This window comes from Streptomyces sp. NPDC048192 (genome assembly GCF_043202415.1).
Lineage (GTDB): Bacteria > Actinomycetota > Actinomycetes > Streptomycetales > Streptomycetaceae > Streptomyces.
In genome coordinates, this window is record NZ_JBIDAL010000015.1 from 54,632 (window position 1) to 110,767 (window position 56,136).

The window sequence follows — 56,136 nt, forward strand, 5'->3', positions numbered from 1 at the left end:
CGTGCCCACCAACCCCACCTACAGCTTCCTGTCCTCCTCCCTGGTCAAGGAGGTCGCGGCCTGGGGCGGAGACGTCTCCCACCTGGTGCCCGCGCCGGTGCTCGAGGCCCTGAACAAGCGCCTGCGCAAGCCCTGATGGGACTACAGTCGTCCCGTCCGTCTCCATCCCGGCTGTAGAGAGTGGCGAGCACAGGTGGACGTGCAGAAGAAGCTCGACGAGATCGTCTCCGCGGTCGCCGGCGCCCGGGCCATGCCCATGTCGGCGTCCTGCGTGATCAACCGCGCCGAGCTGCTCGCGATGCTGGAAGAGGTGCGCCAGGCGCTGCCCGGCTCCCTCGCGCAGGCGCAGGAGCTGATCGGCGACCGTGAGCAGATGGTCGAGGAGGCCCGCCGGGAGGCCGAGCGGATCATCGAGAGCGCGCACGCCGAGCGCGGCTCGCTGATCGCCGGCACCGAGATCGCCCGCCGCTCCCAGGCCGAGGCCGACCGGATCCTCGCCGAGGCCCGCAAGGAGGCCGAGGAGATCCGCGCCGAGGCCGACGACTACGTCGACTCCAAGCTCGCCAACTTCGAGGTCGTCCTCACCAAGACCCTCGGCTCGGTCGGCCGCGGCCGCGAGAAGCTGCTCGGCACCGGCCCCGGCCTGGACGAGAACGGCTACGAGGACGAGGACGCCCCCGAGCGCAGCCACGACCCCGAGACCCTGCGCCACAACGCCGACCAGTACGTCGACGCCAAGCTCGGCGCCTTCGAGGCGGTGCTGGCCAAGACCCTGGAGGCGGTCGGCCGCGGCCGGCAGAAGCTGCACGGCCGGATCGCCACGGACGACCTCGGCGCCCTCGCCGACGACACCTCCACCTTCCAGCACTCCAGCGACGCCGACTACCTCGCCGACCTCGCCGCGCTCGCCGAGCAGGACGCCCCGGCCGAGCGCCCGGAGCGGCCGCAGCAGGCGCCGCAGCAGCCGTCGTACGACCCGCAGCCCGCGTACGCGTCGTACGAGCAGCCCGACCCCTACGGCGGCTTCCCGCAGCAGACCGGCTACGGCCAGCAGGACCCCTACGGCTACCAGCAGGCCGACCCCTACGCCGCCTACCAGGGCTACGACCCCCAGCAGGCCGCCTACGACCCCCAGCAGGCCCACCAGCAGGCCCACCAGCAGGCCCCGCAGCACCAGCCGCAGCAGGGCTACGCCCTGGACGAGACCAGCCTGTTCGACACCGGCATGATCAGCGCGGAGCAGCTCAGGGCGTACGAGCAGGGCCGCGGCCTGTAGCGCCGGGCGCGGCCCGCCGACCACCGGATTGGGCCGTGAGCGAAAGGTCCAGTATCCTGGCTCTTCGGTCGCGCGTACGTCCGCGATCTCCGCTGCCCGAAGACACCGACGGGCGGCGGCCCTCCGAGTTCGAAGATCGAAAGCAGGAATGGCTCCCAACGCCCGCCTCGACCACCGCAACCCCCTCGTGTTCGACACGCACGAGCTGGGCCGGCGGCCTGGCGCGCTGCAGCGCCTGACCCGCACGATCGACGCTCCCGCCGATCTCGGCATCCAGGGAGTCATCGGAGTGCCGGAAGGCACCCCGGTGGAGCTCGATCTCCGCCTCGAGTCGGTCATGGAAGGGGTGCTCGTCACAGGCACCGCCCGTGCACGGGCCGAGGGGGAGTGCGTAAGGTGTCTGGAGCCGGTCGGGCTGGAGCTCGAAGCGGACTTCCAGGAGCTGTTCTCGTACCCTGACGCCGACGACCGGGGCCGCGTGATCGCGGAACCGGGCGACGACGCCGAGGACGACGAGGACAGGTTCTTCCTCGAGGACGGACTCTTCGACCTCGAACCTCTGCTGCGCGATGCGGTGGTGCTCGCACTGCCGATGCAGCCGGTGTGCCGGGAGGACTGCCCGGGCCTGTGCTCCGAGTGCGGGGCGCGGCTCGCGGACGACCCGGACCACCACCACGACGCCGTCGACATCCGTTGGGCGGCTTTGCAGGGACTCGCCGGTTCACTCGAAGACGGCGAGAAGGACGAGATGAGCGGCGCCGAAGCGGGCGTCGACGAGAAGCAGGAGAAGTAGCCGTGGCTGTTCCGAAGCGGAAGATGTCGCGCAGCAACACGCGCCACCGCCGGTCGCAGTGGAAGGCTGCGGTCCCCACCCTGGTTGCGTGCGAGCGCTGCCACGAGCCCAAGCAGCAGCACATCGCGTGCCCGTCTTGCGGCACCTACAACAAGCGCCAGGTCCTCGAAGTCTGAGCGGCTGGTGAGAGGCACTGTGTCCAGTCCCAAGAAGGCGGAAGACGCCAAGGCGGACGCACCCGCCAAGAAGAAGGCGGACAACCAGGCCTCGTCCCACACGCTTCTGGAAGGGCGGCTCGGCTACAAGGTCGAGTCCGCCCTTCTGGTGCGCGCGCTGACCCACCGTTCCTACGCGTACGAGAACGGCGGTCTGCCGACGAACGAGCGGCTGGAGTTCCTCGGGGACTCCGTGCTCGGCCTCGTCGTCACGGACACGCTGTACCGCACCCACCCCGACCTGCCCGAAGGCCAGCTGGCCAAGCTGCGGGCCGCGGTGGTCAACTCGCGCGCGCTGGCGGAGGTCGGCCGCGGGCTCGACCTGGGCTCCTTCATCCGGCTCGGCCGCGGTGAAGAGGGCACGGGCGGCCGGGACAAGGCGTCCATCCTCGCCGACACCCTGGAAGCGGTGATCGGCGCGGTCTATCTCGACCAGGGCCTCGAAGCGGCGTCCGAGCTGGTGCACCGGCTCTTCGACCCGCTGATCGAGAAGTCCTCCAACCTCGGCGCCGGCCTGGACTGGAAGACCTCCCTCCAGGAGCTGACCGCGACCGAAGGGCTCGGCGTCCCCGAGTACCTGGTCACGGAGACCGGCCCCGACCACGAGAAGACCTTCACTGCTGCCGCCCGCGTCGGAGGCGTCTCGTACGGCACCGGCACCGGCCGCAGCAAGAAGGAGGCGGAGCAGCAGGCCGCCGAGTCCGCCTGGCGGGCCATCAAGGCCGCCGCGGACGAGCGCGCCAAGGCGGCCAGGGAGGCCCAGAAGGCCGACGAGGCCGCCAAGGAGGCCGTCAAGGACGACGAGTCGTCGTCCGCTCCCGCCTGACCCACAGCAGTACCGAGCGCCCGTCCCCTCGTCCGCGAAGGGGCGGGCGCTTCCATCGTCCACCGCTTCGCACGGGGGGTCCCATGCCCGAGTTGCCCGAGGTCGAGGTCGTCCGGCGCGGCCTGGAGCGCTGGGTCGCCCACCGCACCGTCGCCGAGGTCGAGGTGCTGCACCCGCGCGCCGTGCGCCGGCACATCGCGGGCGCCGACGACTTCGCGCACCGCCTCAAGGGCCACCACATCGGCACTCCCAGCCGCCGCGGCAAGTACCTGTGGCTGCCGCTGGAGGAGACCAACCAGTCCGTCCTCGCCCACCTCGGCATGAGCGGCCAGCTGCTGGTGCAGCCGCACGAGGCGCCGGACGAGAAGCACCTGCGCATCCGGGTCCGGTTCGCCGACTCCCTCGGCACCGAACTGCGCTTCGTCGACCAGCGCACCTTCGGCGGGCTGTCGCTGCACGACAACACCCCCGAGGGCCTGCCCGACGTCATCGCGCACATCGCCCGCGACCCCCTGGACCCGCTCTTCGACGACGAGGCCTTCCACCTGGCGCTGCGCCGCAAGCGGACCACCATCAAGCGCGCCCTGCTGGACCAGTCGCTGATCAGCGGGGTCGGCAACATCTACGCGGACGAGGCCCTGTGGCGGGCCCGCATCCACTACGAACGCCCCACGGCGCACTTCACCCGCCCCGTCACCGCCGAACTCCTCGGCCACGTCCGGGACGTCATGAACGCGGCCCTCGCCGTCGGCGGCACCAGCTTCGACAGCCTGTACGTCAACGTCAACGGCGAGTCGGGCTACTTCGACCGGTCCCTGGACGCGTACGGCCGCGAGGGCGAGCCGTGCCGGCGGTGCGGTACGCCGATGCGCCGGCGCCCCTGGATGAACCGGTCCAGCTACTTCTGCCCGAGGTGTCAGCGGGCGCCGCGCGTCTCGTCGTAACGCGCGCGTGCCGCGAGGACGTCGTCCATGGCGCCCTCCACGCAGTGGATGAGCGCCAGCAGCCGCTCGGCCACCTGCCGGCCCAGGGGGGTCAGCTCGTAGTCCACGCGCGGCGGGTTGGTCGGCTGCGCCTCGCGGTGCACCAGGCCGTCCCGCTCCAGCGCGTGCAGCGTCTGGGACAGCATCTTCTCGCTCACGCCGTCGACGCGCCGGCGCAGTTCGTTGAAGCGCAGCGAGCCCTCGTACAGCGCGCCGAGCGTCAGCCCGCCCCAGCGGCCCGTGACGTGCTCCAGCGTGCCGCGCGACGGGCACGCCTTGGCGAAGACGTTGTACGCGAGGTCCTCGAGGTCCTGGGTGGTGGCGGTCATGACACCAGGGTACGCACGCGCAGCGCTGACCACCAGGTTGCACTAACTTCTGGTTAGTGCTTTCCTGTGGTCACTGCTTCCGAGCTGGGCCCTTCCTGCCGGACCGGCTCAGTCCTGCTGCCCTTTCGAGGAGTCCCCGTGACCACCCCTGTCGTTTCCATCGCCTACCACTCCGGCCACGGCCACACCGCCGTCCTCGCCGAGGCCGTTCGCGCCGGCGCCTCCGAGGCGGGCGCCGAGGTGCACCTGATCAAGGTCGACGAGATCACCGACGCCCAGTGGGAGACGCTGGACCGCTCCGACGCGATCGTCTTCGGCTCGCCCACCTACATGGGCACGGCCTCCGGCGCCTTCCACGTGTTCGCCGAGGCCACCTCCAAGCGCTGGTTCGGCCAGGACTGGAAGGACAAGCTGGCCGCCGGCTTCACCAACTCCGGCTCCAAGAGCGGCGACAAGCTGCACACCCTGCAGTTCTTCCAGATCCTCGCCGCGCAGCACGGGATGAACTGGATCAACCTCGGCCTGCACCCCGGCTGGAACAGCAGCGCGGGCTCCGAGAACGACCTCAACCGCCTCGGCGTCTTCGCCGGCGCGGCCGCCCAGACCAACGTGGACGAGGGTCCGGACGCCGTGCACAAGTCCGACATCGCCACCGCCGAGCACCTGGGCCGCCGGGTGGCACAGGCGGCCGGGGTCTTCACGCGGGGCCGGGTCGCCGCGTAACGGCCTGCCGGGCCCGGCCGAGCGGCCTTCGGGCCGGGGCGGGGTTCAGTAGCCGAAGTCCTGCGTCCACCAAGGGCCGCCGGGGCCGAAGTGGACGCCGACGCCCAGGGTCTTGAAGTCGCAGTTCAGTATGTTGGCGCGGTGGCCGGGGCTGTTCATCCAGGCCTGCATCACGGCCGCCGCGTCGGACTGGCCGCGGGCTATGTTCTCGCCGCCGAGGTTGGCTATGCCCGCCGCGGCCGCCCGGTCCCACGGCGACTTGCCGTCGGGGTCCGTGTGGTCGAAGAAGCCCCGCGCCGCCATGTCGTCGCTGAACGACTCGGCCAGCCGGCTCAGCGGGGAGCTTGCCGTCAGCGGGCTGCACCCGACCTTCGCCCGCTCCTCGTTGACGAGCTTCAGCACCTGCGCCTCGGCGGCGCTCGCCGCCGAGGCCGTCCCCGGCGCGCCGGCCGTGGGCGCCTTGCTCGCCGTGTGCGACGGGGTGGTCCGGGGCTTGCCGGCCGGCGTCGCCGTGGCCGGTTTCCTGCTCGCCGTCTTCGAGGGGGCGGGCGTGGCGGAGGCCGACGCGGACGCCGACGGCGAGGCCGGCGCCGACGAGGAGGCCGACCGGCTCGGCGACCCGGGGGCCGTGGTGGCCGGGGCGCCGGTGGCACTCCCGGGACCGGCGGCGCTGCCCGAACTGCCGCCCTGCTCGGCGGCCGTGTTGCCGGGCGCGTCCGCCGCCTGCACCCGGTCCCCACCGGTGGTCTGCGAGCCGCCGCCCAGCCGGTAGTTGTGCAGGCCCGGCACCACGCCCGTGGCCACCGCCGCCGTACCGAGGGCGACGGCCGCGGACACCCCGAGCAGGCCGGTGCGCACCGGCCGCGCGCTCTTCTTGCGGCGCCGGTGGCCGGGGGAGTGGCCGCTCGCCGCCGTGACGTCATCGCCTCCGGGTCCGCCCGGACCGCCGTCCTCGCCCGCGAACAGATAGGCGTGCGCCCGCGTGGCCGCGTCGGCGTCGGCCGGCGGCCGCACGCCGCCCGCCGGGGCGTAGGCCTCCGGGTTCAGATACGGCGCGATGCCCCGGGGGGCCTGGCGGCCGGCGTAGGGCGCGGGGGTACGGGGCGCGCGGTCACCCACGTAGGCCGCGAGGTCCCAGGGCTCCGGCTCGCTCGGGTACGGGCTCCGGGGCGTCGGTGCGCTCGGGAACGGGCCCCAGGGCTGCTCCGGCCGGCTTGCGTAGGGGGCCGTGTGGGGGTCCGCGAAGTGGTCGCCGCGTGCCCGCGCGGCCGCGTACGGCGCGGGGTCGTCCCAGGGCTCCGGTGCGCGGCGGACGGTCTCACCCGGGTACCCGTCCCACGGGCCCGCGTTTCCGCTGGGGGAGTGCTCCGCCAGGGGAACCCCCGTGGCGCGGCCCGTGGTGGCGCGGCCGGCGTCGGTGCGTCGGTGGCGTCCCATGTCCTTGCCCTCTTTCGCGTCCTCGCGGGCGACCGGCGCCAGCGCGGCGAGTGGCACCGCTTGGCCGACCCGGCTCACTCGATCGAGTGAGTTTCATATGAGATTCATCGGGTCGGGACGGTACCGCATGCCGCCCGGGAGCGATGTGTGCCGAGCAACATCGGCCGGTTAGGTTGCCTCCATGAGCGAAGACGTGCGGCTGATCGTCTGGGTGCGGGGACGCGTGCAAGGTGTGGGTTTCCGCTGGTTCACGCGCGCCAAGGCGCTGGAGATCGGCGGCCTGAGTGGTTTTGCTCTCAATCTGGCCGACGGCCGGGTCCAGGTGGTCGCGGAGGGCTCGCGCGAGAACTGCGAGGGGCTCCTGGACTGGCTCCAGGGCGACGACACGCCCGGGCGCGTGGACGGAGTCACCGAGATCTGGGACACACCCCGCGGCGGCTACGACGGCTTCGCCATCCGCTGAGCCGGTTGTGTAAAGGCGCACAGGCCGGCGCACGGGGACGTGCCGGGGGCACATGCGGGAAGCAGAAACGGCCTGGTGGTTGCCAAGAACGGCCCGGCGTGGCAGGCTCCGCAGGTATCTGCTGATCGCCACGCCCCGAGGGCACCGGATGACATGCGGCGCCGCCGATTCTCCCGGCCGCGCGCCCGGGTTGCCCACCAATACAGGGCGTGATCGTGTTGACCGTCAAACTTTTTGGTGAGACGCTGAAAGCCCCGCGCACCTTAGCTGTTTGGCATGGAGCAACACCAGATCCACACCTGGATGTGCCAAGCACCGCGGGTGCAAATCCCTCACGACCCACACCGCATCGGTCGGTCACTCATTGTGGAGGACCATCCATCATGGCAAAGGCGCTTCTCGGTTACGTCGGCGGCTCCGACCCTCGACTCCTCGCCGAGATGCGACGGCTGCAGCAGCGCGTGCAGGACCTGGAGTCCGAGCTCGTACGGATCCAGGCGGAGAACGAAGCGCTGTCGGCTGCCGCCTCTCAGGACAGGATCATGGAGAGCATCGACGCACACCAGGCGGAGCCTGCGCTCACCTGATCGCTGCATCAGCTCCACAACAGCAGTCGCAGTGATCGGGCTGCCGTATCAACCGCTCAGTTGATCCGACGGCCGCAACCCGGTCGTCAGAGTTGCAAGGGACGCTTCGGCGTCCCTTCTTTCTTTGCCACGCATCCTTTCACTGTCTTTAACGTACGGTGTGCCCTTCCTGTTCAACGGCGAAACCGCGCGGTTGCGAGGGTTCATGGAGTGAGATAGCGGCGCCCGGTAGAGTCCAGCGGCGTGCACCTCAAGGCCCTGACCCTCCGCGGGTTCAAGTCGTTCGCCTCGGCGACCACGCTCCGGTTCGAACCGGGGATCACGTGTGTCGTCGGCCCGAACGGCTCGGGCAAGTCCAACGTCGTGGACGCGCTCAGCTGGGTCATGGGCGAGCAGGGCGCCAAGTCGCTGCGCGGCGGCAAGATGGAGGACGTCATCTTCGCCGGCACCACCGGCCGCCCCCCGCTGGGCCGCGCCGAGGTGTCCCTGACCATCGACAACTCCGACGGCGCGCTGCCCATCGAGTACGCCGAGGTCACCATCACGCGGATCATGTTCCGCAACGGCGGCAGCGAGTACCAGATCAACGGCGACACCTGCCGCCTCCTCGACATCCAGGAACTCCTCTCCGACTCCGGCATCGGCCGGGAGATGCACGTCATCGTCGGCCAGGGCCAGCTCGACTCCGTCCTGCACGCCGACCCCATGGGCCGCCGCGCCTTCATCGAGGAGGCCGCCGGCGTCCTCAAGCACCGCAAGCGCAAGGAGAAGGCGCTGCGCAAGCTGGACGCGATGCAGGCCAACCTCGCGCGCGTGCAGGACATCACCGACGAACTGCGCCGCCAGCTCAAGCCGCTCGGCCGCCAGGCCGCGGTGGCCCGCCGGGCCGCCGTCATCCAGGCGGACCTGCGGGACGCCCGGCTGCGCCTGCTCGCCGACGACCTCGTGCGCCTGCGGGAGGCGCTCAAGTCCGAGATCGCCGACGAGGCCGCCCTGAAGGAACGCAAGGAGGCCGCCGAGCAGGAGCTGAAGAAGGCCCTGCAGCGCGAGGCCCTCCTGGAGGACGAGGTCCGGCAGCTCACGCCCCGCCTCCAGCGCGCCCAGCAGACCTGGTACGAGCTGTCCCAGCTGGCCGAGCGCGTCCGCGGCACCGTCTCGCTCGCCGACGCGCGCGTGAAGAGCGCCACCTCCGCGCCGGTGGACGAACGCCGTGGCCGCGACCCCGAGGACCTGGAGCGCGAGGCCGCCCGCATCCGCGAGCAGGAGGCCGAGCTGGAGGCGGCCCTGGAGGCGGCACAGCGCGCCCTCGACGACACCGTCGCCCACCGGGCCGAACTGGAGCGTGAGCTGGCGGCCGAGGAGCGCCGCCTGAAGGACGTCGCCCGCGCCATCGCCGACCGCCGCGAGGGCCTGGCCCGCCTGTCCGGGCAGGTCAACGCGGCCCGCTCGCGCGCGGCTTCGGCCCAGGCCGAGATCGACCGCCTGGCCACGGCCCGCGACGAGGCCCAGGAGCGCGCCGCGCGGGCCCAGGAGGAGTACGAGACCCTGAAGGCCGAGGTCGACGGCCTCGACGCCGACGACGCGGACCTGGGCGAACGCCACGAGGCGGCCAAGCGCCGGCTCGCCGAGGCGGACGCCGCCCTGAGCGCCGCCCGCGAGGCCCTCACCACCGCCGAACGCACCCGTGCCGCCACCCAGGCCCGCCACGAGGCCCTGGCCCTCGGCCTGCGCCGCAAGGACGGCACCGGCATACTCCTCGACGCCCGCGACCGCCTCACCGGAATCCTGGGCCCGGCGGCGGAACTCCTCACGGTCACCCCGGGCTACGAGGTCCCCCTGGCCGCCGCTTTCGGCGCGGCCGCGGACGCCATCGCCGTCTCCGGCCCGGCAGCGGCAGCGGAGGCCATCCGCCTCCTGCGCAAACAGGACGCGGGCCGAGCGGCCCTCATCCTGGCCGGGTCCCCTGACGAGCCGACGCCAGGGGCCGCACCCCAAAGCGGCGCGGGGAACGACGGCGACCGGGCGCCCGAAGGGGGCGCGGGGCACGGCGCGCTCAGCGACAACGCACCCGCAGCCGCCGAACCGACCGCCACCCCCCTCCCCGGACCGACCCCCGGACTGCGCCTCGCCGCCGACCTCGTCGACGGCCCCGCCCACCTCCTCCCCGCCGCCCGCCGCCTCCTGCGAGGAACCGTGGTGGTCGGCACCCTCGAGGACGCCGAGGACCTCGTCGCCACCCACCCGCACCTCACCGCCGTCACCGCCGAAGGCGACCTCCTCGGCGCCCACTTCGCCCACGGCGGCTCGGCCGGCGCCCCCAGCCTGCTGGAGGTGCAGGCCTCCGTGGACGAGGCCGCGGCCGAGCTGGCCGAGCTGGCGGTGCGCTGCGACGCACTGGCCGACGAGCAGCGCGCGGCGGCCGCGCGGCGTGCCGAGGCCGCCGCCCTGGTCGAAGAGCTCGCGGAGCGGCGCAGGGCCGCCGACCGGGAGAAGTCCGCCGTGGCCCAGCAGCTCGGCCGGCTCGCCGGCCAGGCGCGCGGCGCCGCCGGGGAGGCCGAGCGGTCGGCCGCCGCGGCTGCGCGTGCCCAGGAGGCGCTGGAGAAGGCCGTACAGGAGGCCGAGGAGCTGGCCGAACGGCTGGCGGTCGCCGAGGAGATGCCGGTGGAGGAGGAGCCGGACACCTCCGTGCGCGACCGGCTCGCCGCCGACGGCGCCAACGCCCGGCAGACCGAGATGGAGGCCCGGCTCCAGGTCCGTACGCACGAGGAGCGGGTGAAGGGGCTCGCCGGGCGCGCCGACGCGCTGGACCGGGCCGCCCGTGCCGAACGCGAGGCACGCGTGCGTGCCGAGCAGCGCCGCGCCCGGCTGCGGCACGAGGCGGCCGTCGCTCAGGCCGTCGCCTCGGGCGCCCGGCAGCTGCTCGCGCACATCGAGGTCTCCCTCGCCCGCGCCGGGCGGGAGCGCACCGCCGCCGAGGCCGCGAAGGCCCGCCGGGAACAGGAGCTGGCCGCCGCCCGCGCCCAGGGCCGCGACCTCAAGGCCGAGCTGGACAAGCTCACCGACTCCGTGCACCGCGGCGAGGTGCTCGGTGCCGAGAAGCGGCTGCGTATAGAGCAGCTGGAGACCAAGGCGCTGGAGGAGCTGGGCGTCGAGCCGGAGGGGCTGGTGGCCGAGTACGGCCCGCAGCAGCTCGTACCGCCCTCGCCCCCCGCCGAGGGCGAGGTCCTGCCGGACGACCCCGAGCATCCCCGCAACCAGCCGAAGCCCTTCCACCGGGCCGAACAGGAGCGGCGGCTCAAGGCCGCCGAGCGGGCCTACCAGCAGCTCGGCAAGGTCAACCCGCTGGCGTTGGAGGAGTTCGCGGCGCTGGAGGAGCGGCACAAGTTCCTCAGCGAGCAGCTGGAGGACCTGAAGAAGACCCGCGCCGACCTCCTCCAGGTGGTGAAGGAGGTCGACGAGCGGGTCGAGCAGGTCTTCACCGAGGCCTACCGGGACACCGCCCGCGAGTTCGAGGGCGTCTTCAGCCGCCTCTTCCCGGGCGGCGAGGGCCGGCTCGTGCTCACCGACCCCGACAACATGCTCACCACCGGTGTGGACGTCGAGGCGCGTCCGCCGGGCAAGAAGGTCAAGCGGCTCAGCCTCCTCTCCGGCGGCGAGCGCTCGCTGACCGCCGTCGCGCTGCTGGTGTCGATCTTCAAGGCCCGGCCGAGCCCCTTCTACGTCATGGACGAGGTCGAGGCGGCCCTGGACGACACCAACCTCCAGCGGCTGATCCGGATCATGCAGGAGTTGCAGGAGACCTCCCAGCTGATCGTGATCACGCACCAGAAGCGGACCATGGAGGTCGCCGACGCGCTCTACGGCGTCTCCATGCAGGGTGACGGGGTGTCAAAGGTCATTTCCCAGCGCCTTCGTTAGCGCCCAGCACAAGATCAACTTCACTCTACGTTCAAGAAGTGAACATGCGCCCCCTCGGCCGTTGCTCACTCTTATCTAAAAACTCACAGCGGTTGCCCTATTGACTTCGAAACTTGAAGGCATAGTCTCTGCAACGTTGCTTTTACCTTCAGGTCTCACCTGTAACAGGGTGCGCCTGTAAGGGCTCGCCCCCCACGCGGCAGCGTTGCCGCGCCCGAGGAGATTCACGTGACCAGCACTACGCAGGCACCGCAGTCAGGAGCCAGGACGGCTCAACCCGAGCATCTCGGGCACGTCATCTTCATCGCGGCCGCCGCCGCCATGGGCGGTTTCCTCTTCGGTTACGACAGCTCCGTCATCAACGGCGCGGTCGAGGCCATCCGCACCAAGTACGACATCGGTTCCGCGGCCCTCGCCCAGGTCATCGCCATCGCCCTGATCGGCTGTGCCGTCGGCGCCGCGACCGCCGGCCGCATAGCCGACCGGATCGGCCGCATCCGCTGCATGCAGATCGCCGCCGTCCTCTTCACGATCAGCGCCGTCGGCTCCGCGCTGCCCTTCGCGCTGTGGGACCTCGCCCTCTGGCGCATCGTCGGCGGCTTCGCCATCGGCATGGCCTCCGTCATCGGCCCCGCCTACATCGCCGAGGTCGCCCCGCCCGCCTACCGCGGCCGGCTCGGCTCCTTCCAGCAGGCCGCGATCGTGGTCGGCATCGCCATCTCCCAGCTGGTCAACTGGGGCCTGCTGAACGCCGCCGGCGGCGACCAGCGCGGCCACCTGATGGGCCTGGAGGCCTGGCAGGTCATGCTCGGCGTCATGGTGATCCCCGCCGTCCTCTACGGCCTGCTGTCCTTCGCGATCCCCGAGTCCCCGCGCTTCCTGATCTCGGTCGGCAAGCACGAGCGCGCCCGTGAGATCCTCGCCGAGGTCGAGGGCGAGAGCACCGACCTGAAGGCCCGCGTCGCCGAGATCGAACTGGCGATGAAGAGCGAGCACAAGTCCACGTTCAAGGACCTGCTCGGCGGCGGCTTCTTCTTCAAGCCGATCGTCTGGATCGGCATCGGCCTCTCGGTCTTCCAGCAGTTCGTCGGCATCAACGTCGCGTTCTACTACTCCTCCACGCTGTGGCAGTCGGTGGGCGTCGACCCGACGGACTCGTTCTTCTACTCGTTCACGACGTCGATCATCAACATCGTCGGCACCGTGATCGCGATGATCTTCGTGGACCGCGTCGGCCGCAAGCCGCTCGCGCTCATCGGCTCCATCGGCATGGCCGTCGGCCTGGCACTGGAGGCCTGGGCGTTCTCGTCCCACCTGGTCGACGGCAAGCTCCCCGCCACCCAGGGCTGGGTCGCGCTGATCGCCGCCCACGTGTTCGTCCTCTTCTTCGCCCTCTCCTGGGGCGTGGTGGTCTGGGTCATGCTCGGCGAGATGTTCCCGAACAAGATCCGCGCCGCCGCGCTGGGCGTGGCCGCCGCCGCGCAGTGGATCGCCAACTGGGCCATCACCGCGAGCTTCCCGTCCCTGGCCGACTGGAACCTCTCCGGCACCTACGTGATCTACACGGTCTTCGCCGCGCTCTCCATCCCCTTCGTCCTTAAGTTCGTCAAGGAGACGAAGGGCAAGTCCCTGGAGGAGATGGGCTGACCGGCCCCCGCGAACCCGAGGAGAAGGGCCAAGTCCCCGCTGCCCCTCTCCTCGCACCCTCCGCCGCCCCCGCTCCGGCCACTGCCCGGACCGGGGGCGGCGGTGTCGTACGCCCCACCGGCCCACCTCGTCGCCGGCCCGGCCCTGCTCTCCATGGAAGCCGCCGAGCTGCGCGGCCCCGTCCTCCCTGGCGTCCCCTCCACCGGCGCCTGCCGCACGAGCCCACTGAGACGCCCGGCGCCGGTCAACCCCCGGGGAGCTCAGTGCACGCCCCGGTGAGGCTGGGGTCTCGGGTCGGTCATGGGCGTGAGAAGGGCCCATGGGGTCCGTGCACGCTCCGGTGATGTGGAGGCTTGCGGCAGCTCATGGGCAAGGGAGGGTCCCGTGGGGTCCGTCGCACGCCCCGGGGGATGCGGAGCCCCTTGGCAGGTCACGGGTGTGAGAAAGTCCCGTGCGCTCCGTGCGCGCCCCGCCGACGCGGAGGCTTCCACAGGGCAGGGGAGAGGCACGTGCCGTTGCACGCCCCGGGGATGCGGAGCCCTTTGGCAGGCATGGGCATGGTCCGTTTGCACGCCCCGCCGACGCGAAGCCCTTGGTACACACCCGCCGACGCGCAGGCCTTCCACAAGGCACGGGCATGAGAAAGTCCCCCTCCGGTGCCTTGGCGGTGGAGGGGGACGTACGCGGGCGGGAGAGAGACCCTGCCCGCGGGGCGGACGGCGGGATGCGTCAGGCGTTGACGCGGGCGCGCTCCCCGGCCGGTGCCGGGGTCGGTTCCGTGGGCTCGGGTCGCCGTACCGCCGGCTTCGGCAGCGCCAGGTACAGCGCCCCGGAGATCACGATCGTGGCCACCCAGCCGAGGCCGTACCCGCCGACGACGTTGTTCTTCGCGAGCGGGCCGGTGAACCAGTCCGAGGTGGTGAACATCAGGCCCGAGACCAGGCCGATCGCCCAGGAGGCCACGGCCGCGGGGGAGAAGCCGCCCTTGTACCAGTAGGCGCTGGCGCGGGAGGTGTCGGCCATCGCCGCGCCGTCGTACTCGCTGCGGCGCAGCATGTCCGCGCCGAACACGCCGACCCACGCGGAGAACGCGACCGCCAGCAGCGACAGGAAGGCGATGAACGAGCCCATGAAGCTCGTCGCCACCAGCATCAGCACACCGCCGAAGGCCAGCGAGATCACGGCGTTGACCGAGACCGCCCAGTGCCGCGGGACCTTGAAGCCGAGGGTCTGCGCGGTGAAGCCCGCCGAGTACATCGACATCGAGTTGATCAGCAGCATGCCGATCAGCGCGATGAACAGGTACGGCACCGCGATCCACGTCGGGAGGATCTCGCCGAGGAAGGACACCGGGTCGGTGGCCTTGGCCAGGTCCGGCGTGGACACGGCCATCACCGCGCCCATGAGCACCATGGGGAGCACGACGACACCGGCGCCGCCCACCGCCGTGCCGACGATCGCCTTCGAGGACGCGGTGCGCGGGAGGTAGCGGGTGAAGTCGGGGGCGGACGGGATCCAGCTGACACCGCCGGCCGCGATCATCCCGACACCGGTGATCACCGCCGCCGTCGAGCCGCCGCCCTGGTGCACCACCTTCGACCAGTCGGTGTTCGCCACGAGGTAGACCAGGACCAGCACGGAGAAGACGCCGAAGAGATAGGTCGCGTACTTGTTGCACTTCTGCACGGCGTTGATGCCGAGCCCGGAGATCGCGAACGTCGCGACCACGAAGGCCAGCAGCATCACCATGTCCAGCACGCTGTTCGCCTTCAGCCCGAACAGGATGTCCAGGATGGTGAGCATCGCGTAGGCGCCGGTGACGGCGTTGATCGTCTCCCAGCCCCAGCGCGCGACCCAGATCAGCGAACCCGGCAGCAGATTCCCGCGCTGCCCGAAGACCGCGCGCGAGAGCGCCATGCCGGGCGCGCCGCCGCGCTTGCCCGCGATGCCGATCAGACCGACCAGGCCGTACGACACGACCGGCGCGGCCACCGCGACGACGAGCGCCTGCCAGATGTCCAGGTGGTAGGCCACGACCAGGCTCGCGCCCATCGTCAGCAGCAGCACGCTGATGTTGGCGCCCACCCAGGTGGGGAACAGCTCGCGGGTCTTGGCGGTGCGTTCGTGATCCGGAACCTGCTCGATGCCTCGGGTCTCGAGAGCACCTTCGGTCTCGACGGTTTTGCTCATCAAAAGGGGGCCAGACGTGGGGGGACGGGGAACGGTCGGGACTCTACGCGCGTGGACGCAGCCGCCACCATCGTACTTTGCTCCGAGTCCTTGCAATAAGTGGCGTTTGTCTCTCAGAGGAAGCCACAAACCGGCTCCCGCCGCACCCCATGGCTGATACTGGAGCCGTTATGGAAACCGTCATCCTTGCTGTAGTCATCGCCGTGGTCGTGATCGCGGCGCTCGGCGGGCTGGTGATCGGCACCCGGCGCAAGAAGCCGCTGCCTCCGCCGCCCCCGAAGGCGCCCGACATCACCGCGCCCCCGGCCGAGCCGCACGTCGGCGACGAGGCCGAGACACCGCGCGAAGAACCGCGCCGGACCATCGAGGAGGTGGACCTTCCCGGCGGCCCCGCACCGGTCGTCGTGGAGGAGCCTCCCGCCGTCCCTCCTCTGGAAAAGGCGCCCGAGCTCGAGATCCCGGAGCCCACCGCCGGCCGGCTGGTCCGGCTGCGCGCCCGCCTGTCCCGCTCCCAGACCGCCCTCGGCAAGGGCCTGCTCACGCTGCTCTCGCGCGAGCACCTGGACGACGAGACCTGGGAGGAGATCGAGGACACGCTGCTCACCGCCGACGTCGGCGTGCAGCCCACCCAGGAGCTGGTCGAGGGCCTGCGCGAGCGCGTGAAGGTGCTCGGCACCCGTACCCCCGCGGAGCTGCGCGGCCTGCTGCGCGAGGAGCTGCTCAAGCTGGTCGGCACCGAGGTCGACCGCACGGTGAAGACCGAGCCCGCCGACCGCAAGCCCGGCATCGTGATGGTCGTCGGCGTCAACGGCACCGGCAAGACCACCACCACCGGCAAGCTCGCGCGCGTGCTCGTCGCCGACGGCCGTACGGTCGTGCTCGGCGCCGCCGACACCTTCCGCGCCGCCGCCGCCGACCAGCTGCAGACCTGGGGCGAGCGGGTCGGCGCCTACACCGTGCGCGGCCCCGAGGGCGGCGACCCCGCCTCCGTCGCCTTCGACGCGGTGAAGGAAGGCAAGGAGATGGGGGTCGACGTCGTCCTCATCGACACCGCGGGGCGGCTGCACACCAAGACCGGCCTCATGGACGAGCTGGGCAAGGTCAAGCGCGTCGTGGAGAAGCACGCGCCGCTCGACGAGGTGCTGCTCGTCCTGGACGCCACCACCGGCCAGAACGGCCTGGTGCAGGCCCGCGTCTTCGCGGAGGTCGTGGACATCACCGGCATCGTGCTGACCAAGCTGGACGGCACCGCCAAGGGCGGCATCGTCATCGCGGTCCAGCGCGAGCTGGGCGTGCCGGTCAAGCTGGTCGGGCTCGGCGAGGGCGCGGACGACCTGGCGCCCTTCGAGCCGGAGGCCTTCGTGGACGCCCTCATCGGCGACTGAGCCGCCGGTGCGGTGACGACCGCCGCGTCAGGAAGCGCCCGCCCCAAGGTGCAGTTGGGTGCGGGCGCTGTCCCTTTCTTGCGCCTGAGCCGGCGCCGCTCTCGCGGAGGTGGTGGCTCGCCGTCGTGGTGGCTCAATTGGTGGTTGCGCCGGCTGGGGGCGTGATGGTGCAGCGGGATTGCTCCGGGGGTGCTGCCTCGGCGCTGAGTGGTCGATGGCCGCCGTGCCGGGGTTACGCCCGCGCCCGTGACCGGTGCGCCACATACGCCAGCGTGCCCAGCAGCAGCCGGGCCGCCGGCGGGTGGGTCGCCGAGTCCAGCGCGGGCGGGCGCAGCCAGCGCACCGGGCCGAGGCCGCCCCGGTCGGAGGGCGGCGCGGTGATGTGCGTACCGGGGCCGAGGCCGCGCAGGTCCAGGGCCGAGGGATCGTCCCAGCCCATGCGGTAGAGCAGCCGGGGCAGCTCCGCGGCGGCGCCGGGGGCGACGAAGAAGTGGGCGCGGCCGTCCGGGGTCGCGGTCACCGGGCCGAGGGGGAGTCCCATCCGCTCCAGGCGGGCCAGGGCGCGGCGGCCGGCGGCCTCGGAGACCTCGATGACGTCGAACGCCCGGCCCACCGGCAGCATCACCGCGGCGCCCGGGAACTCCGCCCAGGCCTTGCCCACCTCGTCGAGCGTGGCCCCGGCCGGCACCGGGGGAGCGAAGTCCAGCGGGTGCGCGCCGGGCGCCGGGCAGTCCGCGCGTCCGCACGAGCAGGCGCCCGCCGCGGCCCGCGCCCCCGGCACCACGTCCCAGCCCCACAGGCCGGTGAACTCGGCGACGGCGGTGCACTCCGACGAACGGCCGCGCCGACGCGTACCGGAACGAATCTCGCGAATGCCGCCGATCGTGAAGCCCATGCCCCCTCCAACGGGTCCAGCGCGCCGGTGGTTACGCCACGGAACGAGACGGAAGCGGAACGTGACGCTACGGCTCCGCCTTCCCCTGCCGACGCGAACGCAAGGCGGCGCCTTGAGGCACAACGGGTGGCGCGTCAGGGCCTTCACGCCCCCGGTGCGCACCACTCCGCCCACTTCCGGCCGTCCTATGTCAAGTGAATCGCGTGGCGGCCATCGTGAGTTCATTCGAAGGGGTGGCGAATGGTGGCGATTCTGGGATCCCCGTGGCTGGACGGGTGATCGTAGGATTACTGTGAGTGTGCGAGTCGGATCGGCATATGCGTCCATGGGTATGCCGGAGGCGAGTCGTCAGCTCGTTCGAAGGGTGAGAACCGGCGGACAGCAGGCCGTATTTACCGGCATTCTGATAGGGCTTGGCGCACTCGACGACAAGTGGTCTCAGGGATGGGGGCGTTCCAGTGGGCGGCAACGGCGGTAGCGGGACGAACGCTGACAAGCGCCCCAACGAGCTGCTCGGGTCGTGGTTCGTGCGCAGCGGCTGGTCCAAGGGCGAGCTGGCTCGCCAAGTGAACCGCCGGGCGCGCCAGTTGGGCGCCAACCACATCTCCACCGACACCTCGCGCGTGCGCCGCTGGCTGGACGGGGAGAATCCGCGCGAGCCGATCCCGCGCATCCTCTCGGAGCTGTTCTCCGAGCGCTTCGGCTGCGTCGTCTCCATCGAGGACCTCGGCCTGCGCGCCGCCCGCCCCACCCCCTCCGCGTCCGGAGTCGACCTGCCCTGGACGGCCCCGCAGACGGTCGCCCTCCTCGGCGAGTTCTCGCGCAGCGACCTGATGCTGGCCCGGCGGGGCTTCCTCGGTGCCTCGCTGGCGCTGTCCGCCGGCCCGTCCCTCATCGAGCCCATGCAGCGCTGGCTCGTGCCGAGCCCCGCCTCCCCGGTCCCCGCCGAGCCCGAGCCCGTCCTCGACGCCCGCCGGCCCGGCCGGCTGTCCAAGCCCGAGCTGGAGCTGCTGGAGCACACCACGCGGATGTTCCGCCAGTGGGACGCCCAGTGCGGCGGCGGCCTGCGCCGCAAGGCGGTCGTCGGCCAGCTGCACGAGGTCACCGACCTGCTCCAGGAGCCGCAACCGGAGGCCACCACCCGCAAACTCTTCAAGGTCGCGGCCGAACTCGCCGAACTGGCGGGCTGGATGAGCTACGACGTCGGCCTCCAGCCCACCGCGCAGAAGTACTTCGTCCTCGCCCTGCACGCGGCCAAGGAGGCCGGCGACCGGCCGCTGGGCTCGTACATCCTCTCCAGCATGAGCCGCCAGATGATCCATCTCGGCCGGCCCGAGGACGCCCTGGAGCTGATCCACCTCGCCCAGTACGGCAGCCGGGACTGCGCCAGCCCGCGCACCCTGTCCATGCTGTATGCGATGGAGGCCCGCGCCTACGCCAACATGGGCCAGCCCGGCAAGACCAAGCGCGCGGTCCGCATGGCGGAGGACACCTTCGCCGAGGCCGACGAGTGGGACGAGCCGGACCCCGACTGGATCCGCTTCTTCTCCGAGGCCGAGCTGTACGGCGAGAACTCCCACTCCTTCCGCGACCTCGCCTACGTCGCCGGACGCAGCCCGACCTACGCCTCCCTCGCCGAGCCGCTCATGCAGAAGGCGGTGCGGCTGTTCGCCGAGGACGGCGAGCACCAGCGGTCGTACGCGCTCAATCTGATCGGCATGGCCACCGTGCACCTGCTGAGGCGCGAGCCCGAGCAGAGCACGGCCTACGCCGAGCAGGCCATGGACATCGCCAAGAAGGTCCGCTCCGAGCGTGTGAACACTCGTATCCGAAAGACGGTCGACGCGGCCGTCCGCGACTACGGCGATCTCGCTGCCGTGGTCGACCTCACCGATCGGCTCGCCGCCGATCTGCCGGAGGCCGCCGAAGCGGTCTGACCACCCGGCACCCCCTCCCCGGCCGCGGCCGGTCCTCCCGAACTGCCCGACTCGGCTCCCCCACGCCAGGTCATCGGAGAGGCCGCCGCGGCCGGCCTGTGTGTCCGGCGCGATCTCCGGACCAGGTTGCGTCACGATAACGGCCGGCACGGCTGGGATCCGGCAGTTCATGGAGGCGTAACACGCCCGGTGTCTTCGTCACCCCGGTGAAACAACGAGGGGCTTCGACCGAAACCGCGCTGCGTCACTCTCATGGCGCATAACCGGCCCACCCCACGACCCGCCGGACCGCTCAGGCACCGCCCGCACGGGGCCGTACCAACCGACGAGGAGACGCCGATGGCACCAGCCATCACGCTTGCCGCGGAGGCACCCAAGCTGTCTGCCGCGAACACAGGCTTCATGCTCATTGCTTCCGCCCTGGTCCTGATCATGACGCCGGGTCTCGCCTTCTTCTACGGAGGCATGGTCCGCGTCAAGAGCACCCTGAACATGCTGATGATGAGCTTCATCAGCATGGGCATCGTCACCATCCTCTGGGTGCTCTACGGCTTCTCCCTCGCCTTCGGCACGCACAACGGCCTGATCGGCTGGGACTCCGACTGGTTCGGCCTGCGCAGGATCGGCCTGACCGAGCTGTGGCCCGGTTACACGATTCCGGTCTTCGTGTTCATGGTCTTCCAGATGATGTTCGCGATCATCACGCCGGCCCTGATCAGCGGCGCCCTCGCGGACCGCGTGAAGTTCTCGGCCTGGGCGCTGTTCATCGCCCTGTGGCTCACGATCGTCTACGTCCCGGTCGCCCACTGGGTCTGGGGCGCCGACGGCTGGGCGTACAAGCTCGGTGTGATCGACTTCGCGGGTGGTACGGCGGTCCACATCAACGCGGGCGCCGGCGCCCTCGGCGTCATCCTCGTCATCGGCAAGCGCGTCGGCTTCAAGAAGGACCCGATGCGCCCGCACAGCCTCCCGCTGGTCATGCTCGGCGCGGGCCTGCTGTGGTTCGGCTGGTTCGGCTTCAACGCGGGCTCCTGGCTGGGCAACGACGACGGCGTCGGCGCGCTGATGTTCGTCAACACGCAGGTCGCGACGGCCGCCGCCATGCTGGCCTGGCTCGCCTACGAGAAGATCCGCCACGGCGCGTTCACCACGCTGGGCGCCGCCTCCGGCGCGGTCGCCGGCCTGGTCGCGATCACCCCGTCCGGCGGCGCGGTCTCCCCGCTCGGCGCGATCGCGGTCGGCGCCATCGCCGGTGTCGCCTGCGCCGCGGCCGTGGGCCTGAAGTTCCGGTTCGGCTACGACGACTCCCTCGACGTCGTCGGCGTCCACATGGTCGGCGGCATCCTCGGCTCCCTGCTGATCGGCTTCTTCGCCACCGGCAAGGGCCAGTCCACCGCGACCGGCGTCTTCTACGGCGACCACTCCTTCACCCAGCTGTGGAAGCAGTGCGCCGGAGTCGGCGCGGTCCTCGCCTACTCCCTGGTCGTCTCCGCGGTCCTCGCCTTCCTGCTCGACAAGACGATCGGCATGCGGGTCACCGAGGACGAGGAGATCTCCGGCATCGACCAGGCCGAGCACGCCGAGACCGCCTACGACTTCAGCGGCGCCGGCGGCGGCGTCCTCGGCTCCGCCGCCCACGCCCCGTCCCTGGCCGCCACGCAGACCAAGAAGGTGGACGCATGAAGCTCATCACCGCCGTCGTCAAGCCGCACCGGCTGGACGAGATCAAGGAGGCCCTGCAGGCATTCGGCGTGCACGGTCTGACGGTCACCGAGGCCAGCGGTTACGGTCGTCAGCGGGGCCACACCGAGGTCTACCGCGGCGCCGAGTACACCGTCGACCTGGTCCCCAAGATCCGCATCGAGGTGCTGGCCGAGGACGACGACGCCGAGCAGCTGATCGAGGTCGTCGTGAAGGCCGCCCGCACCGGCAAGATCGGTGACGGCAAGGTCTGGTCCCTGCCGGTCGACACGGCCGTACGGGTCCGCACCGGCGAGCGCGGTCCGGACGCGCTCTGAGCACCACTTCGAGAACGGGAGTCGCCGGGTGACGGGAACGGACGAGCGCATGGCAGAGGACTCGGGACCCAGCGGCTACGCGGCGGCCCGGCTGCGCCTCCTCACCGAGGGGGCGCGGTCCGGGCCGCCGCGCCGTTCGGCCCTCGCCGAGCTGACCGACGACTGGCTTGCCGGGCTGTTCACGGCGGCGGCCGCGGGACGGGCGGGAGTCTCCCTGGTCGCCGTCGGCGGCTACGGCCGGGGTGAGCTGTCCCCGCGCAGCGACCTCGACCTCCTGCTGCTCCACGACGGCTCCGACCCCGGCGCGGTCGCCGCCCTCGCCGACCGCCTGTGGTATCCCGTGTGGGACCTCGGCATCGCCCTCGACCACTCCGTGCGCACCCCGGCCGAGGCCCGCAAGACCGCCGGGGACGATCTCAAGGTCCACCTCGGTCTCCTGGACGCCCGCCATCTCGCCGGCGACCTGGGGCTCACCGCCGGCCTGCGCACGGCCGTCCTCGCCGACTGGCGCAACCAGGCCCCCAAACGCCTGCCCGAACTGCAGGAACTGTGCGCCGAGCGCGCCGTGCGCCAGGGCGAACTGCGGTACCTGCTGGAACCCGACCTCAAGGAGGCGCGCGGCGGCCTGCGGGACGCCACCGCGCTGCGCGCCGTCGCCGCGTCCTGGCTGGCCGACGCCCCGCGCGAGGGCCTCGCCGACGCGCGCCGCCGGCTGCTCGACGTACGGGACGCGCTGCACCTGGTGACCGGCCGCGCCACCGACCGGCTCGCGCTGCAGGAACAGGACCAGGTGGCGGCCGAACTGGGCCTGCTGGACGCCGACACCCTGCTCCGGCAGGTCTACGAGGCCGCCGGCGTCGTGTCGTACGCCAGCGACGTCACCTGGCGAGAGGTGGGGCGCGTGCTGCGGTCGCGCGCCGTCCGTCCGCGCCTGCGCGCCATGCTGGGCGGCGGCAAGCCCGTCGCCGAGCGGTCGCCGCTGGCCGAGGGCGTGGTGGAGCAGGACGGCGAGGTGGTGCTCGCCCGCACCGCGCGCCCCGAACGCGACCCCGTGCTTCCGCTGCGCGCGGCGGCCGCCGCCGCGCAGGCCGGCCTTCCGCTCTCCCTGCACGCCGTACGGCGCATGGCCGCCACCGCACGCCCCCTGCCCACGCCCTGGCCCGCCGAGGCCCGCGAGCAGCTGGTCACCCTGCTCGGCTCCGGCCGCCCGACCGTGGAGGTCTGGGAAGCGCTGGAAGCCGAGGGCCTGATCAGCCGCATGCTGCCGGACTGGGAGCGGGTCCGCTGCCGCCCGCAGCGCAACGCCGTCCACATCTGGACCGTCGACCGGCACCTGATCGAGACGGCCGTCCGCGCCTCGGAACTCACCCGCCGTGTCAGCCGCCCCGACCTGCTCCTCGTCGCCGCCCTGCTGCACGACATCGGCAAGGGCTGGCCCGGCGACCACTCCGTGGCCGGCGAGATCATCGCCAAGGACGTGGCCGCGCGCATCGGCTTCGACCGCGCGGACGTGACCGTGCTGTCCCTGCTGGTCCGCCACCACCTGCTGCTGATCGAGACGGCCACCCGCCGCGACCTGGACGACCCCGCCACCGTCCGCTCGGTCGCCGAGGCCGTCGGCACCCCGAGCACCCTGGAGCTGCTGCACGCCCTCACCGAGGCCGACGCCCTCGCCACCGGACCCGCCGCCTGGTCCACCTGGCGCGGCTCCCTCGTCGCCGACCTGGTCCGGCGCGTCCGTGCCGTGCTCGCGGGCGACGCCCCCGGCGAGCCGGAACCCGCCGCGCCCACCGCCGAACAGGAGCGGCTCGCGATCGAGGCGTTCCGCACCGGCGGCCCGGTCCTCGCGCTGCGCGCCCAGACGGAGCCGGCCACCGAGGCCGAGGCCTCCGGCGAACCCCTCGGCGTGGAGCTGCTCATCGCCGTACCCGACCAGCCCGCCGTCCTGCCCGCCGTCGCCGGCGTCCTGGCCGTCCACCGCCTCACCGTCCGCACGGCGGAACTCCGCGCCGTGCGCCTGCCCGACGACGTCGACGACGGCTCGGTGCTGCTGCTCAACTGGCGGGTGGCCGCCGAGTACGGCTCCCTGCCCCAGGCCACCCGGCTGCGCGCCGACCTCGTCCGCGCCCTGGACGGCAGCCTGGACATCGCCGGGCGGCTCGCCGAACGGGACGCGGCCTATCCCAGGCGCCGCGGCTGGACCGCCCCGCCGCCCCGGGTGACGGTGGCCCCGGCCGCCTCCCACCACGCCACGGTGATCGAGGTCCGGGCCCAGGACGCTCCCGGCCTGCTGCACCGCATCGGCATGGCCCTGGAGAAGGCGGGCGTGCGGGTACGCAGCATGCACGTGTCGACCCTGGGCTCCAACGCGGTGGACGCCTTCTACGTCACCACCGGCGCAGGGGAGCCGCTGCCGGCTCAGGACGCGGGGTCGCTGGCACGCGTGCTGGAGGAGACGCTGCGGGCGTGAACCCCTGCTCGGCGGGTGCGGGAGCAGGCCTCCCCGGCACGCGGTCCGTGCCCGCCGCACGCCGGCAGGCCCAGGTCGATCCGCTCGCCGCGCTGCGCGTGCCCGGGGACCCGCCCTGGGACGTCTGTCTGACGGTCACGGTCTTCCTCGACATCGTCTTCACCGGCCTGGACTCGGCGCCGGTGCGCGGCACCGAGTCCTGGGCCAGGCGCATGGGCTCCAGCCCCGGCGGGGTCGCCAGCATGGCCACCGCCCTGGCCCGGCTCGGCCTGAGGACCGCGCTCGCGGCGGCCCCGCACAGCCGGTGCCGGCCGCCCGCGTCCCGCTCCCGCGCTCACCGGTGCGGGCGGGCGCGGACGGATTGGTCGCGCGGGCGGATACCCTGGAGGGCAGCCCGAACCGACCCCGACCTCGAGGACCGACGCCACCGTGTTCGATACCCTCTCCGACCGCCTCAGCGCGACTTTCAAAAATCTCCGCGGCAAGGGGCGCCTCAGCGAGGCGGACATCGACGCCACGGCACGCGAGATCCGCATCGCGCTCCTCGAGGCGGACGTGGCCCTGCCCGTCGTCCGCTCCTTCATCAAGAACGTCAAGGAGCGCGCCCTCGGCGCCGAGGTCTCCAAGGCGCTGAACCCGGCCCAGCAGGTCCTGAAGATCGTCAACGACGAGCTCGTCACGATCCTCGGCGGCGAGACCCGGCGCCTGCGCTTCGCCAAGCAGCCGCCCACCGTGATCATGCTGGCGGGTCTGCAGGGTGCCGGTAAGACCACCCTCGCGGGCAAGCTCGGCAAGTGGCTCAAGGAGCAGGGCCACTCCCCGCTGCTGGTCGCCTGTGACCTCCAGCGCCCGAACGCCGTCAACCAGCTCAGCGTCGTCGCCGAGCGGGCGGGCGTGGCCGTGTACGCCCCCGAGCCGGGCAACGGCGTCGGCGACCCGGTGAAGGTCGCCAAGGACTCCATCGACTTCGCGAAGTCCAAGGTCCACGACATCGTGATCGTGGACACCGCCGGCCGCCTGGGCATCGACCAGGAGATGATGCAGCAGGCCGCGGACATCCGGGACGCCGTCGGCCCCGACGAGATCCTGTTCGTCGTCGACGCGATGATCGGTCAGGACGCGGTCAACACCGCCGAGGCGTTCCGCGACGGCGTCGGCTTCGACGGCGTGGTGCTCTCCAAGCTCGACGGCGACGCCCGCGGTGGCGCCGCCCTGTCGATCCGGCAGATCACCGGCAAGCCGATCATGTTCGCGTCGAACGGCGAGAAGCTCGACGACTTCGACGCCTTCCACCCGGACCGGATGGCCTCCCGCATCCTCGACATGGGTGACCTGCTCACCCTGATCGAGCAGGCGGAGAAGACCTTCAGCCAGGAAGAGGCCGCCAAGATGGCCTCGAAGCTGGCGTCCAAGAAGGGCCAGGACTTCACCCTGGACGACTTCCTGGCCCAGATGGAGCAGGTCCGGAAGATGGGCAGCATCTCCAAGCTGCTCGGCATGCTCCCCGGCATGGGCCAGATCAAGGACCAGATCAACAACATCGACGAGCGCGACGTCGACCGCACCGCCGCGATCATCAAGTCGATGACCCCGGCCGAGCGCCAGGACCCGACGATCATCAACGGCTCCCGCCGCGCCCGTATCGCCAAGGGCTCCGGCGTCGAGGTCAGCGCGGTGAAGAACCTGGTCGAGCGGTTCTTCGAGGCCCGCAAGATGATGTCCCGCATGGCCCAGGGCGGCGGCATGCCGGGCATGCCGGGGCTCCCCGGCATGGGCGGCGGCCCCGGCCGGGCGAAGAAGCAGCCGAAGAAGGCCAAGGGCAAGCAGCGCTCCGGCAACCCGATGAAGCGCAAGCAGCAGGAGCTGGAGGCGGCCCAGCGCCGCGAGGCCGCCGCGCAGGGCGGCAACGCCTTCGGTCTGCCGCAGCAGGGCGGCCAGGACTTCGAGCTGCCGGACGAGTTCAAGAAGTTCATGGGCTGAGCGGCCCCGCGTCCACCTCCACGCGCGCGTGACCCAAGGCCGCCAGGTCTAGGGCACGCGCGCGACGAGGTAACGGAAGACGTTCGGCATCCACACGGTCCCGTCGGCGCGCCGGTACGGATGAAGGGCCTCCGTCAGCTCCTTGTCGACCTGCTTGGCGTCCGTCGCCGCGATCGCCGCGTCGAACAGCCCGGTCGACAGCAGCCCCCGTACCGCGCTGTCGGTGTCGGCGTACCCGAACGGACAGGCCACCCGTCCCGAGCCGTCCGGTTTCAGCCCCGCCCGCTGCGCGACCTCCTCCAGGTCGTCCCGCCGGGCGGGCCGCCAGCTGCGCGCGCTGCGCAAAGGATCGGCCAGTTTCGTCGCCACCCGCAGCACCGAGGAGGTGGCGCAGCGCTCCGGCGGCCCCCAGCCGGCCAGCACCACGGCGGCCCCGCGCGCGGCCAGCGGCAGCGCCTCCGCCAGCAGCTCACCGAGCCCCTCGGAGTCGCCCGCGAGGCAGCCGACCGGCTCGAAGACGGTCACCAGGGTGTACGGGGAGTCCCCCGGGCCGGCCGCGTCACGGGGCGAGCCGCCGACGAGCCGCGCGCCACGCGCGCGTGCACGGCCGCCCGACCCGCTGCCGCCCCGCTGAGCGCACGCACCGCCTTCACCGGCGCCGCTCCCGCCGCGCGGCCCGCGCCCGTCGGCTTTCCCGGGCCCGGTGGCGGCGCTCCCGTGCGCGCCGCGTGCGGCGCCCGGCAGCAGCCGTTCGCGGGCCAGGGCGAGCCGCTCGGGGGAGGCGGCGTCGACACCGGTGACCTCGGCCCCTCTGCCGGCCGCCAGCAGCAGGGCGAGCCCGGCGCCGCAGCGCAGGCCCAGCAGCCGCGTGCCGGGGCCCACTTCGAGTCGTTCGTGGACGGCTTCGTAGAGCGGCACCAGCATCCGCTCCTGGATCTCGGACCAGTCACGCGCGCGTGCGCACAGGTCCACGCGGGGTGCCGCATGGGCCACGTGCTGTCGCACGAGCGTAGGTGTCATAGGTAAGCGCCCCAATCCGCCGACAGTTCACCGCTGTGTCCGGTTGCGTGGCCCCCGTGCCGTGCGCGCGCACTTCCCACGTATGCCAGGTAACTCCCGGCTCGCTGCCCCGTCCAGGGGGCGTGGGGCCCGGCTTGGGGTCCGGATGCCGGTGTGGCGAGATTTCATGTGCCCGCAACCTGGACGGCCGTACGGTGTCCGCTCCGGGGAACGGGCCGGTTCCGGGAGGTCGGACGGCGCGCGGTAACGTCACGCGCGTCACGGACGCTGACCGAGGTGAGGCCTCGCGACCAGAGCGGCCGAAACACCTCTTGCGCACCAGCCGGCCCCTGCCGCACCGGGCACTAATGGCCGCGGCGTACGGCGGACTACGCACCAGCTTGGTAGGAGCTGTGAGGCTTCTCCGCAGATCAGCGCACCCGCCCTCGTCCGGACGCATCAGCGGCAACTGACGGGTACGTGCAAATTATTTGAGATGGCCCCGGAATAGGAACACATTCGAGATCCCGCTCGTTGTCATTACGTGAGCACGACACAGACACCACCTGTTCTCGCCGCGGAGCTGGCGCAGGCGTGGGCCGACATTCAGCGGTACCACCCCGAGCTGCCGGACCTCGCCGCGCCGGAGTCCCTGATCGGAGAGTCCTCGTCCGCCTGCGGCCACGAGCTCTCCTTCGAGCGCCTGCTGCACGAGGCAGTCCACGGCATCGCCGCCGCCCGCGGCATCCGCGACACCTCCCGCGCCGGCCGCTACCACAACCGCCGTTTCCTGGCCATCGCCGAGGAACTGGGCCTCGACCACCCGGAGGAGCCGCACCCGAGCAGCGGTTTCTCCCTGGTCACGCTCAACCCCGAGGCCAAGCGGCGCTACCGCCCGACGATCGAGCGGCTCCAGCGCGCGCTGAAGGCCCACACGGCGGCCACCTCCTCGGACACCAGCCGCACCTTCCGGGGCCCGGCCGCCCGGCACGGCTCCTCCGGCGGCGGCGTCCGGGTCAAGGCGGTGTGCGACTGCGGCCGCAACGTCCGGGTGGTCCCCTCGGTCCTGGCCCAGGCCCCGATCGTCTGCGGCGGCTGCGGCAAGCCGTTCCGGATCCCGGAGGTCGCGGGAGCGGCGTGAACGCGGGCCGCGGACACCGGCATCTCGTGGGTGCCGGGACGCGGCCGGTGGGCTCGTGCGGCGGCGGCTCCAAGCACCGGGCAGGGCACCCGACGTGACCTCACCTCCACGCCGGGTGCCGCCCAGGCATGCCCGGAGCGCGGCCGGCCCCGGCACAGAGCGACCCGCGGGGTATGGCACAATGGCTAGCTGTACTCGACAGCCGCACAGGACCCCTCTCTCCTCCGGCTGACGCGTCCATCGGGCATTCGGGTACCGCAACCCCACGCGGCCGTCCCGCCGTGCCCAACCACGTCAAATCCAGGAGAACCCACTCCCGTGGCAGTCAAGATCAAGCTGAAGCGTCTGGGCAAGATCCGTTCGCCTCACTACCGCATCGTCGTCGCCGACTCCCGCACCCGCCGTGACGGCCGGGCGATCGAGGAGATCGGCAAGTACCACCCGACCTACAACCCGTCGGTCATCGAGGTGGACGCCGAGCGTGTGGCGTACTGGCTCGGCGTCGGCGCTCAGCCGACGGAGCCCGTGCTCGCCATTCTGAAGAAGACCGGCGACTGGCAGAAGTTCAAGGGCGAGCCGGCCCCCGCGCCGCTGCTCACCGCCGAGCCGAAGCCGGCCCGTCCGTCGTTCGAGGCGCTCGGCGGTGACGACGAGGGCAAGGGTGAGGCGATCACCCAGAAGAAGAAGGCTGAGAAGAAGGACGAGGCGGCTGCCGAGTCCGAGTCGACCGAGGCCTGAGCAGCATGCTCGAAGAGGCGCTTGAGCACCTCGTGAAGGGCATCGTCGACAACCCTGACGATGTGCAGGTCGCCTCGCGCAACCTGCGCCGCGGGCGCGTGCTCGAGGTCCGGGTCCACCCGGACGACCTCGGCAAGGTGATCGGCCGCAACGGCCGTACCGCGCGCGCTCTGCGCACCGTCGTGGGCGCCATCGGCGGTCGCGGCGTCCGTGTCGACCTCGTCGACGTGGACCACGTCCGCTGACGCTTCAACGCAACCGGCTCGGGCCGGGGAGGGCCACTGGCCGTCCCCGGCCCGCAGTCGTATGAGCAGGACGCCGGCAGGAGATGACAGGAGAATTGGACACGTGCAGCTGGTAGTCGCACGGATCGGCCGTGCCCATGGCATCAAGGGCGAGGTCACCGTCGAGGTACGCACCGACGAGCCGGAACTGCGGCTCGCGCCCGGCGCCGTACTCGCCACGGACCCCGCCTCCGCGGGGCCGCTGACCATCGAGACGGGACGCGTCCACAGCGGCCGCCTCCTGCTGCGCTTCGAGGGCGTCACCGACCGCAACGCGGCCGAGGCCCTGCGCAACACCCTCCTGATCGCCGAGGTCGATCCCGAGGAGCTGCCCGAGGACGAGGACGAGTACTACGACCACCAGCTCATCGACCTCGACGTGGTCACCGAGGACGGCGAGGAGGTCGGCCGCATCACCGAGATCTCGCACCTGCCCACCCAGGACCTGTTCATCGTGGAGCGGCCGGACGGGACCGAGGTCATGATCCCCTTCGTCGAGGAGATCGTCACCGGCATCGACCTGGCGGAGCAGAAGGCGGTCATCGCCCCGCCGCCGGGCCTGATCGACGACCGCGCCGAGATCGCGTCCTCGAGGGAAGACAGCGCATGAGGCTCGACGTCGTCACGATCTTCCCCGAGTACCTGGAACCCCTGAACGTCTCCCTGGTCGGCAAGGCACGCGCGCGCGGACAGCTCGACGTACGGGTGCACGACCTGCGCGACTGGACGTACGACCGGCACCACACCGTCGACGACACACCGTACGGCGGCGGTCCCGGCATGGTGATGAAGACCGAGCCCTGGGGCGACGCCCTGGACACGGTCCTCGCTGACGGCTACGAGAACGGCGACCGGGCCCCCGCGCTGATCGTGCCCACCCCCAGCGGGCGGCCCTTCACCCAGGAACTCGCCGTGGAGCTCTCCGAGCGTCCCTGGCTGATCTTCACCCCCGCCCGCTACGAGGGCATCGACCGGCGCGTCATGGACGAGTACGCCGCGCGCGTGCCCGTCTACGAGATCTCCATCGGCGACTACGTCCTCGCCGGCGGAGAGGCGGCCGTCCTGGTCGTCACGGAGGCCGTGGCACGGCTGCTGCCCGGCGTCCTCGGCAACGCCGACTCCCACCGCGACGACTCCTTCGCGCCCGGCGCGATGGCGAGCCTGCTCGAAGGCCCCGTCTACACCAAGCCGCCCGTGTGGCGCGGCCGGGACATCCCCGAGGTGCTGCTCAGCGGCCACCACGGCAGGATCGCCCGCTGGCGCCGCGACGAGGCCCTCAGGCGTACGACCGCCAACCGGCCGGACCTGATCGAGCGCTGCGACCCCAAGGCCTTCGACAAAAAGGACCGCGAGATGCTCTCCATCCTGGGCTGGGAGCCTGACCCGGCGGGCGAGCCGTACGGGCGATTTTGGCGGCGGGCCGAGGGCGTGGAAGAATAGGCCGCTGTTGTGCGCCCGTCCGGCGTGCGCCCCTGCCACAGGGGGACACGACGCCCGCCCCGACCCGCACACGACTTCGTGCAAACACCTAGTTGCCGTTGATGACCTGTGGCATCAGCGAAGAAAGCAGACGAAATGTCTCACCTGCTCGACTCCGTCGACGCCGCGTCGCTGCGCAGCGACATCCCGGCCTTCCGCCCGGGCGACACCGTCAACGTCCACGTCCGCGTCATCGAGGGCAACCGCTCCCGTGTGCAGCAGTTCAAGGGCGTGGTGATCCGTCGCCAGGGCTCCGGTGTCCGCGAGACCTTCACGGTCCGCAAGGTCTCGTTCTCCGTCGGCGTCGAGCGCACCTTCCCGGTGCACACCCCGATCGTCGAGAAGATCGAGCTGGTCACCAAGGGTGACGTGCGCCGCGCCAAGCTGTACTACCTCCGTGAGCTGCGCGGCAAGGCCGCCAAGATCAAGGAGAAGCGCGAGAGCTGAGCGCTTCACCGGCGTCACAGCGGAGCCGGATAGCATCGGGCTCCGATGGACACCGAAGCACAGCCGACGGGACGCGACCGTTCCTCCCACCCGGAATCCCCGGGCCCGGAGGAGCGGTCGCGTTTCGCGTTGGCGGCGCGGATCGCCGCCTGGGTGCCGGGCGGACGGATCACCCTCACCGTCCTGGTCTGCCTGGTCTTTTTGCTGCTCCTCAACGCGTTCGTGGTGCAACCGTTCCAGATTCCGAGCGGATCCATGGAACAGGGGTTGAGGATCGGGGACCGCGTTCTCGTAAACAAGTTGGCATACCGTTTCGGTTCCGGGCCGAGCCGCGGCGATGTGATCGTGTTCGACGGAACCGGGTACTTCGGGGACGCCGACTACATCAAGCGCGTTGTCGGTGTGGGGGGAGACCATGTGGTCTGCTGCGACAAGAAGGGGAGGATCGAGGTGAACGGCCGCGCGGTCGACGAGTCGTCCTTCCTCTATCCCGGCGACAGCCCCTCCAGCGTGCCCTTCGACGTGGTCGTGCCCGCCGGCCGCCTGTTCGTCCTCGGCGACCACCGCAGCGACTCCAGCGACTCCCGCGACCACCTCGGCTCGCCCGGCGGCGGCATGATCCCGGTCGGCGACGTCATCGGCCGCGCCGACTGGATCCTGTGGCCGTCCGGCCACTTCAGGCACCTGACGCGTCCCGGCGCCTACGCGCGCGTGCCGGCGGCCCCGGCGGAGGGCGCGCATGGGTAACCGCGGCAAACCGCGCGGGGTGCCCGGCAGCCCCGCCGACAACCTGCTGCCCACCGGCGCGCGCCGCACCTCGGCGCCCGGCGGCGGCCGTACGCGCGCGGAGCGGCGGAAACTCCAGCGCAAGGTCAAACGCAAGCGCAGGCGTTCGGCCGTCCGGGAGATCCCTCTCCTGGTCGGCGTCGCCGTCCTCATAGCCCTGGTGCTCAAGACCTTCCTCGTCCAGGCGTTCGTGATCCCGTCCGGCTCGATGGAGCAGACGATCCGGATCGGCGACCGCGTCCTGGTCGACAAGCTCACCCCGTGGTTCGGCGCCAAGCCGCAGCGCGGGGACGTCGTCGTCTTCCACGACCCGGGCGGCTGGCTGGCCGACGAGCAGACCGCCAAGAAGCACGACCCGGTCGTCGTCAAGCAGCTGAAGGAAGGCCTCACCTTCATCGGCCTGCTGCCCTCCGACAACGAGAAGGACCTGATCAAACGGGTGATCGGGGTCGGCGGCGACCATGTGAAGTGCTGCGACAAGCAGGGCCGCGTCACCGTCAACGGCGTACCGCTCACCGAGCAGGGCTACATCTATCCGGGCGACGCCCCGTCGGCCCAGCCCTTCGACATCACCGTCCCCAAAGGCCGGCTGTGGGTCATGGGCGACCACCGGGGCAACTCCGCGGACTCCAGGTTCCACCAGGACACGCCGTACGGCGGCACGGTTGCCGAGAGTTCCGTGGTCGGCCGGGCCGTCGCCATCGGCTGGCCGATCGGCCACTGGACACGCCTCCAGGAACCTAAAACCTTCGCAAGCGTCGGCCACTCCGGGTCGGGTGCGACGGCTGGTCCCCGACTGTCGCATAGGGTTGCCACCGAGAAACCGAACGGAACGACCCAGCTCCCGACCCCTGCGGAACTCCCGCTCGTTATGGGAGTGGTGGGCCTGCGCCGTATGCGGCGCGGGCAGCGGAGCAGAGTAAGGAGTTGGCGTGGGGGATGTGGCGGTTGGCGCACGGTCGGGGCACGACGGCGAAGAGCACCGCGGGCACCCCGTGGACGAGAACGCCCCCGTGCCGGAAGGCGCCATGAGTTCAGGGAATGACGCGGCGGGCGACGAGGACGCGCCGCGGGACGGACAGCGGCCGGGCACCGGGAGCGCGGGCGCGGGCGAGTCGGCCGACGGGCCGAGGAAGCCCCGCTCCTTCTGGAAGGAGCTGCCGATCCTCGTCGTGATCGCGCTGGTGCTGGCGCTTCTGATCAAGACCTTCCTGGTGCAGGCGTTCTCGATCCCGTCGGCCTCGATGCAGAACACCCTCCAGGTGGGTGACCGCGTCCTGGTGGACAAGCTCACCCCGTGGTTCGGCTCCAAGCCGGAGCGCGGCGAGGTCGTGGTCTTCCACGACCCGGACAACTGGCTGGCGGGCGAGCCGGCGCCGCACCCGAACGCCGTGCAGAAGGTCCTCAGCTGGATCGGCCTGATGCCGTCCGCGGACGAGAAGGACCTGATCAAGCGCGTGATCGGGGTCGGCGGCGACACGGTCGAGTGCAAGGGCACCGGCCCGCTGCTGGTCAACGGGCACGCCCTGAACGAGCAGTCGTACGTGTACGCGGGCAACACGCCCTGCACGGACGACGACCTGGGCGGCCAGTTCAAGGTGACGGTCCCCAAGGGCTACATCTGGGTGATGGGCGACCACCGGCAGAACTCCCGGGACTCGCGCTACAACCAGTCGGACAAGCACCACGGCATGGTTCCGGTCAAGGACGTCGTGGGCCGCGCGATCGTCAAGGCCTGGCCGATCAACCACTGGGGCACCCTGCCCGTCCCGGACACCTTCGACCAGCCCGGCATCAACCAGCAGTACACGACCCCGGCCGCCCTGACGGTGGCCCCGCAGGGCGTGGCCGTCGCGGCGGTGCTGCCGGTGGTGGTGTGGCGGCGGCGCAAGGCGACCAAGGCCCAGCGCGGCTGACGTGCTGACGGGCTGACCGACCGACGGGCCGACCGGCCGGCCGGGCGGTGCCCCGGGCCCCGAGGTCCGGGGCATGGCCCGCTCCGGGTGGGCGGCCCGCCGGACGGAGTGACCCGGGTGGGTGGGCAAGCCGCCGTACCGCCGGGTAGGGTCCGGGTCCATGAGTGGTGAGAGCAGGCAAGGGCTCGGACAGCGGCTGTCCGGGGTGGCGGTGGCGCTGGGTCTGGTGCTGTTCCTCGGCGGGTTCGCCTGGGCCGCGGTGACCTATCGGCCGTACACCGTGCCCACCAGCTCCATGACGCCCACGATCGACGCCGGCGACCGGGTGCTGGCGCAGAAGGTCGGCGGCGGCGAGGTGCGGCGCGGCGACGTCGTCGTCTTCGAGGACAAGAGCTGGGTCACCAACGCCAAGGTGGTCAAGCGGGTGGTCGCGGTCGGCGGCGACACCGTCTCCTGCTGCACCGACGGCAAGCTGACCGTCGACGGCAAGCAGATCGACGAGCCCTACCTGCCCAAGGGCACCCTGGCCGAGATCAAGAACTTCCCCACGGTGACCGTGCCCAAGGGCCGGCTGTTCCTCCTCGGCGACGAGCGCCAGGGTTCGCTGGACTCCACGGCCCATCTGACCGACGCGGCCAAGGGCACGGTCTCCCGCGACGCCGTGACCGCCCGCGTGGACGCCGTGATCTGGCCCTGGAAGGGCTCGCTCAAGCGCCCCACCGGCTTCGAGGCCCTAGGGCCCCTCTCCCAGCCCGGCCCGCTGTCCACGATCGAGCTGGTGATCGTCGCCGGCGCCGTCCTGGTCCTGGCCGGCGGCGCCTACGGCCCCATCGCCAAGCGCATGGGCCGCTCCCGGGCCCGTGCCGCCCGCCCGGAGGCGGCAGGTGTCCGCTGACACCGCCCCGACCGGCGCGGAGCCGTGCCCGGCCGGCCTGCGCAAGGTGGCCCGGGTGGTCCTCCTCGACCCGCAGGACCGCATCCTCCTGCTGCACGGCCACGAGCCGGACGATCCGGCCGACGACTGGTGGTTCACACCGGGCGGCGGTCTGGAGGGCGCCGAGACGCGCGAGGAGGCCGCACTGCGGGAACTCGCCGAGGAGACCGGCATCACCGACGTCGCCCTCGGCCCGGTGCTGTGGCGGCGCGTGTGCTCCTTCCCGTTCGCCGGCCGCCGCTGGGACCAGGACGAGTGGTACTACCTGGCCCGTACGACCCAGACGGCCACCGCGGCGCAGGCGCTGACGGAGCTGGAGCGGCGCAGTGTCGCCGGAGCGCGCTGGTGGACGTGCCAGGAACTGACCCGGGCACATGAGACGGTGTATCCGACCAGACTCGCCGAGCTGCTGCGCACGCTGCTCGACGAAGGTCCCCCGGCCAGTCCTGTGACCCTCGACACCGAAATCGTCTGAGGGCCCGTCGGACTGGCGCACAATGGGGGGATCGCACGGCTGAAGGGGAACATGCCATGAGCGCCGAGGACCTCGAGAAGTACGAGACCGAGATGGAGCTGAAGCTCTACCGGGAGTACCGAGATGTCGTCGGTCTGTTCAAATACGTGATCGAGACCGAGCGGCGTTTCTACCTCACCAACGACTACGAGATGCAGGTGCACTCGGTGCAGGGCGAGGTGTTCTTCGAGGTGTCGATGGCGGATGCCTGGGTGTGGGACATGTACCGGCCGGCGCGCTTCGTGAAGCAGGTCAGGGTGCTGACGTTCAAGGACGTGAACATCGAGGAGCTGAACAAGAGCGATCTCGAGCTTCCGGGCGGCTGAGTCCTTGCGGGGTGGCGGCTGCTGTGGCTCGTGGCGGCTGTCGTGGCTCCTGTGGGTGACAAGGTTGTCCACAACCGCTGAGTGATCCACCAAGATCAACATCTGTCGGGCGGATGCGTGACCGTTGGCGCCGGAGGTGGTGCCGACATGAACGCACGAGAGGCACTGGGCAAGTACGGCGAGGACCTGGCCGCCCGGCGGCTCGCCGAGGCCGGGCTGACGATCCTGGAGCGCAACTGGCGCTGCGGCCGGTCCGGCGAGATCGACATCGTGGCCCGTGACGGGGACACGCTGGTCGTCTGCGAGGTGAAGACCCGCAGCGGCGGCGGCTACGAACACCCGATGGCCGCCGTGACCCCCGAGAAGGCGGCCAGGCTGCGGCAACTGGCCGAGCACTGGATCCATGCCCACGGAGGCGCGCCACCGGGCGGCGTCCGCGTCGACCTGATCGGCGTCCTGCTGCCCCGCCGGGGCGCCCCGTCCGTCGAACACGCGCGAGGGGTGGCCTGAATGGGCTTCGCCCGCACCTGCTCGGTCGCCCTGGTCGGCGTGGAAGGCGTCGTCGTCGAGGTCCAGGCCGGCCTGGAACCCGGCGTCGCCGCGTTCACCCTGGTGGGCCTCCCGGACAAGAGCCTGACGGAAAGCCGCGACCGGGTACGGGCGGCGGTGGTGAACTCGGGCGGCGAATGGCCGCAGAAGAAGCTCACCGTCGGCCTCAGCCCGGCGTCGGTGCCAAAGGCCGGATCCGGTTTCGACCTCGCCGTCGCCTGCGCGGTGCTCGGCGCCGCCGAACGGATCGATCCGCGTGTGCTCGCGGACATCGTCATGATCGGGGAGCTGGGGCTGGACGGCCGGGTCCGGCCGGTCCGCGGCATCCTGCCGGCCGTCCTCGCCGCCGCCGACGCCGGATACGAACAGGTCGTCGTACCCGAGTGCGCCGCAGCCGAGGCCTCCCTGGTCCCGGGCGTCTCCGTGCTCGGCGTCCGGAGCCTTCGGCAGCTCGTCGCGGTCCTCACCGAGGAGCCCGTCCCCGAGGAGGAACCCGACGAGCAGGGCCGCCCCGACCCCCTTCTGGCCGGCCTGCGCGTGCCGGGCACCGGCGCGGCCACCGGCATGCACAGCGTCGGCGCCGCACAGCACGAGCCCGATCACGACCTGGCGGACGTCGTGGGCCAGACCTCGGCACGCACGGCCGTGGAAGTCGCCGCCGCGGGAGGGCACCACCTGCTGCTCGAGGGGCCGCCCGGAGCGGGCAAGACCATGCTCGCCGAGCGACTGCCCGCCGTCCTTCCCCGGCTCACCAGGGAGGAATCCCTGGAGGTCACCGCCGTGCACTCGGTGGCCGGACTGCTCCCGCCGGGCAAGCCGCTCATCGACGTGGCGCCCTACTGCGCCCCGCACCACTCGGCCACGATGCAGTCCCTGGTCGGCGGCGGCCCCGGCATCGCCCGGCCCGGGGCGGTCTCCCTCGCCCATCGCGGCGTGCTGTTCCTGGACGAGGCGCCCGAGTTCCACAGCCAGACGCTGGACGCCCTGCGGCAGCCGCTGGAGTCGGGGCACGTCGTCATCGCGCGCAGTGCCGGCGTCGTCCGGTTCCCGGCACGCTTCCTCATGGTGCTGGCGGCCAATCCCTGCCCCTGCGGACGCTTCTCGCAACGCGACTCCCTGTGCGAGTGCCCGCCGTCGGCTATCCGCCGCTACCAGTCCCGGCTCTCCGGGCCGCTGCTGGACCGGGTGGATCTGCGCGTCGAGGTCGATCCGGTCACCCGGGCCCAGCTCACCGACCCCCACGCCCGGGGCGAGTCCACCGCGACCGTCGCCGGGCGGGTGCGCACGGCCCGCGAGCGGGCGGCGGCCCGGCTGGCCGGCACCCCCTGGCGCACCAACAGCGAAGTGCCGGGCCGGGAGCTGCGCAGCAGATACCACCCCGTCCCCGGCGCGATGGACGAGGCCGAGCGCAGCCTCGAGCGGGGCGTACTCACCGCCCGGGGCATCGACCGGGTGCTGCGCGTCGCCTGGACGGTCGCCGACCTCGTCGGACACGACCGCCCGGACGCGACCGACGTCGCGGTGGCCCTCCAGCTGCGCACCGGGGTCCCGCGGGGCGTGCCCATGGCCATCGGGGCGCTGACGTGAGTGCGGAGCTGCTCGGCCGGGTGTTCCTGTGCCGGGTGGTCGAGCCGGGGGACGAGACCGGGGGGCGGTGGGTCCGGGAGTTCGGAGTGGGGGAGGTGGTGCGGCGGCTGCGGGACGGGGGTCCGGCGCTGCCGGGGGTGAGCGGCGCGCGGTGGGCCGGGCTCGTCGCGCGGGCCGGGCAGGCCGAGCCCGAGCGGGATCTCGCGCTCGCGGCGGCGGCCGGGGCCCGGTTCGTGGGGCCCGGCGACGCCGAGTGGCCCGGCCAGCTCGACGACCTCGGCGACGCCCGGCCGCTCGGGCTCTGGGTGCGCGGCCGGCCCAGCCTGCGGATGTGGGCGCTGCGCTCGGTGGCCGTGGTCGGCGCGCGGGCCTGCACCGAGTACGGCACCCATGTCGCCGCCACCCTCGCCTCGGGACTCGCCGAGCGCGGCTGGGTGGTGGTGTCGGGCGGCGCCTACGGCATCGACGGCGCCGCCCACCGCGGCGCCCTCGCCGCCCGCGGAGCCACCGTCGCCGTCCTGGCCTGCGGCGTCGACCGGCCGTACCCGCGCGGCCACGCCGCCCTGATCGGCCGGATCGCGGACCAGGGCCTGGTGGTGGGCGAACTGCCCCCGGGCGACCATCCGACGCCCAGCCGGTTCATCCTCCGCAACCGGGTCATCGCCGCCCTGACCCGGGGCACCGTCGTCGTGGAGGCCGCCTGCCGCAGCGGCTCGCTGGCCACCGCACGGGCCGCGCAGCGCCTCGGACGGTTCACCATGGGCGTGCCGGGCCCCGTCACCAGCGCCCTGTCCGCCGGTGTGCACGACCTGCTCCGCGGCGAGGCCACCCTGGTCACCGACGCCGCGGACGTCATCGAACTGGTGGGCGACATGGGCGAGCTGGCCCCGCCCCGGCGCGGCCCCGTGCTCCCGCGCGACCTGCTGGAACCCGCCGCACGGGCCGTCCTCGCCGCCCTCCCCGGCGACCGCGCGGCCGGCGTCGAGGAGATCGCGCTCGGCACGCCCGCCACCCGCGACGAGGCGATCGCGAGGCTGTACGAACTCCGAGCACTTGGATACGTCGAACGACATGGCGACGGCTGGAAGTTGACACGCCAGGCGGTGATGTCGGTCCGTACCCGGCGCGGGCCGTGCTGACCGAGCGTGTTCGGCCGTCCGGGGGAACGCCCGACGCCCTTGGGGTTTCCCGGAGTTGGCGCCCGGGCCGGTCACGCAGAGCGAGCCGCGTGTCGCCTGCCCGAGGCGGGCCGGAGCGCCCCGCGCACGGGTGGTGCCGCACTGTTCGCACACCGCGACACCTCAGTCACGCTACGCTCACGAGGCGGCGACACAGAACGCGCCAACTCGACACCAGACCGACAGCTCACCCGGCTACCCCACATCACCGCACACACCGGCCCACGAACCCCACCCGCTCTCACTTCACAGCACTTCACGGCACTTCACGGCAGAACGGCACAAGGCGACGAATGCCCCAGCACACCTCCGGGTCCGACCGGGCGGCGATCCCCCCAGCCGCCCGCGACGGTGGCAGCGTGCGGCCGCCCGCTCCCTCGACGCTCGACGAACTGTGGCGGTCGTACAAGGCGACGGGGGACGAGCGGCTGCGGGAGCAGCTGATCCTGCACTACTCGCCGCTCGTGAAATACGTCGCGGGGCGGGTGAGCGTCGGTCTGCCGCCCAACGTCGAGCAGGCCGACTTCGTCTCCTCCGGGGTGTTCGGGCTGATCGACGCGATCGAGAAGTTCGACGTCGACCGGGAGATCAAGTTCGAGACGTACGCGATCACCCGGATCCGGGGCGCGATGATCGACGAGCTGCGGGCGCTGGACTGGATCCCGCGGTCGGTGCGGCAGAAGGCGCGCAACGTCGAGCGGGCCTACGCCACGCTGGAGGCCCGGCTGCGGCGCACCCCGACCGAGACGGAGGTCGCCGCCGAGCTGGGCATGGAGGTCGAGGAACTCCATGCCGTTTTCAGCCAGTTGTCGCTGGCCAACGTGGTGGCTCTGGAGGAGCTGCTGCACGTGGGCGGCGAGGACGGCGACGGGCTGAGCTTCATGGACACGCTGGAGGACACCGCCGCGGACAACCCCGTGGAGGTCGCCGAGGACCGGGAGCTGCGCCGCTTCCTCGCGCGGGCGATCAACACGCTGCCCGAGCGGGAGAAGACCGTGGTCACGCTGTACTACTACGAGGGCCTCACCCTCGCCGAGATCGGCAACGTCCTCGGGGTCACCGAGAGCCGGGTCAGCCAGATCCACACCAAGTCGGTCCTGCAGCTGAAGGCGAAGCTGGCGAGCTTCGGCCGCTGAGGCGGGCGGCACGGCGGCGCGCGGCTCCCGTTCGGGTGGGGGCGTCCGTAAAGTGGTTGACGTGCCAAGGATTCGAGCGGCCTCCGTGGCCGAGCACCGGTCGATGCAGCGAGCCGCCCTGCTGGACGCGGCTCGCTCTCTGCTGTCCGAAGGCGGGACCGAAGCGCTGACGTTCCCCGCGCTCGCCGAGCGGACGGGGCTGGCGCGGTCGTCCGTGTACGAGTACTTCCGGTCGCGGGCCGCCGTGGTCGAGGAGCTGTGCGCGGTCGACTTTCCGGTCTGGGCGGCGGAGGTGGCCGCCGCCATGGAGCGGGCCGGCACCGCCGAGGGCAAGGTGGAGGCGTACGTACGCCGGCAGCTGGCGCTGGTCGGGGACCGGCGGCACCGGGCGGTCGTCGCGATCTCGGCGAGCGAGCTGGACGCCGGGGCGCGGGAGAAGATCCGGGCGGCGCACGGCGGTCTCGTCGCGATGATCGCCGAGGCGCTCGCGGAGATGGGGCACGAGCAGCCCCGGCTGGCGGCCATGCTGCTGCAGGGGATCGTGGACGCGGCGGTGCGGCGCATCGAGCTGGGAGCCGCCGAGGACCCTTCCGCGGTGACGGACGCGGCGGTGGCGATGGCACTGCGGGGCGTGAAGGGCTGAGCCCCGCCGGGCTACGGCATCGGCACCCCGAGCACCGGCAGCAGTCTCGGTGGTCCCCGGTGCAGGAGCCAGGGCGGGAGCAGGGACAGCGGATCCAGGTACGTCCTCCCCCTGAGCAGGCCCCAGTGGACGCACGCGGTGGGGCAGTGGGAGCCCGCCGGCTGCACCGTGCCCGCCGTCTGGCCGGCCCGCACCTCGTCCCCCTCGTGCACCGACGCGGTCACCGGCTCGTAGGTCGTGCGCAGATCCGTGCCCGTCAGGTCCACCGAGACGACCCCCCTGCCCGCCACCCGGCCCGCGAAGGACACCCGGCCCGGGGCGACCGCCCGCACCGGGGAGCCGGCCGGCGCCGACAGGTCCACGCCCCGGTGGCCGGGGCCGTACGGTGTCGCCGGCGGCTCCCAGCCGCGTAACACGAGCGGGTGCACGCCCACCGGCCAGGCCCGCGCGACGGGCGGGACCGGGGCCTGAGGGGCCGAAGGGGCCTGAGGGGGCGGCGCGGGGGCCGGCGGCGGGGTGTCCGCCCAGGACCGGCACGGCGCCAGGGCGGCCATCGCCAGCCCGAGGAGCAGAGCCGCCGGCAGCAGGGCGTTTCGCATCGCTTCTCGCATGCGCCCACCGTGCCGCAGCACCGCGGATCATGGCCGGAGACTGTGGACAACCCGCTGGTTGTGGACAGCGGCGTCACCCGGCGCCCCGCCGGTCCCGTACACTTCTTCTGGCGATCCGGGTCACCGGGTCGACTTCGCACGCCCCGACACAGGCCCTCACCGGCCGGTGTCAGCGCCTCTCGGTCCTCAGCGGCACGGCGCACGCGGGCGTCAGGCGCGGAAGCCGTCCGGCATCCGCGGCACAACCGAGAAACTCAAGGAGAAACGGCCATGGCCGTCGTCACGATGCGGGAGCTGCTGGAGAGCGGCGTCCACTTCGGTCACCAGACCCGTCGCTGGAACCCGAAGATGAAGCGCTTCATCTTCACCGAGCGCAACGGCATCTACATCATCGACCTGCTCCAGTCGCTGTCGTACATCGACCGCGCCTACGAGTTCGTCAAGGAGACCGTGGCCCACGGCGGCACGGTCATGTTCGTCGGCACGAAGAAGCAGGCGCAGGAGGCCATCGCCGAGCAGGCCACCCGCGTCGGCATGCCCTACGTCAACCAGCGCTGGCTGGGCGGCATGCTCACCAACTTCTCGACCGTCTACAAGCGTCTGCAGCGCCTGAAGGAGCTGGAGCAGATCGACTTCGAGGACGTCGCGTCCTCCGGTCTGACCAAGAAGGAGCTGCTGGTCCTCTCCCGCGAGAAGGCCAAGCTGGAGAAGACCCTCGGCGGTATCCGTGAGATGCAGAAGGTGCCGAGCGCCGTCTGGATCGTGGACACCAAGAAGGAGCACATCGCCGTCGGCGAGGCCCGCAAGCTCAACATCCCGGTCGTCGCGATCCTCGACACCAACTGCGACCCCGACGAGGTCGACTACAAGATCCCGGGCAACGACGACGCGATCCGCTCCGTCACCCTGCTCACCCGTGTGATCGCCGACGCCGTCGCCGAGGGCCTCATCGCCCGTTCCGGCGTGGCCGCCGGTGACAAGGGCGAGAAGGCCGCGGGCGAGCCGCTCGCCGAGTGGGAGCGCGACCTGCTCGAGGGTGAGAAGAAGGCCGACGAGGCCGAGACCCCGGCTGCCGAGGCCCCGGCCGCCGAGGTCCCGGCCGCCGAGGCGCCGGCCGCCGAGGCCGAGCAGGCCTGACGCCGGACCGTCAGCGTTCGACGGCGGGGGCGGTGCTGCGTCACCGCGCCTTCGGCGCGGTGAAGTCCGCCCCCGCTGTTCACCCGCAGGTCGGCACGACGTACGCGTTCCGCGGCTACATGTGGAGCGCAACCGTGCGGATCTGAAGATCTTCCAGACTTCGAGAAAGACTCACAGACTCATGGCGAACTACACCGCCGCCGACGTCAAGAAGCTCCGTGAGCTCACCGGCGCCGGCATGATGGACTGCAAGAAGGCGCTGGACGAGGCCGAGGGCAACGTCGACAAGGCCGTCGAGGCGCTGCGCATCAAGGGCCAGAAGGGCGTCGCCAAGCGCGAGGGCCGCTCCGCCGAGAACGGCGCCGTGGTCTCCATCATCGCCGACGACAACTCCTCCGGCGTCCTGGTCGAGCTGAAGTGCGAGACGGACTTCGTCGCCAAGGGTGACAAGTTCCAGGCCGTGGCCAAGGCCATCGCCGAGCACGTCGCCAAGACCAACCCGGCCGACATCGAGGCCCTGCTCGCCTCCGAGATCGAGCCCGGCAAGACCGTCCAGGCGTTCGTGGACGAGGCCAACGCCAACCTCGGCGAGAAGATCGTCCTCGACCGATTCGCGCAGTTCTCCGACGGCTACGTCACCGCCTACATGCACCGCACCATGCCCGACCTGCCCCCGCAGATCGGTGTCCTGGTCGAGTTCGACAAGCCGAACGCCGAGGTCGCCAAGGGCATCGCCCAGCACATCGCCGCCTTCGCGCCGAAGTACCTGGCCAAGGAGGACGTGCCGGCCGACGTCGTCGAGTCCGAGCGCCGTATCGCCGAGGAGACCACCCGCGCCGAGGGCAAGCCCGAGGCCGCGATCGCCAAGATCGTCGAGGGTCGTCTCAACGGCTTCTTCAAGGACGCCACGCTGCTCGGCCAGCCGTACGCGCTCGACAACAAGAAGTCGGTCCAGAAGGTGCTGGACGAGGCCGGTGTCACCCTGAAGCGCTTCTCGCGCATCAAGGTCGGCATCTGAGTCCGTACCGGGATCGGCGCGCGACCCGCGGAGAAATCCCGATAGGGTCGACAGCAGTCGTCCGCGCACACCGCCTCACCCGGGCGTGGAGCGGACGGCAGCAGATCTGACGAGGAGGCCATTGCCGCGCATGGGAGCGAAAAGCGACCCCATCGGCAATGGCCTTCTTCGTATGTGCAACACGTGAAAGAGGCGGGATCTCCCATGACCACCAAGGCCCAGAAGAGCGACGACGGCAAAGTACGCGGCCGGTTTCTGCTGAAGCTGTCCGGAGAGGCCTTCTCCGGTGGCGGGGGCCTGGGCGTGGACCCGGACGTGGTGCACAAGATCGCCCGGGAGATCGCGGCCGTCGTCCGTGACGGCGCCCAGATCGCGGTCGTCATCGGCGGCGGCAACTTCTTCCGCGGCGCGGAACTCCAGCAGCGCGGCATGGACCGGGCCCGCTCCGACTACATGGGCATGCTCGGCACGGTCATGAACTGCCTCGCCCTCCAGGACTTCCTGGAGAAGGAGGGCATCGACAGCCGGGTGCAGACGGCCATCACCATGGGCCAGGTCGCCGAGCCGTACATCCCGCTGCGCGCCGTGCGCCACCTGGAGAAGGGCCGCGTGGTCATCTTCGGCGCCGGTATGGGCATGCCGTACTTCTCCACCGACACCACCGCCGCCCAGCGCGCCCTGGAGATCGACGCCGAGGCGCTGCTCATGGGCAAGAACGGCGTGGACGGGGTCTACGACTCCGACCCCAAGGCCAACCCCGACGCCGTCAAGTTCGACGCCCTCGGCTACGGCGAGGTCATCACCCGCGACCTCAAGGTCGCCGATGCCACCGCCATCACGCTGTGCCGCGACAACAAGCTCCCGATCCTCGTCTTCGAACTTCTCGCGGAGGGCAATATCGCCCGGGCCGTCAAGGGTGAGAAGATCGGCACGCTGGTGGGTGAACACGGCAGCCGGGACTGACCCGGGATCAACCCGGCCGGTGGTGCGCGGCCCCGCGAGGGGCCTGACCCTGGCCGGGGGATGGACAATGTCCTGCCGGTCGGGAACCGTGCAGGAAGAAGACGCGACGCAGCCGGCCGCCGCCCCGACTCAGGAACAGCAGCCGGGCCTTACTCAAGACACGCAGGAGCAAGTGGTGATCGAAGAGACCCTCCTCGAGGCCGAGGAGAAGATGGAGAAGGCCGTCGTGGTCGCCAAGGAGGACTTCGCCGCGATCCGCACCGGTCGTGCGCACCCGGCGATGTTCAACAAGATCGTGGCCGACTACTACGGTGCCCCGACGCCGATCAACCAGCTGGCCTCGTTCTCCGTGCCGGAGCCGCGCATGGCGGTCGTGACCCCGTTCGACAAGAGCGCGCTGCGCAACATCGAGCAGGCGATCCGCGACTCCGACCTGGGCGTCAACCCCAGCAACGACGGCAACATCATCCGTGTGGTGTTCCCCGAGCTGACCGAGGAGCGCCGCCGCGAGTACATCAAGGTCGCCAAGAGCAAGGGCGAGGACGCGAAGGTCTCGATCCGCTCCGTGCGCCGCAAGGCCAAGGACGCCATCGACAAGCTGATCAAGGACGGCGAGGTCGGCGAGGACGAGGGCCGCCGTGCGGAGAAGGAGCTGGACGACACCACGGCGAAGTACGTCGCCCAGGTGGACGAGCTTCTGAAGCACAAGGAAGCGGAGCTGCTCGAAGTCTGATGAGCGACTCTTCCTGGAGGGTGCCGCCCACGGCGGGCCAGGCCGGGTACTGGGGGTCCGCCGAGGGCGGGCAGGCCCAGCCTGTCCCGGGGGCCGTCCCGGCGGGTCCCGCGTACGATGCGCCTGAGGCGCAGCACACCCGCCCCATGCCCATCGTGCCCGACGCGCCCGCATACGGACCCGACGAGGACGGCGACCTGGGGGCCGCCCGGCGAAGCGGCCCCTCGTTCCAGGAATTCCGCGACGCGCTGCGCCCCGAGGACCCGCAGGCCCGGACACTCCCGGCCGAGAACCAGAATCCGGAGCCCATGCCCGACGCCCACCAGCCGGCCCCAGCGCCGCAGAAGAAGAGCGCGGGCCGTGACCTGAGCGCGGCCATAGGGGTCGGGATCGGGCTCGGAGTGGTGATCGTCGCCTCGCTGTTCGTCTACAAGGCCGTGTTCGTCGGGGTGATCGCGGTCGCGGTCGTCGTCGGCCTGTGGGAGCTGACCAGCAGGCTGCGCGAGCGCAAGGAGATCAAGGCCCCGCTGGTGCCGCTCGCGGTGGGCGGTGCGGCGATGGTGGTCGCCGGGTACGTCAGCGGCGCCGAGGGCGCGTGGGTCGCCATGGCGCTGACGGCGCTCGCGACCCTGGTGTGGCGGATGACCGAGCCGCCGGAGGGCTATCTGAAGGACGTCACGGCGGGCGTCTTCGCGGCCTTCTACGTGCCGTTCCTGGCCACGTTCGTCGCGATGATGCTGACCGCGGACGACGGCCCCTGGCGGGTGCTGACCTTCCTCCTCCTCACGGTCGTCAGCGACACCGGCGCGTACGCGGTCGGCTGGCGCTTCGGCAGGCGCAAGCTGGCCCCCCGGATCAGCCCCGGCAAGACCCGCGAGGGCCTGGTGGGCGCGGTGACCTTCGCGATGGTCGCCGGCGCGCTGTGCATGCAGTTCCTGATCCACCACGGCAGCTGGTGGCAGGGGCTGCTGCTGGGGCTCGCGGTCGCGGCCAGCGCCACCCTGGGCGACCTCGGCGAGTCCATGATCAAACGCGACCTGGGCATCAAGGACATGGGCACCCTGCTCCCGGGCCACGGCGGCATCATGGACCGCCTGGACTCCCTGCTTCCCACGGCCCCGGTGGTGTGGCTGCTGCTGGTGCTGTTCGTCGGTTCGGCCTGAGCCTTCGTACGCCGGCGTACGTACGGCCCCGTCCTCGCGGAGGACGGGGCCGTTCCCGTGTGCGCGGTCGTTACGCGTCCGGCGTCACGTGGCCCGGATGGCGGCGATGTCGAACTGGAGGCGGACCTTGTCGCTCACCATGGCCCCGCCCTGGGCCAGCCGGGCGTCGTAGGTCAGGCCCCAGTCCGAGCGGTTGATCGTCGTGGTGCCGTCGAAGCCGACGCGCTCGTCCCCGAACACGTCGGTGACATGGCCGATGTAGGTGAGGTCCAGGTCGACGGGCCGGGTGGTGCCCTTGATCGTCAGGTCGCCGGTCATGCGGTAGACGTCCGCGTCCACGAGCCGTACGGCGGTGCTCGTGAAGGTCATCCGCGGATGCGCCCCGGCGTCCAGGAACTGCCGCCCGATCACGTGGGAGTCGCGCTGCTCGACACCGGTGTCGACGCTGGCGGTGTACAGCACGATGTCGGCGCGGGAGCGGGTGGGCTGGCGGCCGTCGAAGTAGAGGCGGCTCTCGTACTCGGTGAACGCGCCCCGCACCGTCGTCACCATCGCGTGCCGCACGGAGAACCCGATCCTGCTGTGCGCGGGATCGATCAGCCACTCGCCGGTGAGATGCGCCAGCTCGGGGTCGGGCAGAACGGCGGTGGCACCGGCCCGCGGGGCGGCGGTCGCCACGGGGGCGGCGGACGGCTGTGCACGCCGCTGGAAGGAGTTGCGGCCGAAAAGGTTCATGGCTCGTGGTTACGCCAGGGCAGGTGGCCGGACAAGACCCGACCAGGAAACCCGACCGTTCCCCGGCAGAACTTCACCACGCGCAGCAACGGCGACTGTCCCGTGCCGGTTCCATTGATCACGACGGGAGCCCGAAAAGCCACCGCGAACCCGAAATGCCCGATTGAACCCATTGACGCCATGCCTAAGGCATATGACCATAACGGGAACATGAGCGCCGAACCGTCGCCCCGTGGACCGCACGGCGCTCCCGCCTCGGCCCGAAGGAGGGCGGCCATGAAGACGATCCGCAGGCGCATGCCGGGCAAGAAATCGGCGGTGGCGGCGATGATCCTGGGGGCGACCCTCTTGATCACCCCGACCGCGACCGCCGCCACCGACACCCCGAAGCCCCAGACCCCCACCCTCGACCGCTGCGTCCACAGCATGGGCCCAGCCGGCCGCTACTACTACCCGGGCTACGCCAACGTGCCCTGCCTCTAAGCGGGAACGCCGCCCCGCCCCCGTCTCACGACCCGAGGACCACTTGCAGAACGACGCCGAGGAGTCCCAGTCCGGGGAGGGCGGCGACCGCCAGACACCACCAGGAAGCCGCCTTCGCCAGCCGGGTTCCGTGCTCCCGCAGAACCAGGAAGGCCAGCAACGCCACGCCGGCCACGACACCCGAGTGGAAAAGCGCGGCCACGACTCACCTCCCCGGTCCGCGAGACCCTATCCCGGCCGACCCCTGACGCGGTTGCCGCTGATCACGCCAGTGCCTGACCGGATGCTCAGGTCCTGGGGCGGCGCCTGCACGCGTGGACAGCCCGGCGCCCGAGGGGAAGGCCGGACTGGCCAGGGCCACGCCCTCGTCCTCGCTGATGGTGGCTCGCTCAGGCGGAGCCATGGCCGACCCCTCACGTCGGAGGAGCGCTGATGCCACCCACCTTCGACGCGGTCGTGATCGGTTCCGGCGTGAACGGCCTGGATGCCGCTGCCCAGTCGGCCAAGGGCGGCTGACACGCTCAGAGTCGCACCCGGCTCACGGATCCCGGCTCGACGGTCACCACCGCGGAGATCGCGGCATGCCGCTCGGGATGGACCTCCCAGGCCTCGGGGCCTTCGTCAGTGGGGAGGACCGCTCAGTGCCGACGGCGACGACCACTACGGACAGTCGTAGCGACTGGCACCCCAGGTCACCCAAGTGGATCTGCGACACTGGTACCACCATGCCCAAGCCCGGAGAACTTACTTTTGTCGTGCCGCGCGGTGCCAAGACGCCGCCGCGGCATCTTGCCGATCTCACGCCTGCGGAGCGTAAGGACGCGGTGGCCGAGGTCGGTGAGAAGCCGTTTCGTGCCAAGCAGCTCTCGCAGCACTACTTCGCGCGGTACGCGCACGACCCGGAGCAGTGGACGGACATTCCCGCCGGCTCGCGCGAGAAGCTGCGTGAGGCGCTGTTCCCGGAGCTGATGACCGTCGTCCGGCATCTGTCGACCGACGGGGGGGCCACCCGCAAGACGCTGTGGCGGCTGTTCGACGGGACCCTCGTGGAGTCCGTGCTGATGCGGTACCCGGACCGGGTCACCATGTGCATCAGCTCGCAGGCCGGGTGCGGGATGAACTGTCCGTTCTGCGCGACCGGGCAGGCGGGTCTGGACCGGAACCTGTCCACCGCCGAGATCGTCCACCAGATCGTGGACGGGATGCGGGCGCTCAGGGACGGAGAGGTGCCCGGCGGGCCTGCGCGGCTGTCCAACATCGTGTTCATGGGCATGGGGGAGCCGCTCGCCAACTACAAGCGGGTGGTCGGTGCGATCCGGGCGCTCACCGATCCCGCGCCGGACGCGCTCGGGCTCTCGCAGCGCGGGATCACCGTGTCCACCGTCGGGCTGGTGCCGGCCATCCACCGGTTCGCCGACGAGGGCTTCAAGTGCCGGCTCGCGATCTCCCTGCACGCCCCCGACGACGAGCTGCGCGACACCCTCGTCCCCGTGAACACGCGGTGGAAGGTGCGCGAGGTGCTCGACGCCGGGTTCGAGTACGTCGAGAAGAGCGGGCGGCGGCTGTCGATCGAGTACGCGCTGATCCGGGACATCAACGATCAGGCGTGGCGCGGGGACCGGCTCGGGCGGCTGCTGAAGGGCAAGCCCGTGCACGTCAACCTCATTCCGCTGAACCCGACCCCGGGCAGCAAGTGGACCGCCTCCCGGCCGGAGGACGAGAAGGCGTTCGTGGAGGCCATCGCCGCCCACGGTGTGCCGGTCACCGTCCGGGACACCCGGGGGCAGGAGATCGACGGGGCCTGTGGTCAGCTGGCGGCCACCGAGCGGTAATCTGGCCACCGTCCCAATCACATCTTCATATTCCGACAGGGGAGCGCCACAGCGCTGAGAGTGCGGCGGACAGGGCCGCAGACCCTCTGAACCTCGCCCAGGTCATTCTGGGTAGGAAGTTCGGTCATCACTCAAGCTGTTGCGCCCTGCCCGGATTCTCCGGGCGGGGCCGCGTCTCTTCCTGGCCAGCCCCCAGGAGGACAACCAGTGCAGAACAAGACCCTCGTGGCCGTCGCGGTCGGCCTCGGCGTCATCGGCCTGTCCGCGTGCGGATCGACGGACGCCAAGAACACCGCCGGCTCCAAGACCGTGACCCTGGTCAGCCATGACTCGTGGGCCGTGTCCAAGAGCGTGCTCAAGGACTTCGAGAAGAAGACCGGGTACCAGGTCAAGGTCCTCAAGGACGGCGACGCCGGGCAGGCCGTCAACAAGGCGATCCTGACCAAGGACAACCCGCAGGGCGACGTCTTCTTCGGCGTCGACAACACCCTGCTCTCCCGCGCCCTCGACAACGGCCTCTTCCAGCCGTACACCGCCAAGGGCCTGGACAAGGTCGGCGCCCCGTACCAGCTCGACAAGGACAAGCACCGGGTCACGCCCGTCGACTACGGCGACATCTGCGTCAACTACGACAAGAAGTACTTCGCCGATCACCACCTCACCCCGCCGCAGTCCTTCGCCGACCTCGCCAAGCCCGCGTACAAGAACCTGCTGGTCACCGAGAACGCCGCCACCTCCTCGCCCGGCCTCGGCTTCGTGCTGGGCAGCGCCGCGCAGTTCGGGGACACCGGCTGGCAGGGCTACTGGAAGAAGCTCAAGGCCAACGGCGTCAAGGTCGTCGACGGCTGGGAGCAGGCGTACTACCAGGAGTTCTCGGGTTCCTCGGAGGGCAGGAAGGCCGGTGGCGACCGGCCGCTCGTCGTGTCGTACGCCTCCTCCCCGCCCGCCGAGGTGATCTACGCCAAGAAGCGGCCCAGCACCGCCCCGACCGGCGTGTCGTACGGCACCTGCTTCCGGCAGATCGAGTTCGCCGGGCTGCTGAGCAACGCGAAGAACACCAAGGGCGCCAAGGCGTTCATCGACTTCCTGGTCTCCAGGGAGTTCCAGGAGGACATGCCGCTGAACATGTTCGTCTACCCGGTGGTCCAGGGCGCGAAGGTGCCCGCCGAGTTCACCGAGTACGGCAAGGCCGCCCAGCACCCCGAGACCATGGCCCCCGGCAAGATCGCCGCCAACCGTGACCAGTGGGTCAAGTCGTGGACCTCGCTCGTACTGAAGTAGCCGGCCCCCGGCGGAGGTACGCGGCGCGGCTGGGGCTGATGGCCCTGCCCGTCGCGTTCTTCGCGCTGTTCTTCGCCTGGCCCGTCGCCGCGATCGTCGCGCGCGGGCTGAAGGCGGACGGCGCCTGGCGGTGGGGGCGGCTCGCGGACGTGGTGACCCAGCCGGACATCCGGCACGTGCTGTGGTTCACCACCTGGCAGGCGCTCGCCTCCACCGCGCTCACCCTGCTGTGCGCGCTGCCCGCCGCCTACGTCTTCGCCCGCCTCGACTTCCCGGGCCGGCAGGTGCTGCGGGCCGTGGTCACCGTGCCGTTCGTGCTGCCGACCGTCGTCGCCGGCAGCGCGTTCCTCGCCCTCGTCGGGCACGGCGGGCTGCTCGACGACCTGTGGGGCGTACGGCTGGACACCACGGTGTGGGCGATCCTGCTGGCCCACGTCTTCTTCAACTACGCCGTCGTGGTACGGACCGTGGGCGGGCTGTGGTCCCAGCTCGACCCCCGGCAGGAGGAGGCCGCCCGCATGCTGGGCGCCTCGCCGTTCGGCGCCTGGCGCAAGGTCACCCTCCCCGCGCTGGCGCCCGCCGTGGCCGCCGCCGCGCTGATGGTGTTCCTGTTCTGCTTCACCTCCTTCGGCATCGTCCAGATCCTCGGCGGCCCCACCTTCTCCACCCTCGAAGTGGAGATCTACCGGCAGACCTCCGAGGTCTTCGACCTGTCCACGGCCGCCGTCCTCACCCTCGTCCAGTTCGCCGCCGTCGGCCCGATCCTCGCCGTGCACGCCTGGACCGTGCGGCGCCGGGAGAGTGCCCTGCGGCTGGTGGACCCGGCGGTGACCGCCCGCCGGCCGCGCGGCGCCGGGCAGTGGGCGCTGCTCGCCCTCGTCCTCGGCACCGTCGCCCTGCTCCTGGTGCTGCCCCTCGCCGTCCTCGTCCAGCGCTCCCTCGACGCACCGCACTTCGGCTACTACCGGGCGCTCGCCGACGCCGACGGCGGTACGTTCCTGGTGGCGCCGGTCCACGCGGTGTGGGCGTCCCTCCAGTACGCCGTCGCCGCCACGGCCATCGCCGTGGTGATCGGCGCTCTCGCTGCCGCCGCGCTCGCCCGGCGGGACGCCGGACGCCTGGTGCGGGGCTTCGACGCGCTGCTGATGCTGCCGCTCGGCGTCTCCGCCGTGACCGTCGGCTTCGGCTTCCTGATCGCCCTCGACAAGCCGCCGCTGGACCTGCGCCAGTCCTGGATCGTGGTGCCGCTCGCCCAGGCGCTGGTCGGCGCCCCCTTCGTCGTACGCACCATGCTGCCCGTGCTGCGCGCGGTGGACGTACGGCTGCGCGAGGCGGCCGCCGTGCTCGGGGCCTCGCCCTGGCGGGTGTGGCGCGAGGTGGACCTGCCGATGGTGCGCAGGGCGCTGCTGGTCGCGGCCGGGTTCGCGTTCGCCGTCTCGCTCGGCGAGTTCGGGGCGACCGTGTTCATCGCCCGGCCCGACAACCCGACGCTCCCGGTCGCCGTGGCCCGGCTGCTCAGCCGCCCCGGAGACCTCAACTACGGCCAGGCGATGGCCCTTTCGACGATCCTCATGGTGGTGTGCGCCGCCGCGCTGCTGCTTCTGGAGCGGCTGCGCACCGACCGGACGGGGGAGTTCTAGATGCCGCCGGAGACGACCGGGGAGTTGCGATGCTGCTGAGCCTGGATGCCGCGACCGTGCGCCTCGGCGGCCGGGACGTGCTGGACGAGGTCGGCCTGGAGGTCGCCGAGCACCAGGTGGTGTGCGTGCTCGGGCCCAGCGGCAGCGGGAAGTCCACCCTGCTGCGGGCGGTCGCCGGGCTCCAGCCGCTGTCCGCCGGACGGGTGCTGCTCGACGGCCGGGACCAGGCGGGCGTGCCCGCGCACAAGCGGGGCGTCGGCCTGATGTTCCAGGACCACCAGCTCTTCCCGCAGCGGGACGTCGGCGCCAACGTGGCCTTCGGGCTGCGCATGCACGGCGTGGCCAAGGGCGAACGGGACGCCCGGGTCGCCCAGTTGCTGGAGCTGGTCGGGCTGCCCGGGGCCGCCCGGCGGGCCGTGGCCTCGCTCTCCGGCGGCGAGCAGCAGCGCGTGGCCCTCGCCCGCGCGCTGGCGCCCCGCCCCCGGCTGCTGATGCTGGACGAGCCGCTCGGCCAGCTCGACCGGTCGCTGCGTGAACGCCTGGTGGTCGAACTGCGGGAACTGTTCGGCCGGTTGGGCACGACCGTGCTCGCCGTGACGCACGACCAGGGCGAGGCGTTCGCGCTGGCCGACCGGGTGGTGGTGATGCGGGACGGGCGGATCGCGCAGTCCGGTACGCCCCTCGAGGTCTGGCAGCGGCCCGCCGACGCGTTCGTGGCCCGCTTCCTCGGCTTCGACAACGTGGTGGAGGCGACCGTCGCCGGTACGGCCGCCGACAGTCCCTGGGGCAAGCTGCCGGTGCCCGACGGCTCGCCGCAGGGCGCCCGCAGCCTGCTGGTGCGGCCCGCCGGGGTACGGCTGGTGGCCGCCGACGCGGGCCTGCGCTGCACGGTGACGGCGCGCACCTTCCGGGGCACCCATGTGGCGGTCCGCCTGCGGCCCGCGGACGCCCCGCGCCTGGAGGCGGCCTGCGCGCTGCGGGACGCGCCCGAGGTCGGCCAGACCGTGGGCGTGGAGTTCGACGCGGCCGAAATCGTCGTGCTCGACTGATCGCCCCCGACCTAGGGTGGGGGCATGACCTTGCTCACGCATGATCGCTACTGCGACGAGATCGCCCAGCAGGTGGACCGGTTCAGGGCGCTGGTGACGTCGGGCGCCGATCTGTCGGCCACCGTGCCGACCTGCCCGGAGTGGACGCTGGAGCGGCTCGTACGGCACATGGGCGGCGCCCTGCGCTGGGCGGCCACGCTGGTGCGGACCCGGGCGCAGGAGATGCTCCCGCGCGAGCAGGTGCCGCTCGGCGGGGGACCGCGGGCCGAGGGCGACGCGGCGGCCCTGGACGCCTGGCTCGCGGAGACCGGCGAGATGATCGTCGGGGCGCTGCGCGAGGCCGGTCCCGAGGCCAAGGTGTGGTCCTGTATGGGCATGGTCCCCAGCGGGTTCTGGGCCCGGCGGATGACCCACGAGATCACCGTCCATCGCGCGGACGCCGCGCTCACCGTCGGCGCGCCCTACGACGTCGCGCCCGACGTCGCCGCCGACGCGCTGGACGAGTGGCTCCAGATCGCGCAGTTCGTGCAGCGTTCCGGGGCGCGCCCGTGGGCGGCGGAGCTGCGCGGGCCCGGCCGCAGCATCCATCTGCACGCCACCGACGCCGCCGCGGAGCTGAACGCCGAGTGGCTGATCGAGCTGGGCGAGGACGGGCTGAGCTGGCGGCGCGGCCACGAGAAGGCGACGGTCGCGCTGCGCGGCCCGCTCACCTCCGTGCTGCTCGCCTTCTACAACCGGCTGCCGCTGGACGCCCCCGGCCTGGAGGTCGTCGGCGAGCGCGAGGTGCTGGAGTTCTGGCGGAAGCACGCCACCTTCGGCTGACGTACGACCGCGGCCCGTCCCCTGGGGATAGGGGGACGGGCCGCGGTGGTGTACGGATGCCGGCGGGCGGGGCGTCAGCCGTTGCCGCGCGCTCCACGACGGCGCATGCCGAAGTAGACCGCGCCGCCGCCGACGACGACCAGCGCACCGGCGATGCCGGCGATCAGGCCGGTGTTGGAGTTGGCACCGGTCTCGGCGAGGTTGGAGTCACCGGCCGCCGGGGAGGGCGCGTTGCTCGGCGCGCTCGCCGGGGCGGAGCTGGACGCGGAGACCGACGGGGTGGGGGTGGCCGACTCCGCAGGGGCGGACTTCGACGGCTTCGGCGTCGGCTTCGAGGGGGCCGTCGGGGTCGGCGACTCCTCCTTCTTGCAGGCCTCGGCCGGGGTGGTCAGGTCGGGGTTGATGCGCTGGTCGAAGTGGAACCGGCCGCTGTCGACCTTGACCTCGATGCTGTAGGTGGTCTTGGCCTTCCAGTCCACGTCGATGGGGGTCTTCGTGCCCTGGGCGGAGCCCTGCACATCGGCCTCGGCGACCTTGGTCTCGACGGCGTCGTTCTTCTCGAAGACGGTGATGTGAGCCTTGGTGCCGGACCCGTCGGTGTCGGTGATGACGATCTGGCCCTTGTCACCGGCGCAGCCGGCCTCGGCCTTGAAGTCACCGATCTGGCAGGCGAGCGCGGAGCCGGAGACACCCAGCACGATCGCGGCCGACGCGGAGGCGACACCCAGGATGCGCACGGAACGACGTGCGCCACGGTGAGTTATGGACAACGCTTGTCCTTTACAGTGTGCAACTGCGGGGGGTTGAGGGGGAGTTGGGGCACCGGACGAGATGTGTGCCCCACCACCCCCAAGAGACTCACAGGTCTATAAGCGCTTCATAAGCAGTGTCAATGCATAGGCCGCCAACGGCTGTTGGCTTTACCTGCTTATTACCCGCAGATACGTTTGACCGCGTGGACAAGCCGCCTGACGGAGCGTCAGTCCCGCACCATCGCCGGGTCCATCCAGACGACCTCCCAGGAGTGGCCGTCGAGGTCGTCGAAGGAGCGGCCGTACATGAAGCCGTGGTCCTGGGTCTCGCCGCTCGGCGTGGCGCCCAGCGAGAGGGCCCTGTCCACCAGTTCGTCCACCTTCTCGCGGCTCTCGGCGCTGAGCGCGATCAGCACCTCGCTGGTCGTCCTGGCGTCGGCGATCTCCTTCTTGGTGAAGGTCGCGTAGAACGGCTTGGTCATCAGCATCGCGACGATGGTGTCGCTGATCACCACGGAGGCGGCGTTGTCGTCGCTGAACTGGGGGTTGATCGTGTAGCCCAGCTCCGTGAAGAACTTCTTCGAGGCGTCGAGGTCGTTCACGGCCAGGTTCACGAAGATCATCTGCCGGTACTGGTACATGGGGTCCTCCCGGGGCGCTCCGCGCCGTACGTCGGTGTGTTCGGTTGGTTGGACCGGGAGGCCCGGGAGAACTCATCGGTCGCCGGATGCCTTTTTTCCGCGGGCGGGCGGTCAGCGTTCCACGGGGAGGGCCGCCAGGGCGGCGACGGCCAGGGTGAGCGGGCCGAAGAGGGCCACCAGGGCCGCCGCGCGCAGGGCCGCCGCCGCGCGCAGCATCGTGGCGGGCGCGCCGAGCCGGAGCAGCGCCGCCGTCGTCTCCGCCCGGCACTGGCGGGTCTCCACGGCCGCGGTGAGCAGGGTGGCGACGGTGCAGCCGGTCACCAGCAGCGCGCCGAGGGTGGCCAGCGGGCCGGACGCGGGCGCCGAGCCGGCGTGGAGCGTGGTCATCGCGTAGCCGGCGGAGGCGACCGCGCACACCACGCCGAGGGGGCGGCCGATGCGGGTGGCCTCCGCCATGAGGACGCGTCCGGCGAGCAGGCGGAGGGCGCCGGGGCGGGTGGACTGCAGCAGGAGGCCGCACAGATGGGTGAGGCCGGGCCCGGCGAGG

General features: G+C 71.7%; 56 protein-coding genes, 1 pseudogene and 1 riboswitch (2 of these 58 only partly in view). Of the genes and pseudogenes, 46 read left to right on the forward strand and 11 right to left on the reverse strand.

Features of this window, described 5'->3' with window-relative positions:
* From coaD to mutM, 6 genes are all read left to right on the forward strand, one after another.
* Positions 1–136 carry the 3' end of a pantetheine-phosphate adenylyltransferase gene (gene coaD / locus ACGFZN_RS29435; RefSeq protein ID WP_330342793.1) on the forward strand. 344 nt of this gene lie to the left of the window's left edge, so only the last 136 of its 480 coding nucleotides appear in the window; its start codon lies off the left edge, out of view; the stop codon is at positions 134–136.
* A gap of 57 nt (positions 137–193) precedes the next feature.
* Positions 194–1,276 carry an ATP synthase F0 subunit B gene (locus tag ACGFZN_RS29440; RefSeq protein WP_393861492.1) on the forward strand — a complete coding sequence of 361 codons (1,083 nt, stop codon included), beginning with the start codon at positions 194–196 and terminating at the stop codon, positions 1,274–1,276.
* Positions 1,277–1,424: 148 nt separating this feature from the next.
* Positions 1,425–2,069 carry a YceD family protein gene (locus ACGFZN_RS29445; RefSeq protein ID WP_393861493.1) on the forward strand — a complete coding sequence of 215 codons (645 nt, stop codon included), beginning with the start codon at positions 1,425–1,427 and terminating at the stop codon, positions 2,067–2,069.
* 2 nt (positions 2,070–2,071) lie between these two features.
* Entirely contained in the window at positions 2,072–2,245 is a 174-nt protein-coding gene (gene rpmF / locus ACGFZN_RS29450) for a 50S ribosomal protein L32 (protein ID WP_003951102.1), read from the forward strand.
* Positions 2,246–2,252: 7 nt separating this feature from the next.
* Positions 2,253–3,110: a ribonuclease III gene (gene rnc / locus ACGFZN_RS29455; protein WP_393861494.1), complete on the forward strand. Its 858-nt coding sequence runs from the start codon at positions 2,253–2,255 to the stop codon at positions 3,108–3,110.
* A gap of 83 nt (positions 3,111–3,193) precedes the next feature.
* Positions 3,194–4,054, forward strand: a complete 861-nt coding sequence (mutM, locus tag ACGFZN_RS29460) for a bifunctional DNA-formamidopyrimidine glycosylase/DNA-(apurinic or apyrimidinic site) lyase (protein WP_393861495.1) — start codon at positions 3,194–3,196, stop codon at positions 4,052–4,054.
* Here the strand turns inward: mutM and ACGFZN_RS29465 are convergent.
* Positions 4,027–4,422, reverse strand: coding sequence for a winged helix-turn-helix transcriptional regulator (locus ACGFZN_RS29465; protein ID WP_393861496.1), 396 nt, complete (start codon positions 4,420–4,422; stop codon positions 4,027–4,029). The genes mutM and ACGFZN_RS29465 overlap by 28 nt on opposite strands.
* 138 nt (positions 4,423–4,560) lie before the next feature.
* Here ACGFZN_RS29465 and ACGFZN_RS29470 point away from each other — a divergent pair, with 138 nt between their 5' ends.
* Positions 4,561–5,145, forward strand: a complete 585-nt coding sequence (locus tag ACGFZN_RS29470; RefSeq protein ID WP_393861497.1) for a flavodoxin family protein — start codon at positions 4,561–4,563, stop codon at positions 5,143–5,145.
* A gap of 45 nt (positions 5,146–5,190) precedes the next feature.
* Here the strand turns inward: ACGFZN_RS29470 and ACGFZN_RS29475 are convergent, their stop codons facing one another.
* Positions 5,191–6,264, reverse strand: a complete 1,074-nt coding sequence (locus tag ACGFZN_RS29475) for a CAP domain-containing protein (protein ID WP_393861613.1) — start codon at positions 6,262–6,264, stop codon at positions 5,191–5,193.
* 499 nt (positions 6,265–6,763) lie between these two features.
* Between ACGFZN_RS29475 and ACGFZN_RS29480 the strand changes: the two genes are divergently transcribed.
* From ACGFZN_RS29480 to ACGFZN_RS29495, 4 genes are all read left to right on the forward strand, one after another.
* Positions 6,764–7,045 carry an acylphosphatase gene (locus tag ACGFZN_RS29480; protein WP_393861498.1) on the forward strand — a complete coding sequence of 94 codons (282 nt, stop codon included), beginning with the start codon at positions 6,764–6,766 and terminating at the stop codon, positions 7,043–7,045.
* 383 nt (positions 7,046–7,428) lie between these two features.
* Complete coding sequence (locus ACGFZN_RS29485) at positions 7,429–7,632, forward strand: hypothetical protein (RefSeq protein ID WP_031167290.1); 204 nt, start codon at positions 7,429–7,431, stop codon at positions 7,630–7,632.
* Positions 7,633–7,875: 243 nt separating this feature from the next.
* A complete protein-coding gene (locus tag ACGFZN_RS29490) occupies positions 7,876–11,550 on the forward strand; it encodes an AAA family ATPase (protein WP_393861499.1) in 3,675 nt (1,224 codons plus the stop codon).
* A gap of 228 nt (positions 11,551–11,778) precedes the next feature.
* Positions 11,779–13,197, forward strand: a complete 1,419-nt coding sequence (locus tag ACGFZN_RS29495; protein WP_393861500.1) for a sugar porter family MFS transporter — start codon at positions 11,779–11,781, stop codon at positions 13,195–13,197.
* Between the two features lie 729 nt (positions 13,198–13,926).
* On the opposite strand, the gene ACGFZN_RS29500 is transcribed toward ACGFZN_RS29495, so the two are convergent.
* Entirely contained in the window at positions 13,927–15,387 is a 1,461-nt protein-coding gene (locus ACGFZN_RS29500; protein ID WP_393861501.1) for a cytosine permease, read from the reverse strand.
* Positions 15,388–15,557: 170 nt separating this feature from the next.
* Here ACGFZN_RS29500 and ftsY point away from each other — a divergent pair, with 170 nt between their 5' ends.
* Positions 15,558–16,772, forward strand: a complete 1,215-nt coding sequence (ftsY, locus tag ACGFZN_RS29505) for a signal recognition particle-docking protein FtsY (protein WP_393861502.1) — start codon at positions 15,558–15,560, stop codon at positions 16,770–16,772.
* A gap of 232 nt (positions 16,773–17,004) precedes the next feature.
* On the opposite strand, the gene ACGFZN_RS29510 is transcribed toward ftsY, so the two are convergent.
* Positions 17,005–17,667, reverse strand: coding sequence for a bifunctional DNA primase/polymerase (locus ACGFZN_RS29510; RefSeq protein ID WP_393861503.1), 663 nt, complete (start codon positions 17,665–17,667; stop codon positions 17,005–17,007).
* Positions 17,668–18,125: 458 nt separating this feature from the next.
* Here ACGFZN_RS29510 and ACGFZN_RS29515 point away from each other — a divergent pair, with 458 nt between their 5' ends.
* From ACGFZN_RS29515 to ffh, 6 genes and pseudogenes are all read left to right on the forward strand, one after another.
* The gene (locus tag ACGFZN_RS29515; protein ID WP_393861504.1) at positions 18,126–19,604 is read left to right on the forward strand and encodes a hypothetical protein; all 1,479 of its coding nucleotides are present in this window, start codon (positions 18,126–18,128) and stop codon (positions 19,602–19,604) included.
* Positions 19,605–19,943: 339 nt separating this feature from the next.
* Positions 19,944–21,287 carry an ammonium transporter gene (locus ACGFZN_RS29520; RefSeq protein ID WP_393861505.1) on the forward strand — a complete coding sequence of 448 codons (1,344 nt, stop codon included), beginning with the start codon at positions 19,944–19,946 and terminating at the stop codon, positions 21,285–21,287.
* On the forward strand, positions 21,284–21,622 hold the full coding sequence (locus ACGFZN_RS29525) for a P-II family nitrogen regulator (RefSeq protein WP_086730248.1): 339 nt from the start codon (positions 21,284–21,286) through the stop codon (positions 21,620–21,622). The genes ACGFZN_RS29520 and ACGFZN_RS29525 overlap by 4 nt, the downstream gene beginning before the upstream one ends.
* 28 nt (positions 21,623–21,650) lie before the next feature.
* Positions 21,651–24,092, forward strand: a complete 2,442-nt coding sequence (locus ACGFZN_RS29530; RefSeq protein ID WP_393861506.1) for a [protein-PII] uridylyltransferase — start codon at positions 21,651–21,653, stop codon at positions 24,090–24,092.
* Positions 24,093–24,139: 47 nt separating this feature from the next.
* Positions 24,140–24,385, forward strand: a pseudogene (locus tag ACGFZN_RS29535) (sugar kinase); the annotation flags it as partial.
* A 136-nt stretch (positions 24,386–24,521) separates the two neighbouring features.
* A complete protein-coding gene (ffh, locus tag ACGFZN_RS29540) occupies positions 24,522–26,072 on the forward strand; it encodes a signal recognition particle protein (RefSeq protein WP_393861507.1) in 1,551 nt (516 codons plus the stop codon).
* A gap of 48 nt (positions 26,073–26,120) precedes the next feature.
* On the opposite strand, the gene ACGFZN_RS29545 is transcribed toward ffh, so the two are convergent.
* The gene (locus ACGFZN_RS29545; RefSeq protein ID WP_393861508.1) at positions 26,121–27,092 is read right to left on the reverse strand and encodes an SAM-dependent methyltransferase; all 972 of its coding nucleotides are present in this window, start codon (positions 27,090–27,092) and stop codon (positions 26,121–26,123) included.
* Between the two features lie 523 nt (positions 27,093–27,615).
* Here ACGFZN_RS29545 and ACGFZN_RS29550 point away from each other — a divergent pair.
* From ACGFZN_RS29550 to ACGFZN_RS29630, 17 genes are all read left to right on the forward strand, one after another.
* The gene (locus ACGFZN_RS29550; protein ID WP_067130770.1) at positions 27,616–28,212 is read left to right on the forward strand and encodes a hypothetical protein; all 597 of its coding nucleotides are present in this window, start codon (positions 27,616–27,618) and stop codon (positions 28,210–28,212) included.
* A 318-nt stretch (positions 28,213–28,530) separates the two neighbouring features.
* The gene (gene rpsP, locus ACGFZN_RS29555) at positions 28,531–28,950 is read left to right on the forward strand and encodes a 30S ribosomal protein S16 (RefSeq protein WP_208898581.1); all 420 of its coding nucleotides are present in this window, start codon (positions 28,531–28,533) and stop codon (positions 28,948–28,950) included.
* A gap of 5 nt (positions 28,951–28,955) precedes the next feature.
* Positions 28,956–29,195, forward strand: a complete 240-nt coding sequence (locus tag ACGFZN_RS29560; protein WP_003973401.1) for an RNA-binding protein — start codon at positions 28,956–28,958, stop codon at positions 29,193–29,195.
* Positions 29,196–29,298: 103 nt separating this feature from the next.
* Positions 29,299–29,844, forward strand: a complete 546-nt coding sequence (gene rimM, locus ACGFZN_RS29565) for a ribosome maturation factor RimM (protein WP_393861509.1) — start codon at positions 29,299–29,301, stop codon at positions 29,842–29,844.
* Positions 29,841–30,674 carry a tRNA (guanosine(37)-N1)-methyltransferase TrmD gene (gene trmD / locus ACGFZN_RS29570; protein ID WP_393861510.1) on the forward strand — a complete coding sequence of 278 codons (834 nt, stop codon included), beginning with the start codon at positions 29,841–29,843 and terminating at the stop codon, positions 30,672–30,674. The genes rimM and trmD overlap by 4 nt, the downstream gene beginning before the upstream one ends.
* A gap of 135 nt (positions 30,675–30,809) precedes the next feature.
* A complete protein-coding gene (gene rplS / locus ACGFZN_RS29575; protein WP_103811168.1) occupies positions 30,810–31,160 on the forward strand; it encodes a 50S ribosomal protein L19 in 351 nt (116 codons plus the stop codon).
* Between the two features lie 45 nt (positions 31,161–31,205).
* Positions 31,206–31,907: a signal peptidase I gene (gene lepB, locus ACGFZN_RS29580; RefSeq protein WP_393861511.1), complete on the forward strand. Its 702-nt coding sequence runs from the start codon at positions 31,206–31,208 to the stop codon at positions 31,905–31,907.
* On the forward strand, positions 31,900–32,991 hold the full coding sequence (gene lepB / locus ACGFZN_RS29585; RefSeq protein WP_393861512.1) for a signal peptidase I: 1,092 nt from the start codon (positions 31,900–31,902) through the stop codon (positions 32,989–32,991). The genes lepB (ACGFZN_RS29580) and lepB (ACGFZN_RS29585) overlap by 8 nt, the downstream gene beginning before the upstream one ends.
* Positions 32,879–33,862, forward strand: a complete 984-nt coding sequence (gene lepB / locus ACGFZN_RS29590; protein ID WP_393861513.1) for a signal peptidase I — start codon at positions 32,879–32,881, stop codon at positions 33,860–33,862. The genes lepB (ACGFZN_RS29585) and lepB (ACGFZN_RS29590) overlap by 113 nt, the downstream gene beginning before the upstream one ends.
* Before the next feature lie 160 nt (positions 33,863–34,022).
* Positions 34,023–34,757, forward strand: coding sequence for a signal peptidase I (lepB, locus tag ACGFZN_RS29595; protein ID WP_393861514.1), 735 nt, complete (start codon positions 34,023–34,025; stop codon positions 34,755–34,757).
* Complete coding sequence (locus ACGFZN_RS29600; RefSeq protein WP_393861515.1) at positions 34,747–35,271, forward strand: NUDIX hydrolase; 525 nt, start codon at positions 34,747–34,749, stop codon at positions 35,269–35,271. The genes lepB (ACGFZN_RS29595) and ACGFZN_RS29600 overlap by 11 nt, the downstream gene beginning before the upstream one ends.
* A 56-nt stretch (positions 35,272–35,327) precedes the next feature.
* Positions 35,328–35,636, forward strand: a complete 309-nt coding sequence (locus ACGFZN_RS29605; protein WP_003965949.1) for a DUF2469 domain-containing protein — start codon at positions 35,328–35,330, stop codon at positions 35,634–35,636.
* Between the two features lie 147 nt (positions 35,637–35,783).
* Complete coding sequence (locus ACGFZN_RS29610) at positions 35,784–36,146, forward strand: YraN family protein (RefSeq protein ID WP_393861516.1); 363 nt, start codon at positions 35,784–35,786, stop codon at positions 36,144–36,146.
* Positions 36,147–37,772 (forward strand): YifB family Mg chelatase-like AAA ATPase, encoded by a 1,626-nt coding sequence (locus tag ACGFZN_RS29615; protein WP_393861517.1) that lies wholly within the window; start codon positions 36,147–36,149, stop codon positions 37,770–37,772.
* A complete protein-coding gene (gene dprA, locus ACGFZN_RS29620; RefSeq protein ID WP_393861518.1) occupies positions 37,769–38,911 on the forward strand; it encodes a DNA-processing protein DprA in 1,143 nt (380 codons plus the stop codon). The genes ACGFZN_RS29615 and dprA overlap by 4 nt, the downstream gene beginning before the upstream one ends.
* A gap of 332 nt (positions 38,912–39,243) precedes the next feature.
* Positions 39,244–40,086 carry an RNA polymerase sigma factor WhiG gene (gene whiG / locus ACGFZN_RS29625; protein WP_393861519.1) on the forward strand — a complete coding sequence of 281 codons (843 nt, stop codon included), beginning with the start codon at positions 39,244–39,246 and terminating at the stop codon, positions 40,084–40,086.
* An 85-nt stretch (positions 40,087–40,171) separates the two neighbouring features.
* Positions 40,172–40,729, forward strand: a complete 558-nt coding sequence (locus tag ACGFZN_RS29630; protein ID WP_360152939.1) for a helix-turn-helix domain-containing protein — start codon at positions 40,172–40,174, stop codon at positions 40,727–40,729.
* An 11-nt stretch (positions 40,730–40,740) separates the two neighbouring features.
* Here ACGFZN_RS29630 and ACGFZN_RS29635 read toward each other — a convergent pair whose 3' ends face one another.
* Positions 40,741–41,340: a peptidoglycan DD-metalloendopeptidase family protein gene (locus ACGFZN_RS29635; protein ID WP_393861520.1), complete on the reverse strand. Its 600-nt coding sequence runs from the start codon at positions 41,338–41,340 to the stop codon at positions 40,741–40,743.
* A 270-nt stretch (positions 41,341–41,610) separates the two neighbouring features.
* Between ACGFZN_RS29635 and rpsB the strand changes: the two genes are divergently transcribed.
* From rpsB to ACGFZN_RS29660, 5 genes are all read left to right on the forward strand, one after another.
* Entirely contained in the window at positions 41,611–42,477 is an 867-nt protein-coding gene (gene rpsB / locus ACGFZN_RS29640) for a 30S ribosomal protein S2 (protein ID WP_393861521.1), read from the forward strand.
* A 181-nt stretch (positions 42,478–42,658) separates the two neighbouring features.
* Positions 42,659–43,495: a translation elongation factor Ts gene (tsf, locus tag ACGFZN_RS29645; RefSeq protein WP_393861522.1), complete on the forward strand. Its 837-nt coding sequence runs from the start codon at positions 42,659–42,661 to the stop codon at positions 43,493–43,495.
* Between the two features lie 204 nt (positions 43,496–43,699).
* On the forward strand, positions 43,700–44,458 hold the full coding sequence (gene pyrH / locus ACGFZN_RS29650; protein ID WP_330337559.1) for a UMP kinase: 759 nt from the start codon (positions 43,700–43,702) through the stop codon (positions 44,456–44,458).
* 175 nt (positions 44,459–44,633) lie between these two features.
* Positions 44,634–45,191: a ribosome recycling factor gene (gene frr / locus ACGFZN_RS29655; protein WP_031120910.1), complete on the forward strand. Its 558-nt coding sequence runs from the start codon at positions 44,634–44,636 to the stop codon at positions 45,189–45,191.
* Entirely contained in the window at positions 45,191–46,354 is a 1,164-nt protein-coding gene (locus ACGFZN_RS29660; protein WP_393861523.1) for a phosphatidate cytidylyltransferase, read from the forward strand. Before frr ends, ACGFZN_RS29660 begins: the two co-directional genes overlap by 1 nt.
* Before the next feature lie 84 nt (positions 46,355–46,438).
* Here ACGFZN_RS29660 and ACGFZN_RS29665 read toward each other — a convergent pair whose 3' ends face one another.
* Positions 46,439–47,089 (reverse strand): YceI family protein, encoded by a 651-nt coding sequence (locus tag ACGFZN_RS29665; RefSeq protein WP_393861524.1) that lies wholly within the window; start codon positions 47,087–47,089, stop codon positions 46,439–46,441.
* 276 nt (positions 47,090–47,365) lie between these two features.
* On the opposite strand from ACGFZN_RS29665, the gene ACGFZN_RS29670 reads away from it, so the two are divergent.
* On the forward strand, positions 47,366–47,572 hold the full coding sequence (locus ACGFZN_RS29670; RefSeq protein ID WP_393861525.1) for a hypothetical protein: 207 nt from the start codon (positions 47,366–47,368) through the stop codon (positions 47,570–47,572).
* Between the two features lie 25 nt (positions 47,573–47,597).
* Here ACGFZN_RS29670 and ACGFZN_RS29675 read toward each other — a convergent pair whose 3' ends face one another.
* Positions 47,598–47,774, reverse strand: a complete 177-nt coding sequence (locus tag ACGFZN_RS29675; RefSeq protein WP_393861526.1) for a hypothetical protein — start codon at positions 47,772–47,774, stop codon at positions 47,598–47,600.
* 523 nt (positions 47,775–48,297) lie between these two features.
* Between ACGFZN_RS29675 and rlmN the strand changes: the two genes are divergently transcribed.
* From rlmN to ACGFZN_RS29700, 5 genes are all read left to right on the forward strand, one after another.
* Entirely contained in the window at positions 48,298–49,404 is a 1,107-nt protein-coding gene (gene rlmN, locus ACGFZN_RS29680; protein ID WP_393861527.1) for a 23S rRNA (adenine(2503)-C(2))-methyltransferase RlmN, read from the forward strand.
* A gap of 27 nt (positions 49,405–49,431) precedes the next feature.
* A riboswitch (TPP riboswitch) is annotated at positions 49,432–49,540 on the forward strand.
* 71 nt (positions 49,541–49,611) lie between these two features.
* Positions 49,612–50,685 (forward strand): thiamine ABC transporter substrate binding subunit, encoded by a 1,074-nt coding sequence (locus ACGFZN_RS29685; RefSeq protein ID WP_393861528.1) that lies wholly within the window; start codon positions 49,612–49,614, stop codon positions 50,683–50,685.
* Positions 50,686–50,723: 38 nt separating this feature from the next.
* Positions 50,724–52,325 (forward strand): ABC transporter permease, encoded by a 1,602-nt coding sequence (locus ACGFZN_RS29690; RefSeq protein WP_393861529.1) that lies wholly within the window; start codon positions 50,724–50,726, stop codon positions 52,323–52,325.
* Positions 52,326–52,354: 29 nt separating this feature from the next.
* On the forward strand, positions 52,355–53,374 hold the full coding sequence (locus ACGFZN_RS29695; RefSeq protein ID WP_393861530.1) for an ABC transporter ATP-binding protein: 1,020 nt from the start codon (positions 52,355–52,357) through the stop codon (positions 53,372–53,374).
* Positions 53,375–53,398: 24 nt separating this feature from the next.
* On the forward strand, positions 53,399–54,196 hold the full coding sequence (locus ACGFZN_RS29700; RefSeq protein ID WP_393861531.1) for a maleylpyruvate isomerase family mycothiol-dependent enzyme: 798 nt from the start codon (positions 53,399–53,401) through the stop codon (positions 54,194–54,196).
* A gap of 74 nt (positions 54,197–54,270) precedes the next feature.
* On the opposite strand, the gene ACGFZN_RS29705 is transcribed toward ACGFZN_RS29700, so the two are convergent.
* From ACGFZN_RS29705 to ACGFZN_RS29715, 3 genes are all read right to left on the reverse strand, one after another.
* Entirely contained in the window at positions 54,271–54,966 is a 696-nt protein-coding gene (locus ACGFZN_RS29705; protein WP_393861532.1) for an LAETG motif-containing sortase-dependent surface protein, read from the reverse strand.
* A 209-nt stretch (positions 54,967–55,175) separates the two neighbouring features.
* A complete protein-coding gene (locus tag ACGFZN_RS29710; RefSeq protein WP_393861533.1) occupies positions 55,176–55,589 on the reverse strand; it encodes a VOC family protein in 414 nt (137 codons plus the stop codon).
* 111 nt (positions 55,590–55,700) lie between these two features.
* A protein-coding gene (locus tag ACGFZN_RS29715; RefSeq protein ID WP_393861534.1) for a hypothetical protein crosses the window boundary here: on the reverse strand, positions 55,701–56,136 show its 3' end. Its footprint extends 1,103 nt past the window's final position; the window shows 436 of its 1,539 coding nt (coding positions 1,104–1,539); its start codon lies off the right edge, out of view; its stop codon occupies positions 55,701–55,703.

Bases quoted from the DNA above. Each gene is read 5' to 3' on its own strand.
- ACGFZN_RS29445 (WP_393861493.1), top strand. From the start codon at position 1,425: ATGGCTCCCAACGCCCGCCTCGACCACCGCAACCCCCTCGTGTTCGAC.
- mutM (WP_393861495.1), top strand. From the start codon at position 3,194: ATGCCCGAGTTGCCCGAGGTCGAGGTCGTCCGGCGCGGCCTGGAGCGC.
- ACGFZN_RS29465 (WP_393861496.1), bottom strand. From the start codon at position 4,422: ATGACCGCCACCACCCAGGACCTCGAGGACCTCGCGTACAACGTCTTC.
- ACGFZN_RS29480 (WP_393861498.1), top strand. From the start codon at position 6,764: ATGAGCGAAGACGTGCGGCTGATCGTCTGGGTGCGGGGACGCGTGCAA.
- ACGFZN_RS29485 (WP_031167290.1), top strand. From the start codon at position 7,429: ATGGCAAAGGCGCTTCTCGGTTACGTCGGCGGCTCCGACCCTCGACTC.
- ACGFZN_RS29500 (WP_393861501.1), bottom strand. From the start codon at position 15,387: ATGAGCAAAACCGTCGAGACCGAAGGTGCTCTCGAGACCCGAGGCATC.
- ftsY (WP_393861502.1), top strand. From the start codon at position 15,558: ATGGAAACCGTCATCCTTGCTGTAGTCATCGCCGTGGTCGTGATCGCG.
- ACGFZN_RS29510 (WP_393861503.1), bottom strand. From the start codon at position 17,667: ATGGGCTTCACGATCGGCGGCATTCGCGAGATTCGTTCCGGTACGCGT.
- ACGFZN_RS29520 (WP_393861505.1), top strand. From the start codon at position 19,944: ATGGCACCAGCCATCACGCTTGCCGCGGAGGCACCCAAGCTGTCTGCC.
- ACGFZN_RS29525 (WP_086730248.1), top strand. From the start codon at position 21,284: ATGAAGCTCATCACCGCCGTCGTCAAGCCGCACCGGCTGGACGAGATC.
- ACGFZN_RS29545 (WP_393861508.1), bottom strand. From the start codon at position 27,092: ATGACACCTACGCTCGTGCGACAGCACGTGGCCCATGCGGCACCCCGC.
- ACGFZN_RS29560 (WP_003973401.1), top strand. From the start codon at position 28,956: ATGCTCGAAGAGGCGCTTGAGCACCTCGTGAAGGGCATCGTCGACAAC.
- trmD (WP_393861510.1), top strand. From the start codon at position 29,841: ATGAGGCTCGACGTCGTCACGATCTTCCCCGAGTACCTGGAACCCCTG.
- rplS (WP_103811168.1), top strand. From the start codon at position 30,810: ATGTCTCACCTGCTCGACTCCGTCGACGCCGCGTCGCTGCGCAGCGAC.
- lepB (WP_393861511.1), top strand. From the start codon at position 31,206: ATGGACACCGAAGCACAGCCGACGGGACGCGACCGTTCCTCCCACCCG.
- lepB (WP_393861512.1), top strand. From the start codon at position 31,900: ATGGGTAACCGCGGCAAACCGCGCGGGGTGCCCGGCAGCCCCGCCGAC.
- lepB (WP_393861514.1), top strand. From the start codon at position 34,023: ATGAGTGGTGAGAGCAGGCAAGGGCTCGGACAGCGGCTGTCCGGGGTG.
- ACGFZN_RS29605 (WP_003965949.1), top strand. From the start codon at position 35,328: ATGAGCGCCGAGGACCTCGAGAAGTACGAGACCGAGATGGAGCTGAAG.
- ACGFZN_RS29610 (WP_393861516.1), top strand. From the start codon at position 35,784: ATGAACGCACGAGAGGCACTGGGCAAGTACGGCGAGGACCTGGCCGCC.
- ACGFZN_RS29615 (WP_393861517.1), top strand. From the start codon at position 36,147: ATGGGCTTCGCCCGCACCTGCTCGGTCGCCCTGGTCGGCGTGGAAGGC.
- whiG (WP_393861519.1), top strand. From the start codon at position 39,244: ATGCCCCAGCACACCTCCGGGTCCGACCGGGCGGCGATCCCCCCAGCC.
- ACGFZN_RS29635 (WP_393861520.1), bottom strand. From the start codon at position 41,340: ATGCGAGAAGCGATGCGAAACGCCCTGCTGCCGGCGGCTCTGCTCCTC.
- rpsB (WP_393861521.1), top strand. From the start codon at position 41,611: ATGGCCGTCGTCACGATGCGGGAGCTGCTGGAGAGCGGCGTCCACTTC.
- tsf (WP_393861522.1), top strand. From the start codon at position 42,659: ATGGCGAACTACACCGCCGCCGACGTCAAGAAGCTCCGTGAGCTCACC.
- pyrH (WP_330337559.1), top strand. From the start codon at position 43,700: ATGACCACCAAGGCCCAGAAGAGCGACGACGGCAAAGTACGCGGCCGG.
- ACGFZN_RS29660 (WP_393861523.1), top strand. From the start codon at position 45,191: ATGAGCGACTCTTCCTGGAGGGTGCCGCCCACGGCGGGCCAGGCCGGG.
- ACGFZN_RS29665 (WP_393861524.1), bottom strand. From the start codon at position 47,089: ATGAACCTTTTCGGCCGCAACTCCTTCCAGCGGCGTGCACAGCCGTCC.
- ACGFZN_RS29670 (WP_393861525.1), top strand. From the start codon at position 47,366: ATGAAGACGATCCGCAGGCGCATGCCGGGCAAGAAATCGGCGGTGGCG.
- rlmN (WP_393861527.1), top strand. From the start codon at position 48,298: ATGCCCAAGCCCGGAGAACTTACTTTTGTCGTGCCGCGCGGTGCCAAG.
- ACGFZN_RS29690 (WP_393861529.1), top strand. From the start codon at position 50,724: ATGGCCCTGCCCGTCGCGTTCTTCGCGCTGTTCTTCGCCTGGCCCGTC.
- ACGFZN_RS29695 (WP_393861530.1), top strand. From the start codon at position 52,355: ATGCTGCTGAGCCTGGATGCCGCGACCGTGCGCCTCGGCGGCCGGGAC.
- ACGFZN_RS29700 (WP_393861531.1), top strand. From the start codon at position 53,399: ATGACCTTGCTCACGCATGATCGCTACTGCGACGAGATCGCCCAGCAG.
- ACGFZN_RS29710 (WP_393861533.1), bottom strand. From the start codon at position 55,589: ATGTACCAGTACCGGCAGATGATCTTCGTGAACCTGGCCGTGAACGAC.